This window comes from Streptomyces sp. NPDC087844, assembly GCF_044742785.1.
Lineage (GTDB): Bacteria > Actinomycetota > Actinomycetes > Streptomycetales > Streptomycetaceae > Streptomyces.
Window position 1 is genome coordinate 121865 of the sequence record NZ_JBIUVD010000021.1, and the last position, 56194, is coordinate 178058.

Below are 56194 nucleotides of genomic sequence, written 5' to 3' on the forward strand. Positions count from 1 at the left end.
CCGTCGCCGCGGCCGTGGCGTGCGCACGCAGGCGGTCGGTGGTCAGCGCGGCGGCGAAGGCTGTCATCAGGGTCGAGTGGTAGCAGCCGAGGAAGTCGTGCGCGACCGGATGGCCCTCTCGCCCGGAGCCCACTTCCGGGACGGCGCCGGACGCGTCCTGGGCCCGGCCGAGCTTCGCCCAGGCCTCCCGCAGCAGGGTGAGGTCCGGTGGGCCCGGCAGGCTGCCGGCCACGGCCAGCAGTTCGCAGCTCAGGTCCCACTGCTCGTCCTCAAGACAGGTGTCCAGCCAGGGCGGCAGCCAGTGCCGGAGGTAGTCGGCGACCCGTGGAGGAACGCCCTGTGGGGTCAGGCCCCAGTCGGTGAGGTGGAAGACCACATGGGTGAGCGTGTACCCGGCGGCCCGTTCGAACGTCCAGGGCTCCGGCAGACCGCCCAGCCAGGTGCGTCGTAGCGCCCGCTCCATGTCGGCGTGGAGCGGGATGCCGCTGCGGCGCTCGGAGTTGAGGACGCTCAGCCGCCGGTTGGGTTCCTGCTCGGTCACCTGCCAGCCGCGGGTACGGGCCACGGTCGCGGTGGCCTTCTCGTACTCGGTGTGGCGCAGTCCGGCCGACGCGAAGGCCGCGTAGATCTCGACCGGGTACGTGGCGAAGGGTTCGAGGCGCTGCAGTTCGAGGAAGAGGGCGCCCTGCCCGGTCTGCCGCCAGGCGAAGTCCAGCAGGTCACGAGCGGCCTCGTGCAGCGGGTCGGTGGTCGCGGTGTGCCTGCGGATGCTGACGCACACCTGGGCCAGTTCACCCAGGGGTTTCCAGGTGTAGTTCACGTTGGCGTGCTCGGCGAGCGCGTCGTCGCCGAGTGCGAACTCGCCGCGGTGCGCGGACACCCACGCCATGGCGGCCTCGCCGAGCCCTCGGACATCGCGCGCCGTCACACCGGAGCCCCGGTTCGCATCAGTCGCGCCGCCTCGACCTGGAGCGCGACACGCGGATCGGCGCAGCCCATCTGTGCCACGAACGCGAGGCCGGCCTCCAGCCCGAGGGTGTCCGGCACTCCGTCGAGGAGGGCCAGCCAGCGGCCCGCCCCTGCCGCCTGGAGCCAGTCGCGGCGGCGGACCGCCCGGACGAATCCCCGGGAGACGTCGACGGGGCGGCCACGGGCCACGCGCGTCACCGCGCAGTCCCCGCCGGGCACCGCGAGCGGGGCCAGTACGGCGAGTTGGTGGGTCAGCGACTGCCATGAGGCGTCGTCGAGCCAGGCCGCTCCGGGTTCTGTGTCCGGCCCCGAGGTGTCCTCGGCGGACGCGTCCAGTCGCAGAAGTGTTCGTCTCATGGCCCAGTGGCTCCACGCGGAGGTGGGCGAGGCGTCGGCGGGGGGCGGATAGGCGTGCACGGCCCCGCTGAACACGGCGAGGTCGTCCGGGTCGGCAGGGGTGCGGCGCAGAACGCTCGGCAGGACGGCGTCGGCCCCCACCACCCGTACGGCGGCGAGGGCCAGTCCGTCGGCCTCCGGTCCGTCGGCTCCGCGGACGCTGCCGGCCAGCCCGAACGGGCCTCCGCTCCGAAGAGCGGAGACCAGTTCTGACGTCAGGCCCTGCACTGCGTCCGCCAGGCGGGTCGAAGTGCCTGACTGTTCCATGTGTCTTCCCGTCAGCCCTTCTTCGGCCGCGGAGTCGGAGGCGACAGCAGGAGTGATGTCGCCCCGGACGTCAGCGCGAGCGCCGCGCACTCGCGGCTGTCGCGGTACGAGCCGTCGGCCTCGACCGGGTCAAGAGCCGCTTCGACGTCCACGCTCTGGACCTCGGTGAGCTCGGCGGTCAGAAACTCGGTGGAAGACATACCACCATCCCCTTCGCGAGAGACATGTTCTTCTCGGTTCACGAAGGTACGGGTGACCGTTATGCCCGAACTTATTCATAGAAGTTCTCTTTGAGTTATTCGGTCGTGCTTTCAACTTCTCCCGCGCGGGCACAGCTTGTGATCACCGGCCGGTCGGACAGGGCGGTAATCCGCAGGCGGCGGGGTACAGGGGTGTCGACCGGTCCCCGCTGAGAAGGAGCCGAGGATGACCGACGACGCCTACCTGTTCCTGCTCGACGACGCGGCCGTGCGGCTCGGCGTGCCCCCGGCCGCCGTCGGTGAGCTCGCCTGCATGGAGACTCCCGCGGTACGAGCATGGCTGGACGCCCAGGGAACGACAGCGACCGCGCCGGAACTGCGTCTGCTGCCCCCGGAGGAGACGGGCTCCGTTCCCGAGGGCGCGGAACGGCTGCCGGTGCCGCTGAGTGACGAGGAACTGAGCAGGGTGCGCGGACGGACCGGCCCGGAGGCGATCACGCGGGTCGAGGAGCAGTTGCTGTCCTACCGTGACATCACGGACGGCCGTGACGAGCTGATCGGACGGGCGCTGGCCGCGGGCCTGCCGCCGCACCGCATCGTGGAGCTGACCGGCGAGGACCCGGCGACGGTCACGGCCGCCGCCGGCGGCTGACGAGGGGCCGCCCGCCGGAGATCCCCGCACGGCTCCGGCGTGCGCGAACGTGTGGAGGGCCGCAGCCTGGACAGGTGAGCTGCGAGGTCCTCAGTGCCGTCGGAAGGTCATGAACAGCATGGGCAGCCCGAGAAACAGCCCGAGAAACAGCCCGAGGAACAGCCCGAAAAACAGCCCGAGCGGCAGTCCGACGAACGGCCCGGCCGGGGACGACGGGGCCGGCCGCCCGGGGAGTCCGGAGGCCGCCACTCGGGGGGAGCGCATCCCCTCGTCACCCGATCGCCACCACTCCGAGGTGACGTTGCGGGTGAACGGCAGGCCGCGCACGCTCGTCGTCGACCATCGCTCCGTCCTGCTGGACGTGCTGCGCGAGCAGCTCCACCTCACCGGCGCCAAGAAGGGCTGCGACCACGGCCAGTGCGGCGCCTGCACCGTCCTGGTGGACGGCCGCCGCGTCAACAGCTGCCTGCTGCCCGCGGTGGCCCAGGACGGCTGCGACATCACGACGGTCGAAGGACTCGCCGGCGGCGACGGCGAAGAACAACCGGTGGACGGCGTGCTGCACCCGCTGCAGCAAGCCTTCATCGACCGCGACGCCTTCCAGTGCGGCTACTGCACACCGGGACAGCTCTGCAGCGCCGTCGGCGCGATCGCCGAGGCCGAGTCCGGTCACCCCTCACACGTGACGGACCCCGGAACCCCGTCCGGGGAGCCTGTGCCGCTCGGCCCTGACGAGATCCGCGAGCGGCTCAGCGGCAACCTCTGCCGGTGCGGCGCCTATCCGAACATCGTGCGGGCCGTCGAGGACGTGATCCGGTGAAACCCTTCGCATACGCGCGCGCCGGCAGTGTCGAGGAGGCCGCCGAGCTGTACGCGGCCCACCCCGGCGCCCGCTATCTCGGCGGCGGCACCAACCTGGTGGACCTGATGAAACTCGGTGTGGAGCAACCCTCCACGCTGGTCGACGTCAGCAGGCTGCCCCTCGACACGGTGGACGAACTGCCCGACGGGTCGGTGCGGATCGGCGCCACCGTCCGCAACAGCGACCTCGCCGCCCACCCCAAGGTCCGCGACCGCTATCCGGCACTCTCCCAGGCACTCCTGGCCGGGGCCTCCGGGCAGCTCCGCAACGCGGCCACCACCGGCGGCAATCTGCTCCAGCGCACCCGCTGCCCGTACTTCCAGGACACCGGCAAACCCTGCAACAAGCGTGCTCCCGGCTCCGGTTGTGGCGCCCTGGACGGCGTACACCGTGATCACGCGGTGCTCGGGCACTCTCCGCAGTGCATCGCCACGCATCCGTCGGACATGGCCGTGGCGCTCGCCGCCCTGGACGCGGGTGTCGAACTGCACGGGACCGACGGGCCGCGGACCGTTCCCGTCGCGGAGTTCCACCGGCTGCCCGGGGACCACCCCGAACAGGACACGGTGATCCGCCCCGGCGAACTGATCACCGGTGTGGTCCTGCCGCCAACCACGGCCGGGCTGCCCTCGCTGTACCGCAAGGCCCGCGACCGGGCCTCGTACGCCTTCGCCCTCGCCTCCGTCGCCGCGGTGCTGCACGTGGAGGGCGGGGTCGTCCGGCAGGCCGGCCTCGCCTTCGGGGGAGTGGCCCACCGTCCCTGGCGGGCCCGGATCGCGGAAGAGGCGCTACTGGGCGCCGCCCCGACGACAGCGGCGTTCGAGCGGGCCGCGGACCTCGAACTCGCCGCCGCCCGGCCGCTGCGCGACAACGGCTACAAGGTCCGGCTGGCCCGCAGTCTCGCGGTGGACGCCCTGCGACGGCTCGCGCCGCCCACCAGCACCTGACCGGAAACCAGCAGAAGGAGCAGTCATGGCCGACACCGGCACCGCGCTGGGCGCGCCCGCCGAGCGCCGGGAGGGCCGGGACAAGGTCACCGGCAGCGCTCGTTACGCCGCGGAACAGACCGACCCCGGCCGGGTCCATGCCTGGCCGGTGATCGCCGGGATCGCCCGCGGCACGGTCCGTACCGTCGACGCCGGGGCCGCTCTGGCACTGCCCGGGGTCCTCGCCGTCCTCACCCACGAGAACGCGCCCCGGCTCGCCCCCGCCGACGATCCCACGCTCTTCGTCCTGCAGGACCCGCGCGTACCGCACCACGGCTGGTTCGTCGCCCTGGTCGTCGGCGAGACCCTGGAGGCGGCCCGCGCCGGCGCCGCCGCGGTCCGGGTCGAGTACGACGTCGAGGAACACGACATCACCCTGACCGACGACCACCCCGGGGCCTACACGCCCGAAGACGCCAACGGCGGATTCCCCGCGCGCCGCGAACAGGGCGACCCCGAGAGCGCGTTCGCGGCCTCCGAGATCCGCGTCGACGCCCACTACCGTGTCCCGCCGCTGCACAACCACCCCATGGAGCCGCACGCGGCCACCGCCCGCTGGGACGACGGCAGACTCGTCGTGCACGACTCCAGCCAGGGCGCCACGACCGTACGCGCCACCCTGGCATCGCTGTTCGCGCTCTCCGAGGACGACGTCACCGTCATCAGCGAACACGTCGGCGGCGGGTTCGGATCCAAGGGCACCCCGCGTCCCCATGTGGTGCTCGCCGTGATGGCGGCGCGAGAAACCGGACGTCCCGTGACCGTCGCACTGCCCCGGCGCTTCCTGCCCGCGATCGTCGGCCACCGAGCGCCGACCCTGCACCGGCTGCGCCTGGGCGCCACCGCGGACGGCACCCTCACCTCGTCCCTCCACGAGGTCACCACCCACACCTCCCGCGTCAAGGAGTTCGTGGAGCAGGCCGCCGTACCCAGCCGGATCATGTACGCGGCACCCCACCGGCTCAGCTCCCACCGGGTGGTCGCGCTGGACGTGCCCAGCCCGTCCTGGATGCGCGCACCCGGCGAGGCACCCGGCATGTACGTCCTGGAGTCCGCCATGGACGAACTCGCCGTCGCGGCGGGCCTGGACCCCGTGGAACTGCGCATCACCAACGAGCCGGACACCGAGCCCGACAGCGGCAAGCCGTTCAGCAGCCGCCACCTCGTCGAGTGCCTGCGGGAGGGCGCGAGGCGCTTCGACTGGGCGGCACGCGACCCCCGCCCCCGGTCCCGTTCCGAGGGCCCGCTCCTCGTCGGCACGGGAGTGGCCTCCGCCACCTATCCGGTGATGGCCAGTCCGGCACAGGCGGAGGCACACGCACGGCCCGACGGCGGCTTCGTCGTCCGCATCAACGCCACCGACATCGGCACCGGCGCCCGTACCGTCCTCGCCCAGGTCGCCGCCGACGCGCTCGGCGTCCCGCTGGACCGCGTACACGCCGAAGTGGGCAACAGCGACCTGCCGTCCGCGCCGCTGGCCGGCGGCTCGTCGGGCACGGCGTCCTGGGGCTGGGCCGTCCACGAGGCGTGTACGCGCCTGGCCTCGACCCTGGCCGAACACCCGGGCCCCCTGCCGGACGCGGGACTGCGGACACACGCCGACACGGCGGGCACCGCCGACGCCGACAGCCCCTACTCCCGGCACGCGTTCGGCGCCCACTTCGCCGAGGTCACGGTCGACACGGTGACCGGAGAGGTCCGGGTACGCCGCCTGCTGGGCGTGTACGCCGCCGGACGCATCCTCAACGCCCGCACCGCCCGCTCCCAGTTCATCGGCGCCATGACCATGGGGCTGGGCATGGCGCTGACCGAGGGCAGCACCCTGGACGCCGCGTCCGGCGACTTCGTGGAGTCCGATCTCGCCTCCTACCACGTCCCGGTCCACGCCGACGTGCCGGACATCGAGGCGCACTGGATCGACGAGGACGACCCCCATCTCAACCCGATGGGCAGCAAGGGCATCGGTGAGATCGGCATCGTCGGCACGGCCGCCGCCATCGGCAACGCCGTCCACCACGCCACGGGCGTCCGCCACCGCGAACTCCCCCTGACCCCGGACCGGGTGCTCGCGGAAGCGGCCGACGGCGCCGCCGGGCAGGGCGCGGCAGGCAGTACCGGGACGGCCGGGCCCTGGTGATCCCTACCCTCGCGGGGTGAGGCACGGACCGGCGGCGGTCCGCATACTCGGTGTCATGAACAAGCACGGGCACCTCGCCGAGTTCCTCCAGGCACGCCGGAGCCGACTGCGCCCCGAGGACGTGGGTTTGCGGACCTACGGCGAGCGGCGCCGCGTGCCGGGGCTGCGCCGGGAGGAACTCGCGATGCTCGCGGGCATCAGCGCCCCCTACTACACCCGCCTGGAACAGGGCCAGTCACGCAACGCCTCGCGCGAGGTGCTCGACGCCGTGGCGAGCGCCCTGCGGCTGGACGACTCCGAGCGGGCCCATCTGCACACCCTGGCCAGTGCACCGCGGCGGCGCGGGCCCGGCGCGAGGCCGCGTCCCGAACGCCTCACTCCCGCCACACGTGCTCTGCTGGCGGCCGTCGACGGCACGCCCGCCGTCGTGATCGGCCGCCGCAGCGACGTCCTGGCCTGGAACCGCCCGGGGCACGGGCTGTTCGCGGGGCACCTCGATCCGGACAGCCCGGACGATCCCGGCAGCGCGGCCGATCCGGGGCGACGGCCGAACATGGCCAGGCTGGTGTTCCTGGACGCGCACACCCGCGACCTGTACATCGACTGGCCCGCCAAGGCCAGGGCCGTCGTGGGCAATCTGCGGCTGACGGCCGGACGGCACCCGGACGACCCGCTGCTGGCCGCGCTGATCGGTGAACTGACGATGCAGAGCCGGGAGTTCGCCACGATGTGGGCCGACCACCGGGTGCTCGCCTGCGATGTCGCCGACTACGGGATGCGTCATCCGCTGGTCGGGACGGTGACCGTCACCCAGCAGACACTGCGGAGCCCGCGGGGAGACGGACCGTCCCTGGTGGTGGCCACCGCCGACCCCGGTTCCCCGTCCGCGGCGGCCCTGGCGCTGCTCGCCCATGCCACCGCGCCCGGGGCGGCGGACCGGCCGCACCGAGGCGCCGAAACCCACACCTTCTGATCCGCTGATCCGCTGATCCACACCGCCTGACCCGCGCCCTTCGCGGGCCGGCCACACCCTGACGCCCTCTCACCGAGGCGCCCCTCGACCACGGCGCCGCACCGCGGCTGCCGCATGCCCGAAACCGGAGAAGGAACCATGTCGCACCCCACGCCGAATCCCATGTCGAACCCCAGGCCGGGCCGCCGTATCAAGACGCTCATGGCCGCCGTCGCGGTGGCCGCGGCCACCCTCGCCTCGGCGCTGCCGGCCGACGCCACGCCCACCCGTCCCACCCGTGAGCCGCTGACCGACGTGCGGATCGCCACCCACTTCGACGTGTCCGCCGGACAACTGCCGGAGAACCTCGCCCTGTTGCCCGACGGCACCGCGGCGGTCACCTTCGCGGCGAGCCGTCAGGTGGCCGAGGTGAGCCCGCAGGGCGCGACCCGCGTGCTGGCGACACTGCCCGCACCCGCCGACGGCGGAGTCGACACCCCCGCCCTCGGCTTCCCGCTGGCCACCGGAATCGCCCGCACCTCGGACGGCACCCTGTACGTGCTCTACGCGACCGGAACCGCCGACCTGACGGGGCTGTGGCGGCTGCGCCCCGGGCGGTCCCCGCAGCGGATCGCCGCACTGCCCGCGGACGGCCTGCCCAACGGACTGGCCCTGGACGAACGCGGTAAGCGCCTCTACATCACCGACTCGGTGCTCGGCACGGTGTGGACCGTCCCCGTCACCGGCGGCACCCCCACCGCCTGGTCCACCGCACCCGAACTCGCCCCCACCGGCTTCCTCGGAGTCAACGGAGCCAAGGTGCACGACGGCGCGCTCTGGGTGACCAACCTCGACCGGGGCACCCTCCTGCGCATTCCGATCCGCCCGGGAAACCGCGCGGGCACCCCGCAGGTCAAGGCGTCCGACCTGGTCGGCATCGACGACTTCGCCTTCACCGGACACGGCGACGACATCCTGGCCACGCTCAACACCCCCAACACGGTGGTGCACATCAGGTCCGACGGCTCCCGGACCACCGTCCTGGACACCGCCGACGGACTCCAGAACCCCAGCTCCGTGGCGCTGCGCGGCAAGGAGGTGTACGTGCTCAGCGCCGCCTACGCCACGGCCACCGACCCCAACCTGCTGCGCGCACGCCTGCGCGGCGCCAAGTAGAGCCCGGCCGTGCGGGACGGCGGAGCCGCGACCCCGGGTCTCAGGTCGCCTCTCCGCTGTCCCGCAGGACGTCGAGGGCCGTGAGAGCCACATGCAGTCCGGTACGCCGCTCACCGGATTCGAGGTCGCAGTCGAGCAGGCGCTCGATGGTGCGCAGGCGCTGGTAGACGGTCTTCCGGGACAGCCCGCTGGGTCCGGCGCACGGCGTCCGCCCGGCTGCCGAGGATGAGGGTGTGGACGACCTGGGTGACCTCAAGGAAGTTGACGTCCTCGGCCAGCGTGACGAGGGGCAGACCACGTCCGCGGCACGCCCGGACGAGCGGCGCGGGCGGGCGGTGGTGGCGCCGTACGAGTTCGATGACCAGGGCCGAGGCCCCGACGTCGGCCAGTTCGTCGACATAGCGGCGTACGCCCGCCGGGTCCTCGGGCAGCGGCATGCCGGTGGTCAGGACGAGTTCGCCGCCCTTGAGGAAGGAGGCGGGGTCCGTGAGTTCGGTGATGTGGACCCAGCGGACCGGCCGGTCGAGGCATCCCGCCCCGGCCACCACCTCCGGCTGCCCCGCCACCAGGACGGGCAGGGCCAGGACGTCGGCCACGGTGAGCGCGCGGCCCGCGGGAACTGTGCCCGGCCACCGGCCACCGGCGTCCGGGGCGTTTCGGCGTACTCGCTCATGGTGCGTGCCTGCCCGCCCGGACACCGTGACAAGCGTGGCTGACCTGCGACCGGTTGACACAAGGTCGGACGGCTGCTGCTGGCGCAGTGCGCGGACGCTGTCGTGCGCACCTCGATGGAGCTGGGCGGCAACGCGCCCTTCGTCGTCTTCGGCGACGCGGACCTCGACAGGGCCGTGGACGGCGCGCTGACCGCGAAGATGCGCGACATGGGGGAGGCGTGCACCGCCGCCAACCGCTTCTTCGTGCACCGGTCGGTGGCGGAGGAGTTCGGACAGCGGCTCGCCCGGCGGATGGGGGCGCTCGTCGTGGGCCCTGGTACGCGTGCCGGAGTCGACGTGGGCCCGCTGATCGACGCGAAGGGACGCGCCAAGGTGGAGTACCTCGTCGCGGACGCGGTGGAACGCGGCGCCCGGGTGCTCGTCGGCGGCCGTACGCCCGCGGGCCCGGGATGCTTCCATCCGCCGACCGTGCTCGCCGACGCCGACGTCGACGTCGACGCCGGCAGCCGTCTGACGGACACGGAGATCTTCGGTCCGGTGGCCGCGACCCTGGCCTTGAAGACGTAGCCGACCAGCCGCACGGGGTGTCGTTGGCGCGGCGGATCGCCTCGTCCTCGACCGAGGGCCTGGACCGCGCCCTCCGGGTCAGCGAACGGCTTGAGGTCGGTATGGTCGGCGTCAACACCGGTCTCGTCTCCGACCCGGCGGCCCCCTTCGGACACCCCAAGGGGCGGGGGTGCCTGCGTGCCCAGCCCCGACGAACCCGCAGTTCTCCACGGCGGCATGATGACTCCATGACCGCTCTGCGCATCCGGATCGAGGCCGTCGACCTCCCCGGCCCCACCCACCCCGTCCCCACCAGCCGCAACGGCCCGGAGGAGCTCCGCGACCTCTACGTCGCCGTGCAACGCCGTGACCGGCCGGGCGAACTGCTCGACCCCCACCCCGGGGACGCGAAGTCGGCGACCTGGACGCTGGAGTGCACGGCCACGGCGACGCCGACCGGCACCGATGTGAAGGGTCCCTACGTGCAGGACCGTCTGGGCCGCCGCTTCGTCTACCTGTCCTGGGGCACGGTCGACGAGGAGGGCGTCTTCTCGATGTTCCGGCGCGCCAAGCTCATGCTCGACATGATCCCCGTGGACGTACTCGCGGAGGCCGCCGGCGAGGGCGTACTGGTGGCACGCCTGGGCCTGACCGACCCCCAGGGCGGCCCCCTGTGCGCACGGGTCGTACCCCCGCACGTCACCTGGACCGCCGAACGCGGCACCTACGCGCCCGTCGTCGCGAAGGACGCCTGATCGCGGGACGTGGTGCCCGCGGTGATCCGCCGGTGCGGCTTGTCCTTGGAACCCGGTGGGAGCAAGGGCCTACGCCCGCGCGCCGACCGTCCAGCAGGCCGCGGTGAAGCGGACCTCCGCACCCTGGACGTACGGGTCGAACGCGGCGCGGACCGTTTCGACGAGGCCCGCACGGGTCCGTTCGTCCGCCTCGCGCAGGACCAGGCCGAGCGGTCCGAGCCGGGTGAAGTACGGGACGAGTTCGCTCTCGGGCAGGGCGCAGACGACGTCGAGCGGTTGGATGTCGACCCCGGTCCAGCCGCTCTCCTCCAGGATGCCGCGGACCCTGTCGGGGTCCGCGAAGGCGAACTGTCCGGGCTCGTCATCACGGCGGGCGGGCAGGTTCGGCATGAACGGTGCCGCGGCACGTTCGGCCGTCGTCATGAACGGATTGTCCGCGGGGCCGCGCCAGGTGATGAACCTGAGCCCGGCGCCGTCGCGCACGGCACCGCGCAGATTGGTGAAGGCCTTGACGGAGTCGTCGAAGAACATGACTCCGAAGCGAGAGATCACCAAGTCGAAGGTACCGGGCTCGAACGCGTGATCCTGCGCGTTGTCGAGCACGAACGAGGCCCGCGTGCCCTCCTGCCCGCCCTCCTGCCCCGCGCGCTCCCTGGCGACCGTGATCATCGGCTCGGAGAGGTCGACGCCGACGCAGTGCCCCCGCGCGCCGAGCCGCCGCGCGACGGCCAGCGTGGTGCCGCCGGTACCGCAGCCGACGTCGAGCACCCGGTCCGCCTGTTCGGCGACAGCCGCTTCGACGAGAAGGTCCTCGAAGGGCCGGAACATCTCGTCGAGCACTGTCCGGCTCTCGACCCACGCGTGCCCGGCGGTCCCGTTCCAACGGGCCGTCTGCTCGTCGTCGTTCCCGTGTGTGATGTCGATGCCCCTGTCCATGGTGTCTCCTGTGCTTGCCTCGTCCGGATGGAGATGACACCGTGCTACTTCAAGTCGACTTGAGGTCAAGAGAATGCCGGAACTGGACATCGCCGAGGTGGCGCACCGCGCCGGGGTGCCCGCCTCGACGCTGCGGTTCTACGAGGAGAAGGGCCTGATCACCCCGACCGGCCGACGAGGTCTGCGGCGTCAGTACGATCCCGCCGTGCTGGAGCGCCTGTCGCTGATCGCGCTGGGCCGCACCGCCGGGTTCTCGCTCGAAGAGATCGCACGCATGTTCACGCCGGACGGGCAGCCGCGCATCGACCGGCGGATGCTGCTCGCCCGGGCGGACGAACTGGACCGGACGATCCAGGAGCTCGGTGTGCTGCGGGACTCGCTGCGGCACGCGGCGGCCTGCCCCGCGCCGAGCCACGTCGAATGCCCCACCTTCCGCCGCCTCCTGCGGGCCGCGGCGGCCGGCGTCGTCGGAGCGCCACGGAAGAGAACACCGAGAACGCCACGGAAGCAGCCCCCGCGGAAATCGTGATCCGCCGCGCGGAGAGAGTACGGGGAGAGCGCGGAGAGAGCGCGGAGAGAGTTTCGCCTCGCGCCGTTGCCCGTTCGAATGCGGGGCACACGCAGGCGTACGGGTGTCGTGCCCCAGGGCGTCCGTGGCACCGGAACCGGGAGGTGTGATGTCCACGCAGACCCACCGCCTGACCATCACCCAGATAACCGACTGCGAGCACTGCGCGGTCCTGCGGATCAGCGGCGAACTCGACCAGAGCTGTGAGGAGTACTTCCTGGGCACCCTCGCCGCCATCGTCGACGCGGGGCGACGGCACCTGGTGCTCGATGTGACAGCTCTCGTCTTCTGCGATTCACGTGGGCTGAACTGCCTGCTCGCGATCAGATGGCTGCTGAAACGCCTGGACGGCAGGCTCATCCTGGCCGGAGCGGGCCGCAGGCTCTCGGAGCTGCTCGTACTGACGGGCAGTACGGAGCTGTTGCCCGTCCGCCGCACGGTCGGGCTGGCCCTGCTGGAGCTCCCCGAGGCCCATCGCCCCACCTGGCCTCCCACGCTGGATCCCGACGAGAAGTGACGACGAGCGGGGCGGGGTCGTGAGCGGGACCGGCCGGACGCGAAAACGCCGGGCCCGCCACTACGGGGGGAAGTGACGGGACCGGCTGAGGTACAACTTGCCACACCGGCGCGTGAAAATGCGGCTCTTCGGGCGGCGGGCGAGCAAAAGAATGGTGATGTGTCCCCAGGACGGCCCCAAGGGTGGTCACCAACCGGTCAGCAGCAGATGGTTAAGGAGCAGGGCGAGTACGGCCTGGGCGCCGAGCCAGGCCCGGGGGCGGCTGAGCAGCGCGCATGCCGGGAGCAGCCACATCGCGAAGGGCAGCCAGATGCGTTCCGTCTCGGCCTTGCTCATCCCGGACAGGTCGGCGGCGAGCAGGGCGAGCAGACCGCACAGGACGAGCAGGGCGAGCCGGGCCCGGGCCCCCGCCTCCGCCTCCGCCTCCGCCTCCGGAGACTCTGCGCCAGGCACTCGACGTACGACCCCTGGCACTCGACGTGCCATCCCCGGCATTCGACGTACGATCCCCGGCCCCCGGGTCTCGCGGTGGGGCAGAAGCCCGTGGCGCCCTCGGACCAGTGCGGCGGCCGCCCGCCGGAGCCCGGCCGCCGTCGCGAAACCCGTGATGAGGACCGTGCACGCGAGGTTCGCCCATACCCAGTAGCTGTAGGGCCGTATACCGCCCGCGCCGTCGTAGTAGCGCTCGACCAGGACCTGGTACCCCTCCCACCAGTCGAACCCGGCGAGGGTGAACGCCGTGGGGACGACGGCGAGACCGGCGACGAGGAAGACGACGCGGGAGACGAGGCAGGGGAGCACCCGCACACGGCTCCGCCCGAGGAACACCACGCCCGCACCGATCACCGCGATGAGCGTGAGCCCGTACGAGAGGTAGCAGGTCAGGCCGAACAGGAGGCCGGAGGTGAAGGCGGTGACTCGGCTTCGGGGGCCCTTCGGCGCGGTCACGGCGAGCGCGAGCGCCGCGATCGACCAGGCGGCGACCGCGGCGAAGTACGCGTCCGCCGACGTGCCCATCCACACCGCCGCCGGCGCGAGCACCAGGAACGGTGCCGCGCGCCGCGCCGACTCCTCGTCGGCGAGCCTGCGCACGGTCATCAGTACGGCGACACAGGCGGTGGCGCCGACCGTGATGCACCAGGCCCCGGCCCAGCCGCCGCCGCTCAGCCCGATCCGGTCGAGCAGGACGAAGGTGAGGGAGGCGGCGGGCGGATGTCCCGCCACATGGGGCGGCCAGTGGTCCGGCGAGCCGAGCGGGATGTGGTGGGTGAAGTCCCGCAAAGCCGCCGGGATGTCGTGGAAGCGGTCGATGACCTGGAGGTACTCGTAACGGGTGGTGAGCCGGACGGCCACGCCCCGGTGCCATCCGTCGATCAGGGCCAGCGACCAGATCCAGGCCATGGCGCCCGCCCAGGCGGCGCCGAGCAGTGCACGCCAGGGCAGGCGCGCCGCGAGGGCGGGACCGTAGGCCACGACCCCGAGCGCGACCGTCACAGCGGCCGGAGTGCCCGGGCCGACATGCGGATCCCATGCCGCCCACAGTGGTGGCCAGTTCGCGAACAGGGTGTGGTCGGTCTCCTCGATGTGGTGGCCGATCAGCACGGCGGCGAGGACGAGGAGCACGGCGGCCGACGCCGCGACCAGGTCGCGCAGGGTCTGGCCGCGAGGAATCAGGCCGCGAGGAATCAGGCTGCGACGAGTCAGGCTGAGCGGAGTCAGGTCGCGGGGAGCGAGGTCGCGCGAAGTCGGGTCGCGCAGGGGGGAGCGGATCACACGGGAACGCTAGGGCGGCAGACGCCGTTCCGAGCCGCCGACCATGCGGACGTCAGCGTTTCGTCATGGTTGGCGGGCCCTGCCGGGGGCCCTTTCCTGCCTACGGTCGGGCCATGCGCGACCACTCCCCACGGCTTCCCACCTCACCCGGGTTCTGGCGCAGTCCGCTGCGCGGTCCCTGGTTCACCTCGGTACTCGGCCTCGTCCTGCTCGTCGGCATCACCGTGCTGTTCGTGACAGGCCTGTTGTCGTACGCCGCCTACAACCCCGGCCTTTCGCCGGTGAACGACAAGACCCCGGACAAGGGGATCCTCGGCTTCTATCTCTTCGCGTGGCCCACCGGCCCGCACTGGCTCTACCGCCTCACGCAAGGCGTTCACGTCACGCTCGGCGTCGCCCTGATCCCCGTTCTGCTCGCCAAACTGTGGTCGGTGGTGCCGAAGCTGTTCGCGCTGCCGCCGGCCCGTTCGCCCGCCCACGCGCTGGAGCGGATCTCGTTGCTGCTGCTGGTCGGGGGCGCGCTGTTCGAGTTCGTGACCGGCGTGCTCAACGTCCAGCTCGACTATCTCTTCCCAGGGTCCTTCTACCCGCTCCACTTCTATGGCGCGTGGGTGTTCTTCGCCGCGTTCGTCGCCCACGCCGTACTGAAGACGCCGGCCGCCGTACGGAACGTACGCCGCATGCGGGGTGGCCAGGAGGCGCCGAGCGAAGGGGAGTTGGCCTCTCCCCGACCCGAGCCCGGCTCCGATTCCGGCTCCGATTCCGGCTCCGATCCCGATCCCGATCCCGATCCCGAGCCCGCTCTCACTCCCGCTCTCACTCCCGATCATGATTCCGCGACCGTCTCCCGGCGCGGGGCGCTGTGGTTCGTCGGCGGTGGGTCCCTGCTGTTGTTCGGGACGACGGCGGGGCGGAGTTTCGACGGGCCGCTGCGGCGCACGGCCCTCCTCGCGCCGCACGGCGGAGCCGACCCGGGCAGCGGCCCGAACGGCTTCCAGATCAACAAGACGGCCGCCTACGCGGGTATCGACGAGGCGGAGACGGGCGAGGACGCGTGGCGGCTCGTCGTCAGCGGGCGGACGGGCACGGTCCGGTTGAGCCGGGCCGAGCTGCTGCACCTGCCCCAGCACAGTGCGGCGCTGCCCATCGCGTGTGTCGAAGGCTGGTCGACCTCGGACCAGTGGTGGCGTGGTGTGCGGCTGCGTGACCTCGCGGCGCTCGTCGGCCACGACGACGATCCGCCGGACGTCCTCGTCGAGTCCCTCCAGCGGCACGGCGCCTTCCGCCACGCGGCCCTGCGCGCCAACCAGGTGGCGGACCCGCGCTCCCTGCTCGCCCTGCGGGTCAACGGTGAGGACCTGAGCCCGGATCACGGTCACCCGGCACGGGTCGTCGTGCCCGCCGCGCCCGGTGTGCTGAACACGAAATGGGTGGCCCGCATGACGTTCGGAGACCTGTGATGAGGAAGCTCCCCAGGGGAACCGTGCAACTCCTGCTGCTCGCCTGTTCGTTCGCGCTCGCGGGCTATGCCGGTGTACGGCTGCTCGCCGGCGACCGGGTCGGGGTGACCCTGTGGTTCGTGGGGGCGGCCCTGCTGCACGATCTGGTGCTGCTGCCGGTGTACGCGGCGGCGGACCGCGGGGTCGTCCGCGTGTTCGGCGCGGCCGGCCACCGGGAGCGGACGATGTACGTCCGTGTCCCGGCGGCCCTGTCCGCGCTGCTCCTGCTGGTCTGGTTCCCGCTGATCAGCGGTCAGGTGGACCGGCGGTACCGGATGGCGACCGGGCTGCCGGCGGACGGCTTCCTCGGCCGCTGGCTGCTGATCACGGCCGTCCTCTTCGCCGGGTCGGCGCTCCTCCTGCTGCTGCGCCTGAGGCTGAGGCTGCGGCTGCGCAGGGTGACGAAGGACCGTCCGCCGGTCGTCCACTGATCGACGGCGGTCCAGCCCGCGCGCGTCGCGTACCGGACCAGGGCGCGTGTCCCGATGCGAGCCCAGGGGAAGGGTGTAGACGGTGCGGCGGGAGGGCCGGGCGTGCCGGCGTCCTGCGGGTCTGTGCCGTGCGTGTCCGTGCCGGGCGGGTCCGCGTCGTGCGGGTCTGTGCCGTGCGTGTCCGCGTCGTGCGTGTCCGTGATGTGCACACGGAGGCGCTCGTCGACGTCCATCGGCACGGTTTCGGCGATCAGCAGTCCGGCCGGGACCAGCAGGTCGCTCAGCCTGGCGAGGAGAGCGCGCGGATCACCGCCGATGCCGACGTTGCCGTCGACCAGGAGCGCGGTGTCCCACCGGCCCTCGGCGGGGAGCGGCTCGAAGACGGACCGGCGCAGGGCGGGGCCGCCGAGCCGCTCGGTCCGGCTGACGGCCGCCGCGCTGACGTCGATGCCGAGGACACGCCGTCCCTGCCCGGCGAGCTCCGCGACGAGCCGGCCCGGGCCGCAGCCGATGTCGAGCACGGAACCTTCGCACCGGCCCAGGATCTCCAGGTCCACCGCGTCGGCGCGGGCACACCAGCGTTCCACTTCCAACGGCAGCAGCCAGCCGTCGGCCCGGCGAAGGAAGAGGGGTCCGTGGCCGGTGCGCAGCGCGCGGGTGTACGGGTCGGCGCCGGCCCACGCGGGCTGGGCGGGCGGCGGGGCGAGGTCGCTTACGGCGGATTCGCTCGTGGTCCGGTTCACGGGTCGGTCCAGTCGGTCCAGTCGGTCCATGGGTCGGCTCATCGGATGGCTCGTCGGACGGTTCATAGTCTGGTCCACAGGTCGGTCCACAGATCGGTCCACCAGTCGGTACACAGGCTGGTCCACAGGTCGGTTCATCGGCCGGCGACCGCCGTGAGTCCGTCGAGCCGGGCGGCGAAGCGGCTCCGGGGCGCGAGCGCGGCGACCGCCTCGGCGTCGGCGGCCGTGTCGATGTCCCGCAACGGCGGCAGGTCGCGTACGCGCAGCCCGGCGGCGATGAGCCGCCCCCGCTGCACGGCCCCGGTGGTGGGCGTCGACATCGGCACTCCGCGCAGCAGCCGCGGGTCGGGTTCGGCCAGCCCCAGTGCCCAGAAACCGCCGTCCTCGGCCGGGCCGAAGACGGCGTCGCAGCGGGTGAGATCCACGGTGAGCAGGGCCGGTGTCACCTGGGGCGTGTCCATCCCGATGAGCAGGGCCGGTCCGTCACAGCCGGCGAAGGCCGCGGCCAGCCGCTCGTCGAGACCCCCATCGCACTGCGGTACGACGTCGAAGCCGGGCGGCAACCATGGGCCCGGCGCCCCTTCCAGGACGAGGACCCGGCGGGTTGCGGGTGTGGCGGCCACGGCGCTCAGGGTGTCGGCGAGTGCCGCCTCGGCGAGGGCGGCGGCCTCCGCCGGGGTGAACGGCGGAGTGAGCCGGGTCTTGACCCGCCCCGGCAGCGGCTCCTTGGCGATGACGAGCAGCGTGGTCATCAGGGGGTTCCTCCTTGGGCGGCTGAGGCCGAGGCCTGGGCTTCGACCGGGGCCGGGGCCGGGGCCAGGGTGGCGGCGGGGGTGGGGGAAGCGGGTTCGGCCAGTACTCGGCTCATGTCCCGGACGGCCTGCCAGGTGCCGAGCCAGGTGCCGGTCACCTTGGAGGAGCCCGTACGGGGCAGATAGGGCACGTCGTCCTCGGCGATCCGCCAGCCCGCGTCGGCCGCGCGGACGACCATCTGCAACGGATAGCCGCTGCGCCGGTCGGTGAGCCCGAGGGCCAGCAGCGGCGCGCGGCGGGCGGCGCGCAGCGGACCGAGGTCGTGCAGCCGGAGCCCGGTGCGGCGGCGCAGCAGCCGGGCGAGCGCGAGGTTGCCGGCCCTGGCGTGGGCGGGCCAGGCGGACCGGCCTTCCGGGCGGCGTCTGCCCAGCACCAAGTCGGCCTCGCCTGACTGCACTTGATGTACGAAGGGGATGAGGAGCGACGGATCGAGTGAGGCGTCGCAGTCGCAGAAGCAGACGATGTCGGCGGTGGCGGCGGCGAGCCCCGCGTGGCAGGCGGCCCCGAAGCCGCGGCGCGGCTCGTGGACGACGCTCGCGCCGAGAGCGCGGGCGATGTCGGCCGAGCCGTCGGTGGAACCGTTGTCCACGACGAGGGCCCGCCAGCCGGGCGGGATCCGGCCGAGGACCCAGGGCAGGGCCTCGGCCTCGTTCAGGCACGGGAGGATCACGTCGACGGGAGGTGCGGCGGGAGGGGTTGTCACGCCTTTCACCCTACGAACGCAAAATGCGCATTTCAGGCATCGGGTCCTTACGAAACAGGGACGTCGGGGTCCGGGAGCGGCATGGCGGACAGCGCGGTGCGAGGCTTGGCGCATGCACCAGCCGCACGAACCGACACCGGCTTCTCGCGCCGCTCCTCGGACCGCTCCTCAAACCGCTCCCCAGGCCGCCTCGCAGGCCGCCCCGCACGGCGCATCCCGTTCCGCCGGTGGCGCCCGGATCCTGGTGGTCGACGACGACCCCACCGTCGCCGAGGTCGTCTCCGGATACCTCGTCCGAGCCGGATACGGCGTCGACCGGGCCGGCGACGGCCCCGACGCGCTCGCCCGCGCTGCCGCGCACTGGCCCGACCTCGTGGTCCTGGATCTGATGCTGCCCGGCATGGACGGCCTGGAGGTGTGCCGACGGCTGCGCGACCGCGGACCGGTGCCCGTCATCATGCTCACCGCCCGCGGCGACGAGGACGACCGCATCATGGGCCTCGAAGTGGGCGCGGACGACTACGTCACCAAGCCGTTCAGCCCGCGCGAACTGGTGCTGCGGGTGGAGTCGGTGCTGCGCCGCACCCGGCCCGCCGTCGCCGCACGGCCACTGAGCGCGGCCGGGCTGACCGTCGATCCCGCCGCGCGCCGCGCCACCAAGCAGGGCACGGAACTCGCCCTCACCCTGCGGGAGTTCGACCTGCTGTCCTTCCTCCTGCGCCACCCGGGCCGCGCGTTCGCCCGGGAGGATCTGATGCGCGAGGTGTGGGGGTGGGACTTCGGGGACCTGTCGACCGTGACCGTCCACGTCCGGCGGTTGCGCGGCAAGGTCGAGGACGATCCGGCGCGGCCCCGGCTGATCCAGACCGTATGGGGCGTCGGCTACCGCTTCGACCCCACCGGCGACGCCCCCCGTCCCACCGGCGACGCCCTCGGTCCCGCTGGAGGCGCCCTCCTCCCCATCACCCGCGAAAACGCCCCGGTCCCCACCGCCGACGACGACGGCCGAGAGGAAGAGGCCGACCATGCGTGACATGCTGCTGATCGCCCTGTACGCCTTCGCGGGCGCCGCGGCTGCGGGGCTGGCCGGAGCGGGTGCGCTGCGTCTGATCCGGCGCCGTTCGCTCACGGTGTCCCTCGCCGTGGTGGCCGCCGTGGCGGTGACCGCGATGCTCGCCGGAACGCTGGCCGTGGCGCAGGCGATGTTCCTGTCCGCGCACGATCTGAGCGTGGTCACCACGGTCGTCGCGATGGCGGCCGTCGTCTCCATGGCCACCGCACTGCTGCTCGGCCGGTGGGTCGTCGCCCGCAGCCGCGAACTCGCTGTGGCGGCCCGGGTGTTCGGCGACGGCGGCGACTTCACCGTCCCCGACGCTCCGGCGACCGCCGAACTCGCCGCGGTCAGCCGTGAACTGGCGGCCACCAGCGCCAGACTCGCCGAGTCCCGGATGCGTGAGCGGGCACTGGAGTCCTCCCGCCGCGAGCTCGTCGCCTGGATCTCACACGACCTGCGCACCCCGCTCGCCGGGCTGCGCGCGATGTCGGAGGCGCTGGAGGACGGCGTGGCAGCCGACCCCCAGCGCTATCTGCGCCAGATCCGTACCGAGGTCGACCACCTCAACGACATGGTCGGCGATCTTTTCGAACTCTCCCGCATCCACGCCGGAACGCTCCCGCTGTCCCTGTCCCGTATGTCGCTGTACGACCTGGTCAGCGACGCCCTCGCCGGAGCGGACCCGCTCGCCCGCCGGCACGGGGTACGGCTGGTGGGCGACCTCGTCGAGCCGGTGCCGGTCGAGGTGGACGGCAAGGAGATGAGCCGGGTCCTCGGCAACCTCCTGGTCAACGCGATCCGGCGCACCCCGGCCGACGGCACGGTCGCGGTGGCCGCCGCCCGCTCGGCCGACGGTGTCGTCCTGTCCGTCAGCGACGGCTGCGGCGGAATCCCCGAGCAGGACCTCCCGCGCGTCTTCGACACGGGCTGGCGAGGCTCCGACGCACGCACACCCCCGGCCGGAGCCGGCCTCGGACTCGCCATCGTCCAGGGCATCGTCGAGGCCCACCAGGGCCGCGCCACCGTGCACAACATCTCCGGCGGCTGCCGCTTCGAGGTGACCCTGCCGGCGGCGTCCGGAACCTGAGAGCGAGCAGCGACTCACCCGACCCGCCCGAACAACCATTCGCACAACGGACTCACTCACCACGCAGGCGCGCCACTGCGAACTCCCGCATGCCCTCGGCGAATCCGACCCCGGGCCGCCAGCCGAGCCCGGTCCGCAGCCGGGACGAGTCCGCGGTGATGTGCCGTACGTCCCCCAGCCGGAATTCGCCGGTCACCACGGGCTCGGGCCCGCCGTACGCGTCGGCCAGCGCCCGCGCCATCTCGCCGACCGTGTGCGGCTCCCCGCTCCCGACGTTGTACGCCGTCAGCGCGCCGCCCGCCGTATCCGCCTCCAGCGCCGTCACGTTGGCCGCCGCCACGTCCCGTACGTGTACGAAGTCCCGCCGCTGACCGCCGTCCTCGAAGACACGAGGGGCCTCGCCACGGGCCAGCGCGGAACGGAAGAAGGACGCGACACCGGCGTACGGGGTGTCGCGCGGCATCCCGGGCCCGTAGACGTTGTGGTACCGCAGCGAGACCGCCGTACCGTCCGTCGACCGCGCCCACGCGGCGGCCAGGTGTTCCTGCGCGAGCTTGGTCGTCGCGTACACGTTGCGGGGGTCGGCCGGGGCGTCCTCGCCGACGAGACCGGGCATCAGGTCGGCGTCGCAGGACGGGCACCGCGGCTCGAACCGGCCCGCGGTCAGATGGGTGGCCGACCGCGGGCCGGGCCGCACCCCGCCGTGCCGCGCACAGGAGTACCGGCCCTCCCCGTACACGACCATCGACCCGGCGAGGACGAGCCGCCGCACCCCGGCCTCGGCCATCGCCGCCAGCAGCACGGCGGTGCCGAGGTCGTTGTGGGAGACGTACTCGGCCGCGTCCGCGACCCCCTTGCCCAGGCCGACCATCGCCGCCTGGTGACAGACCGCGTCGACCCCGGCGACGGCCGCCGACACCGCCTCGCGATCGCGCACGTCGCCGGCCGCCGCTCCTCGTGCGTCTCCCGCTTCCGCCGCGGCGCGTATGTCGAACACCACGGGCTCGTGTCCGCCCGCCCGCAGCGCCTCGACGACATGGGACCCGATGAACCCGGCACCGCCGGTGACCAGTACACGCATGCGCCGAACCCTAGATCCGCTCCCATGTCCCGGAGCAGGGGTACGCGCCTCACGTCACCGGTCCGTAAGAGGTCGGCGTCATCCGAGGTCCCCCGGCACTGTCTCGTCCCGGTCGGGTGTGGACGCGGCGTCGGCGTAGCGGCAGGACAGTCGTGCGAACGCGTCCTTGAGTTCGACCGGGCCGACGACCTCGATGTCGGCGTCGAAGCGGCCGATGGAGGCGGCCAGGCCGACCCAGGACCACGAGCCCAGAGTGAGACGGCAGCGCGCCGGCCCGAGGGCCTCGACGACTCCGTCATGCGTGTACTGGGCCACGTCGGCGGCGGAACTGGCGAGGATCACCTCGCCGCGGCAGGGCCAGTCACCGGAGCCGTCGGAGCCGCGGAACCTGGCGGCCACGAAGCGGGCCACGTCACCGCCGGGGAGCTCGCGCGGGACGAAGCGGGGACCGGCAGGGATGCGCGGGGTGATCCGGTCGGCGCGGAAGGTCCGCCAGTCCTCGCGGTCCAGGTCCCAGGAGACGAGGTACCAGCGTCCGCCCCAGGTGACGAGGTGATGGGGCTCGACCCTGCGTGGCGGCACCGGAGACGCCGGAGCCGTCGCGACCGCCGTGGTGTAGTCGAAGCGCAGTACCTCGCAGGCGTGGACGGTGGCACCGAGCGTCAGAAGAACGCCGCTGTCGACCCGCGGCGCAGGCCGCGACGCGGGCCGCTCGACGGCGGTGACCTGAAGGGTGTCGATCCGGCGGCGCAGTCGCGGGGGCATGACCTGCCGCACGGTGGCCAACGCGCGCACCGCCGCCTCCCCGATACCGGCACCGGAGGCGGTCGCGATCCGGAGCGCGACGGCGAGGGCCACGGCCTGCTCGTCGTCGAACAGCAGCGGCGGCAGCTCCGTACCGGCGTCGAGGCGGTACCCGCCGTCGGGTCCCTTGAAAGCCACGATGGGATAACCGAGTTCGCGCAGGCGGTCGACATCGCGGCGCACGGTGCGGGGGCTGATCTCCAGCCGCTCGGCCAGCAGCGCCCCGGGCCAGTCCCGGCGCGCCTGGAGCAGCGAGAGCAGGGACAGCAGTCGCGCTGATGTTTTCGGCATAACTCCATGGTGCACGGAGTAGCGGACACACCCTGACCGCTTCCCCTGGGACTGTCTTCTTGTGCCGGACAGCGACAGCGGAAGCGACGGCCCCCGCCCCCTCGACCGTCCCGGCCACAGCACGAACATCTACGACAAGAAGGACCCGATCACCATGACCGACGTGACCACCACGACCGCCTCACGCCCCGCCCTCGACCCCGAGCGGAGCGAGCTGCTCGCCGAACTCGCGACCGCCCGTTCCGCTCTGACGGCCACGACACGAGGTCTCAGTGACGAACAGGCAGGCCAGAGCCCGACGGTCAGCACACTGTCCCTGGGCGGGCTGATCAAGCACGTCGCGGCCGTCGAGGAGAGCTGGCTGCGCTTCGTGGTCGAGGGCCCGTCGGCGATGCGCTACGACCTGCCGGACGGCGTCACCTGGGCCGACCTCGCCTCCGGAACCGCACGCGAGTTCCCGCAGTGGGCGATCGACCACCAGAACAACTTCCGGACGCTGCCCGGCGAGACGCTGGCCGGGATCATCGAACGGTACGAGCAGGTCGCCGCCCGGACCGAAGAGGTCGTCGCAGGTCTGCCCGACCTGTCCGTGACGCACCCGCTGTCCGAGGCGCCCTGGAACGAGCCGGGGGCGGTGCGCAGCGCTCGCCGGGTGCTGATGCACGTCATCGCGGAGACCGCCCAGCACGCCGGCCACGCGGACATCCTGCGCGAGTCGCTCGACGGCCAGAAGTCGACCTGAGCGGTGGGCACTTCGACCGTTCTCGGCACCCGGGCGCTCAACCGCGCGACGCTGGCCCGGCAGTTGCTGCTCGACCGTGCCGATCTGCCGGTCCTCGACGCCGTCGCCCACCTCGGCGGTCTGCAGGCACAGGAGCCGCAGGAACCGTTCGTCGGGCTCTGGTCCAGGCTGTCCGCGTTCGACCCGGTGGCGCTCTCGGACCTGCTGGCCGGGCGGAAGGTGGTGCGCACCCACCTCATGCGCCGGACCGTCCACCTCGTCACCGCCGACGACGCTCTGGCCTGGCGGGGCCGCCACACGGCGATGCTGCGTCAACGTGTGCTCGGGACCTACCGCCGGGAGCTCGCCGGGGTGGATCTCGACGAGCTGGCGGCGGCGGGCCGGGCCGTCATGGCCGACGGCGAGCCCCGCACGATGACCGAACTCGCCCGGGCCCTCGCCGAGCGCTGGCCGGAACCGGGGCCGAGGGCGTTGGGGGAAATGCTGATCGCCGCTCTCGTCCCGATGGCGCAGCTTCCGCCGCGCGGGCTCTGGCGGACGAGAGCGGGGGTACGCAACGTGACGCTCTCCTCCTGGCTGGGGCGCGAGATCGACCCGCCGTACCGCGAAGGCTCCGACCCGCCGTACCGCGAGGGCTCCGATGCGTCGGACCGGAACGGCTCCGATCCGGTGGGCCAGGCGCTGGTCCGGCGCTATCTGGCCGCGTTCGGCCCCGCCGCCTCGGCCGACCTGCGCGCCTGGTGCGGCCTCGCGGGTCTGCCCGCCGCGGTCACGGCCGTACGCGGGGAGCTGGTCGCCTTCCGTGACGAGCGGGGCCGCGAGCTGCTGGACCTGCCCGACGCACCTCGCCCCGACCCGGACACGCGGGCCCCGGTGCGGTTTCTGCCGGCGTTCGACAACGTGATCCTCGGCTACCACGACCGCGGCCGGATCATCGACGACGCACACCGCGGTCTTTCGGTCGCCGGTGAGCGTGTCGTCCTGGTCGACGGCCGGGTCGCCGCGACCTGGACCGTCGGCAAGGACGGCAGCGTGACGGTCACCCCGTTGCGCGGCTTCTCCCGCACCGACCGCGCCGCCGTGGCCGACGAGGGGGAGGCGCTGGCCGTGTTCCTGTCCGACGGCGACAGCCACGGCATCCGGATCGCGGAGGCCGTCCGCTGAGCCGGCCGCCGAGCGAATGAACAGTCCGCCGAGCGAATGAACCGGCCCGAACCAACGGGCCGGCCCCTACCGATCGACCGACCCGAACCGATCGAAGGGGCCCAACCGATCAACCGACCCGAACCGAGTGATGGGCGGGCCCGGAGCCAACAGCTCCAAGCCCGCCCATCACTCGTTCGTCCCGCTGCGGCGGGACATCAGTCCGTGCCGAACTCCATCGCCGCGCGGTCCAGCAGCTCGTCGTCCTCGGAGACCTCGCCGCGGGAGGCGATGGCCTCGGCGCCGCCCTGCGGCATGTCCGGCATGCTGCCGATCAGGCCGGTCGAGGCCGCCTGGGCGGCACCGATGGAGGGGCTGCCGGTGCCGATCAGGCCGAGCCCGGCGTACTGCTCCAGCTTGGCGCGCGAGTCGGCGATGTCGAGGTTGCGCATGGTGAGCTGGCCGATCCGGTCCACCGGGCCGAACGCCGAGTCCTCGGTGCGCTCCATGGACAGCTTGTCCGGGTGGTAGCTGAACGCCGGGCCGCGGGTGTCGAGGATCGAGTAGTCCTCGCCGCGCCGCAGCCGCAGGGTCACCTCGCCGGTGACGGCCGCGCCGACCCAGCGCTGCAGCGACTCGCGCACCATCAGGGCCTGCGGGTCCAGCCAGCGCCCCTCGTACATCAGCCGGCCGAGGCGCCGTCCCTCGTTGTAGTACTGGGCGATGGTGTCCTCGTTGTGGATCGCGTTGACCAGGCGCTCGTACGCGGCGTGCAGCAGTGCCATGCCGGGCGCCTCGTAGATACCGCGGCTCTTGGCCTCGATGATCCGGTTCTCGATCTGGTCCGACATGCCCATGCCGTGCCGGCCGCCGATGGCGTTGGCCTCCATCACCAGATCGACGGCGGAGGCGAACTCCTTGCCGTTGACGGTGACCGGGCGGCCCTGGTCGAAGCCGATCGTGACGTCCTCGGTGGCGATCTCGACCTCGGGGTCCCAGAACCGGACGCCCATGATCGGCTCCACGGTCTCGACGCCCGTGTCCAGGTGCTCCAGGGTCTTGGCCTCGTGGGTGGCACCCCAGATGTTGGCGTCGGTGGAGTACGCCTTCTCCGTGCTGTCGCGGTAGGGCAGGTCGTGCGCGACCAGCCACTCCGACATCTCCTTGCGGCCACCGAGCTCGGTCACGAAGTCCGCGTCCAGCCAGGGCTTGTAGATCCGCAGATGCGGGTTGGCGAGCAGCCCGTACCGGTAGAACCGCTCGATGTCGTTGCCCTTGAAGGTCGAGCCGTCGCCCCAGATCTGGACGTCGTCCTCAATCATCGCCCGCACCAGCAGGGTGCCGGTGACGGCACGGCCCAGAGGCGTGGTGTTGAAGTAGGCACGCCCGCCCGAGCGGATGTGGAACGCCCCGCAGGTGAGCGCGGCGAGCCCCTCCTCGACCAGCGCGGCACGGCAGTCGACCAGGCGCGCGAGTTCGGCACCGTAGGCCTTGGCGCGGCCGGGCACCGAGGCGATGTCGGGCTCGTCGTACTGGCCGATGTCGGCGGTGTAGGTGCACGGAACGGCGCCCTTGTCGCGCATCCACGCGACCGCGACCGAGGTGTCGAGTCCGCCGGAGAAGGCGATACCGACGCGCTCGCCGGCGGGAAGGGAGGTGAGGACCTTAGACATAGGAAGAGTATGCATCACTTCGCATGAACATGCAACGAGGGTCCCGAGGGGCACGGTACGATCCGTTGCCGCCCGGCGCGGCCATGCGGGCGGGCTTGTGGAGGGGGAGGTGCGGGAGCGGGATGGAGTACTTCTTCTACTGCCGTGACCGACCCGGATCGATGCCGTTGCGGTGGGAGCTGAGCGAGGCGCACTGGGCGTTCATGGACCGGTACGCCGAGGCCATGATCGCGCGCGGTCCCACGCTCGGCGCCGACGGCGAGACGGCGACCGGCAGCATGCACATCGTCGACCTCCCCGACGCGGCCGCCGCGCACGGGTTCGCGTTCGACGAACCCAACTACAGGGCCGGTGTCTACGCCGATGTCCTGATACGCCGCTGGAAGAACACCCTCGGCCGCACGATGTGGCAGTACGAGAGGGGGGCGGCCGGATACCGGCGCTTCCTTGTCATCGCGCACGGGGTGCCCGGCGCGACCGCGGCGCGCGATGCCCTGGAGGCGGCCCACCACCGTCATCTCGACCGCGAACACCGCGAACGCCTCATCGCGTACGGCCCGTTGCTCTCCCAGGACGGCACCGACTGGATGGGCACGGCCCTGCTGGTCGAACTGCCGGACCGGGACGCCGCCGAGGCCATGATGGCGAACGAACCGTACGCCCGGGGCGGGCTGTACCGGAGCGTCGAGATCCACGACTGGCGGTTCGGCGGGCGCCCGGCCGCCGAGTGAGGCGCCGGGGCCGCCCGCCTCCGGGCCCGGTTCGGGCGCGGAGGCGGGCGGACCTGCCCCGTGGACGGGTGCGTACGGACCGCTGGAGCGGGCCGAGGGCGAACGCGGCTCACGTGCTGGGGGTGAGCCACGGCAGGGGATCGGTGTAGTACCCGTCGAGAACCACCTCGAAGTGCAGGTGGGGGCCGGTGGACAGGCCCGTCGAGCCGACCAGCCCGACCGGCGTCCCGGCGTCCACCGCCTGGCCGACGGAAACCTGGAGGGCCAGCAGATGGCTGTACGTCGTCTCCAGCCGCTTGCCGTCGATGGTGCCGTGGTCGATCACCACGCGGTTGCCGTACGCCTTGGTCATCGCCGCGAACACGACCTGGCCCTTCGACGCGGCGGAGACCTGGGCCCCCTGGGGCGAGGCGAAGTCGACCCCGGTGTGCAGTTTCGTCACCCCGGTCAGCGGGTGTTCGCGCGATCCGTAGGGCGAGGTGACGGTGAGGTCGCCGACCGGCCCGGCCAGGACGGCGCCCGGCACCTGGTTCACGGCGCCGCCGGTACTCTCCCGGTCGACCGACTCGTAGCGCGCGGACAGCGACTTCACCTCGTCGATGTAGGCCTCCGCGTCGCTGGGTACGCGTCCGGCCTTCACCACGGCATCCGTACCCGACGCGTACGCGGCGAGGGTGAGGTTGACCAGGTCTCCGGTGACGATTCCCTCGGTCCTGAGGTCGGTCACCTTCTCCGCGAGGGAGCAGTCCTGCCGGCCGAGCGCCATCATGGCGTCCGCCGGATCGCGGGGGGAGGAGCGGCCGTTGCCGTCGTCGTCCTTGCCCCACTTCTTCCACCGGGCGTCCGTGAACGCGGCGATGCCCTTCTCGCCCGACAGCGCTCCCGCGTCGTTGCTCCAGCCGGACAGCCGGTCGATCTGGGCGGCGAGCACCGACGGCTTGATGACCGTGCAGTCCGAGACCGCCTTGCGGAGCCAGGGGATGTACGAGGCGTCCACGCGGGTCGTGGCGGTCGGGTCGGGGTCGGAACCCTGCGGCCAGGCGTCGGCGAGACCGCCGTTGTAGGCCAGGAAGCCGGCCACCCCCATCAGGGCGACCAGCCCCGGCAGCACGAGCAGGGTGAACGGTCCCGGGCCGCGGCGGGCGCGCTTCGGGCTCCGTTCGCGTGCTTCCTCGACCGGCTCTTCGGCTCCTGCCGCGGCTGCTTCCCCGACCGTTTCTTCGACTGCTGCTTCTTCGACTTCGCTCCCGTCGGCCGACGCCGTTCGGGAGTCGGTCGTCCCCGTTTCGTCCAACCGGCCGTCAATCACCGGCGAACTCCCCCTGCACCGCACTGGGTTCCGCGGCAATCGTCATGGTCATGGTGCTCACGCGCACGACGCTAACGTGCCGCTCCGCGGGTATCACGAGGCACAGAGGCACAGGAGTCTGCCCGAACGGGCAGACCTCACGGGGTCAGAGTTCCGACGCCTTGGTCAGCTCGTCGAGTTCGGCCGCGAAGAACAGCGCGGGGTCGAAGTCCATCCCGGTGAAGTGACCCGCGAGTGCCAGGGACAACGCGCCGTGCAGCCGGGTCCAGGAGGTCAGCGCGCGGTGCAGGGCCGCGGGTTCGGCGGGGTGGTCGCCGGCCCACCGCCGGTGCTCTTCGAGGTGCGACCCGAACGGTGTCGCGGGGGTCTCCGAGGGCAGCGCGGCGCAGGCGTCGAGCAGGGTCGCCATGATCCCGCGCACGACCCCGGTGATGTCGTCGGGCGCGTGGTAGCCGGGTACGGGCGGGCGTGCCGTGGACGAGGACGTAACAGCAGATGCGCCGGGGCCGCTACTACGACCAGCCGCCGTTCCCCTTCGTGCCCGGCTATGACCTGGTCGGGACGGTGCTGACCACGGGCGAGGGCGTCGAGCCGGGCCTGGCCGGCAGCCGGGTGGCGGCCCTGCTGAAGGTCGGCGGCTGGTCCACTCACGTGCTTGTCGACGCGGCGGACGTGGTGGAGGTACCCGACGCGGGGAGGTCACGGCCCGGATCGCCGCCCGACTCCCGCTCGTCCGGGCCGCCGAGGCCCTGCGCCTGGCCGAATCCGGCACGGTCGCGGGCAAGGTCGTACTGCACCCGTAGGACGACAGGTCCCGGAGCAGGGTCGTTGCCCCGTCCCCGTCAGGCACCAGGATGCCCTCTTGGCTCTGCTGGCCCGCGAAGGGAAGTGGGACGCTCAAGTGCTCTGGGAGGCTTGCGCCGTGACCATCGGCTACCTGACCACGCTGCATGGTCTGCCCGTCCACGACTTCCCGGAGGTGGACGAGGGGAGCGGGCCGTTGCCCCCGCCGGGCGAGGTCGCCTGGAGACTCGCCCGCAATCAACCGCTCGGTGACGCGGAGTCCTTCGAGACCTGCTGGCACCGTTTCCTGGACACCGTGGACTCCGCACGGGTTCGGGCCCTGGTCCTGGGCGCGGGCGCCTACGGCACCGGCTCGGACGGGGACGGGGAGGGTCCGGCCGAGACGGCCGGCCGTCTCGTGGCCGCCGCCGACCGTCTCACCGGGCTCGAAGCCCTCTACCTCGCCGACCTCGGGCACGGAGAGGGCGAGCTGTCCTGGATCGTCCAGGACGATGTGACCCCGATCCTGTCCGCCTACCCCTACCCCTACCTGCGGGAGCTCGGCGTACGCGGCTCGGGCGGAGGTTCCGAAGGCGCGCCGGGACTGCGACTGGGCCCCCTGCGCCACGAACACCTGCGCGTCCTCCGCCTGGAGAACAGGGGTCTGCCAGGCGAGGTGGCCCGCGGCCTGGCCGCGAGCGACCTGCCCGGTCTGCGGCACCTGGACCTGTGGCCCGGCGAGGAGGAGTACGGCCGCACCACCACCCTCGCCGGCCTGGCCCCCCTGCTCGACGGCGACCGACTGCCCGCCCCGCGGCACCTCGGGCTGCAGAACTGCGAGATGCACGACGAGGTCGCCGCCGCCGTCGCCGGTGCTCCCGTCGTGGCCCGGCTCACCTCGCTGCACCTCAGCCTCGGCACCCTGAGCGATGCCGGTGCCGAGGCACTCCTCGGCGGCCGGCCCCTCACCCGCCTTCAGGAGCTGGACCTCTACCACCACTTCCTCTCCGACCCGATGATGCGGCGGATGCGTGAGGCCCTGGAGCCGTTCGGAGTGAAGGTCAACCTCGACGGCCAGGAGGAGGCCGAGGAGGACGAACCCCGGTACATCGCGGTGGGGGAGTAGGACCGTGGCCAAGCCGCCCTGCCGGCACCCTCAGGAGGGGACGGCGCCCGCGGTCTGCGGCTCCCCGGTGTCCGGTTCCTGCGGCGGCTCGCTGAGCTGCTCGCGCAGGTAGTTCCAGAACACGGCGACCATCGCGGCGACCGGGACGGCGAGCAGACTGCCCACCACACCCGCCAGACTGCCGCCGAGCGTCACCGCCAGCAGGATCACCGCCGCGTGCAGTCCGAGCCCGCGGCTCTGGATCATGGGCTGGAAGACGTTGCCCTCCAGCTGCTGCACGGCGACGATGATCGCCAGCACGATCAGCGCGTCCGTCAGACCGTTCGACACCAGGGCGATGAGCACCGCGACGAGGCCGGCGAACAGGGCGCCCACGATCGGCACGAAGGCGGAGACGAAGGTCAGCACCGCCAGCGGGAGCACCAGCGGCACGTCCACGATCCACAGGCCGATGCCGATGAAGACGGCGTCGAGCAGTCCAACGGCCGCCTGCGACCGTACGAACGACCCCAGGGTGTCCCAGGTGCGGGCGGCCACGGTCGGCACGTCGACGGCGAGCCGGCCGGGCAGCTGACGGGCGAGCCACGGCAGGAACCGCGGGCCGTCCTTGAGGAAGAAGAACATCAGGAAGATCGCCAGGACGGCGGTGACCAGACCGTTGACCACGGTGCTCACGCCCGTGACGACCGTGGTGGTGATGCTGCCGGCGCTCTTCTGGAGACGCTCGACCGCACTGTCCACGGCACCCGAGATCTGGGCGTCCTCGATGTTCAGCGGCGGCCCGGCGGCCCAGTCACGGACCTTGTGCATGCCGTCCACGACACCATCGGTCAACTCCCCGGACTGGGCGGCCACCGGAACCGCGATCAGCGCGACCACGGCCGAGGCGAGCACCAGGAACAGCACGGTCACCAAGGAGGCCGCCAGAGCGGGACGCCACCCGTGCCGACGCAGGAAGCGGGCCATGGGCCAGGTCAGTGTGGTCAGCAGGAGGCCCACTATGAGGGGCCAGACCACGGACCACATCCGGCCCAGGAGCCAGAGAGCCACCGCGGTCATCACCAGAACCAGCAGCAACTCGACGGAAATACGCGCCGACGCGCGCAGCGCGGCGCGGGATCTGGCGGAACTCAACGAGGCAGACATGCGAGCACCTTATGGGCAGGCCACCGCGCTTCCGCGGAGCCCCGCCAACGCGGCGGCGCCCAAGGCGCGTTGGACGCCGCTGCGTGACGGCGGTGCTACGCGCTGAAGCGGTGGGTGCCGGAACCGACCCGGTACACCGCGCAGCCGTCCTCGCTGCGCAGGAAGGCCGCGGCGGTGTGGGTGACCTCGTCCGGGGCGTCCGCGGGGATCCACACCTCGGCGGTGGTGTTGGGCGGTACGGAGCACGTGAGGACGAACTTGCCGGACCGCTGCCGCCACCGGGTGGAGACGGGGCCGCGGACGGAGGCGAACGTGGCGCGGGCGGAGGTGACGCCCCCGCCCGGCCGCGGCCGGACGACGATCTCGCGGTAGCCGGGCCGGCCCGCCGCGATACCGGCGATGTTGGTGTACATCCACTCGCCCACCGACCCGTAGGCGTAGTGGTTGAAGGAGTTCATGCCCGGGTCCTCGAAGCTGCCGTCGGGCCGGATGGAGTCCCAGTGCTCCCACATCGTGGTGGAGCCCTTGTCGATCTGATAGCCCCAGCTGGGGTAGGAACGCTGTGCGAGCAGCCGGTGGGCGACGTCGGTGTGCCCGGTCTCGGTGAGGACGGGCAGCAGCCGGGGCGTACCGAGGAAGCCCGTCGACAGATGCCAGTCCCTGGCCTCGATGAGCGCGACCAGCCGGTCGGCCGCCGCCTTGCGCAGCTCGCTGGGAAGCAGATCCATGGACAGGGCGAGCACATACGCCGTCTGGGTGTCGCCCTTCACCCTGCCCTCGGCGGTGACATAGGCCTTCTGGAACGCCGCGCGTACGCGCCCGAAGAGATCGGCGTAGGGGGCGGGGTCCTTACCGATCTCCTTCGCGATACGGGCCGCGAGGTCGGCGCTGTGGGCGAAGTAGGCGGTGGCGATGACGTCCTTCGGCGTCTCGTCCTCGACGTTCAGCCAGTCGCCGTAGCCGGCGGCCGGCCTCAGCAGCCCGCTGCTGTTCCTCTCCAGGTACTTGAGCCAGGCCTGTACGGAGGACCAGGCGTCCTCCAGGACCTGCAGGTCGCCGTACGCCTGGTACAGCGACCAGGGGACGGTGACGCCCGCGTCGCCCCAGCCCGCCACGCCGTTGCCGACCGTGCCCACCATGGGTGCCACATCGGTGAAGGCGCCCTCCGCGGTCTGCCCGTCCCGCAGGTCCACGAGCCACTTGGTGAGGAACCGGGCGGACTCCATCGTGTAGGCGGCCGTCGGCGCGAAGACGTTGATGTCTCCCGTCCAGCCCAGGCGTTCGTCACGCGCGGGCGTGTCCGTCGGGATGGAGAGGAAGTTGCCGCGCTGCCCCCAGGTGATGTTGCTGTGCAGTGTGTTGAGCATCGGGACATCGGTCTCGAAGTCGAACGTGAAGGGGGCGGACGTGTGCATCACACGACCGGTGAGGTCTCCCGCCGCGGGGGTGCCGGGATACCCGGTCACCTCGACATAGCGGAAACCGTGGAAGGTGAACCGCGGCTCGTACGTCTCCCGCCCACCGCCCTTGAGCGTGTACGTGTCGGTCGCCGCGGCGGTACGCAGGTTCGCCGTGTACAGGGTGCCGTCCGGGTTGAGTACCTCGGCATGCCTGAGACGGACGGTCGTGCCGGCCGCGCCCGAGACCCGCAGCCGTACCGAACCGACCATGTTCTGGCCCAGGTCGAAGACGAACACACCAGGCTCGGGCTGAGTCACCTTCTTGACCGGGAGCTCCTTGGCCACCCGGACCGCGCCGTCCACCTGGGCCTCGATCCGGGGTGGAGCGGCGTCGGCGGCGGTGCGCACCGCGTCGAGCCACGCCCCGTCGTCGAAGCCGGGTGAGGTCCAGCCGGCGGTCTCCTTGCGCGCGTCGTACGTCTCGCCGCTCAGGAGGTCGGCGGAGACGATCGGCCCGGACGCGGCCCGCCAGTCGCTGTCCGAGGTGACGCTCTCGCGCGTCCCGTCGGTGTACTCGACCTCCAACTGGGCCAGCAGCGCAGGGCGTTCGCCGTACTGATGCGGCCCGAACATGCCGACGTTGCCCGCGTACCAGCCCGGTGCCACATACGCGCCGATGGCGTTGGCGCCGGACCGCACCAGCGAGGTGACGTCGTAGGTCTGGTAGTGGACGCGTTCGCGGTAGTCGGTCCAGCCCGGAGCGAGCTGGTCGCGGCCCACGCGGCGGCCGTTGAGGTGGGCCTCGTAGACGCCGAGGGCCGTGGCGTACAGCCGGGCGCGTGCCACTTTCTTGCGCGGGAGCCGGAACTCGTGCCGCAGCTGGTTGGCCGCGTACGACGCGGGGACGACCTTGCCCCACGGCCCGGCGCCCCACGCCGCCGCCTCCTTCGCAGCGGGCCAGGCACTGTCGTCGAAGCCGGTCCCGCGCCAGCCGGCGGCAGGCTCCTTGTCGGTCGATCTCCAGGAGTCGTCGGTGACGACGCGCTGTTCGCCGGAGGCCGTGTGAAGCGTGAGGGTGGCGACCAGGCCGGCGGGCCCCTCGGACGCGTTGGCGGCCGAGACCGCGAGGACGTTCCTGCCCGTACGCAGCTGGGCGAGGACCTCGACCACGGCCGGGCGGCGCCAGCCGTCGCGGTCCGTCTCAAGATCGGTGCGGGCCACTTCGGTGCCGTTGACGGAGACGGTGTAGACGTTGTCCGCGCTGATGGCCAGCGTCGCGGCCGTGACCGCGTCGGGCAGGTCGAGGGTACGGCGGAACCAACGGGTGACCGCCGGGGCGCTGTTGGCCGGATCACCTTCGGGGAACCAGATCCAGGAGCTGCCTTCGAGCGTCGGCGCGTCGGTGAGGACCGGGGGAGCGGAGATCCACTTCGCGGTCCACTGCGCGGCGTCCAGAAGTCCGGTCTCCCACCACGACGGCTCGCTCCACTCCGAGGCACCGCCGTCCGCGTCCCATACGCGCACGGACCAGAAGTACCGGGTGCGCGGCTTGAGTTGCGGGCCCGCGTACGGGACCAGGACGGACTCGTCGGACACGACCTTCCCGCTGTCCCAGACATCCGGCTCCGGCAGCCGCGAGGCGCTGGAGGCCACGCGTATCCGGTAGCCGCTCTGGCGCGCGCCCGGCTCGTCCGAGGCCATCGGCCAGCTCAGCCGGGGGTGTTGTGCGTCGATGCCCAGGGGGCGTCGCACGTACTCGACGGTCGGCGCGGTGACGCGCAGGGCGCTGCGGCGGGCGCCTGCCCCGGCAGGTGCGGACGCGGGCGCGGCCATGGCTGATCCGGTGCCGGCGGCGGTCGCCGTGACAGCCATCGCCGCCGCCGTACCCGCCAGAATGTTCCTCCTGCTGATCACTGCGGCTCCTCAGGTAGGAATGATGAATCGATTCACTGCGGGTGAACGTAGGGGCGTGCGGGGCGAGGGTCAATGAGCGTGCAACACATTCTTGACGGGGCGTCGGATGCGGTCGCCGCTGCGGAGAGGCCCGGTGTAGCCGGGGTGTCGGCGATTGAACGGTTTCAATCGACCGGTGCTGTTTCGATGCTGTCGCGGTGGTTGCGCGCGGTGGTGCGGAGGTGATTCTGTGAGCGGTCGGTGAGCCGGGAGGAGCCCCGGGTGCGGTGCTGCCCACCGGCGTGTCGAAAGCCGCGTCGAAGCAGTGGCGAGGCCGGATCGGAAAGCGGCGGAGGCGGGGCCGGAACCGGTGGAGGGTCGGCCGGGTGGGTTTCGTGGTTCCGCGCCGGGCCGTTCCGGTCAGGTCAGGTCACGTCACACGGACGCCAGCCAGGCCGCGGTGTCGCGGGGGTGGGAGAACCGGAGCGCGTCGAGGGGCGCGAAACGGGGATCGCGTGTCCGGCGTTCGATCTCCCGGCGTCGGCCCGCGTGTTGGGACCAGGCCCACCGGGCCGGGTGCTCCTTGCTCAGCCAGCCCGCCCAGGTCTCCCGGTTGCCGCCGAAGAGACTCTCGCGGGTGACGGTCCGCCTGACGGAGCGGCGAAGGACCCGGGGCATGACGACACGCTTCCTGTAGTCGAGCCACAGGACGGTGTCGGCCCGGTCCCAGAGCAGATCCCGGACTTCGGGACTACCGAGCGAGTCGACGATCCAGCGGGGTTCGGAGGTGAGGCGCGAGACCTCCTCGGTCAAGGTGTCGTTGACGGCCCAGCCGGGGCCCGTGAAATACAGCGCGTCCATCTCGTGACAGGGCATGCCCAGGCGCTCGCCCACCGCCCGGGCGAGCGTGGACTTGCCCGCACCCGTGACACCCACCACCAAGATCCGCTCCACGGGCGCAGCCTATAGCGGTGCCGGTTCGGCCGATTCCGGGGCCTTCGGGCAGAGTTCCGCGGCGGACGTGGTGGCGTAGAACTCGGTCCGAAGGGGCTGGGCTCCCCGGAGTCCGACGGCCGCACGCAGGGGGACACCGCTTGCGCCGGTCGGCTCGCCCCCTCCGGCACCGGTCGGCCCGAACCCGGCGCGAATCCGGCCCGGAGCCGGCCGCCCGAACCCGGCCCGGACCCGGCCCGAACCCGGCCCGGACCTGGCCCGGACCTGGCCCGAACCCGGCCCGGACCTGGCCCGAACCCGGCCCGGACCTGGCCCGGACCTGGCCCGAACCCGGCCCGGACCTGGCCCGGACCTGGCCCGAACCCGGCCGCCCGGACCTGGCCCGGACCCGGCCTGAACCCGGCCCGGAGCCGCAGGAATGGGGCTGGGGAGGTCGCTCCGGCGGGTGGTCCGTAGGGGCTTTCGACGACCTGCGGCCTCGGCCGCGAGCAGTCTCCCGGAGACACGGATCACCCATCCAAACCACTCCGCGCCCCGCGCCCTTTCGTTCTCCGGGCGCCGATAGGATCTAATGGGCAGTAGCGCGCGAGGTAGCAGGTACCGATGTTCATCGGTCGACAGCTCCGCCTCCGATCCGCGCGACTCCCGACTCCGGATGGTTTTGGATGCCTGCCTCTTCGCATCGCGACCCTGCACGTCCCGCTCAGGACGCGGCGGCCTCGTCCGCCGTGCCCCAGCACCACGATCTGTTTCTCCAGCCGCAGTACACCATCGAACTGCCGCCACTGGACGAGGACGAGGACACCTTCTCGCCGCCTCCGCCCCCGCCGGCACAGCGGCGACGGGGGGCACCCCGGGCCCGCTGACCGTTCCCGCCGCCCGTCCCGCCTTGCCGTGAAGAGCGCGCGTGTGCCCGGACCGGGCGGCGTCGACCTGAGGGGGAGTGACACCCTGGATCCCGTGGCACGCGCACTGATCGTTGTGCACCGGCCCGCCGTGAGCGGCGGGCGACGCGTGAGCGTGCACCGGGACGGCCGGGCCGAGATCCTGGGGTTGGCCCACTCCGACAACGATCTGATCGTGTTCCTGGAGGCCGCCGGACTGTCCTCCCCGGCCGAGCTGCTGGACGATCCCGGCTGGGTGGAATGGCGCGGCGGGCGACCGCACGAGTGGGGTTCCGCGCCCTAGGGGCGCGGCTGCCCACGGGCACCGGCCCGTCTCTGGACGGGCCCACGAAGCCGGTGCCGGCGGGGGCGCGAGTGGGACTCGCGTCGCCCGGGTGACCGGACCCCAGCCCTCCGCCGGGGCTTCGGCGGCGAGCCGGGGCGCTGTCGAGGGGCGCCGCGGACGTACCGGGGCGGGCTGGTTGCGGACGGACAGGCCCTACCGGACCGGTGGCCACCGCGACCTCGGCCGGTGGGTCGCTCACGACGTCCGTATCCGTCACGACGGCGCCGAGCGCCTGCGACAGTCCGAGGTCGGCGTCGTCGAGCTGAACTGTCACACTCCCTCGACCTGCCCCTTTCCCCCCGGGCCGTGCACGGATCCGACCGTCTGCACCGCCGAACCCGGCAGCACCTTCGAGGAACGCCTCAAGATCCCCGCCGGCCTGGCGGTCACCCGGGTTCCGGCGGACACCCGCGCCGATGCCGAGCCCATCGACCGGCTGCGCTGAGCGGCCCGCGCAGGCCGCTCAGCGCAGGCCGCTCAAGCAGCGCAGGCCGCTGAAGCCGCGTGCTCAGGGAAGGCGTCCCGTGCTGCCCCTCAGACCGGGTACGCGTGCGTCTGCGTGGCCTTCACCGTCGCCCAGACCGCCGCGCCCGGGTGCAGATCGAGTTCGGCGGCGGCGACCGTGGTCAGGTCCGCGGCGAGGGGCAGTTCTCCGGTGAGGTCGGCGCGGATCTGGTCGCCGTGCGTCTCAAGACCCGCGACCTCGCAGGCCCACAGGTTACGGGCGCTGACCCCGGTGGGCCGGTCGCGGTAGAGGGTGACCGAGCTGGGCGGGAACGCCACGAAGACCGGGCCGCGCAGGGCCTCCGTGGTGGTGATGGCCGGGCCGGCGTCGAGCTGGACCGCATGCCCGTCGGCCTCGCCCCGGTAGAGGTTCAGACCGACCAACTGGGCGATGTAGTCCGTACGGGGACGCCGGGCGATGTCGGCGGGGGCGCCCTCCTGGACGACCCGGCCGTCCTCGACCACGACCAGCCGGTCGGCCAGCACCATCGCGTCCAGCGGATCGTGCGTGACCAGCACGGCGACCGCCTCGAAGTCGGCCAGGTGGCGGCGCAACTGGGCCCGTACCTCCAGACGCGTCCGGGCGTCCAGGGCGGCCAGTGGCTCGTCCAGCAGGAGCAGTCGGGGGCGGGTGGCGAGCGCGCGGGCCAGGGCGACCCGCTGGGCCTGTCCACCGGAGAGCCGGCGCGGCTTGGCGCCGACGTGCTCAGCGAGCCCCAGGCGGCCCAGCCACTCCGCGGCCCGCGCACGCGCCTCGGCCTTGCTCGCGCCCTGGCAGCGCGGTCCGAAGGCCACGTTGTCCAGGGCGGTCAGGTGAGGGAAGAGCAGGTAGTCCTGGAAGACGACGCCGACCGGGCGGGACTCCGGCGGCGTACGCTCCAACGCCGTGCCGTCCAGCCGCAGCCGGCCGCCGGTGAGCGGTGTCAGACCGGCCAGGGCGCGCAGGGCGGTGGTCTTGCCGGCGCCGTTCGGGCCGAGCAGGGCGACGACCTCGCCGGGCGCGACGCGCAGCGCCACGTCGAGACGGAAGGCGCCGCGCTCGACGACGAGATGGGCGTCGAGGCCCTCGTCAAAGGTGGGTGCGCGTACGCCAGAGGTGGCATCGGCGGCCTCGGAGACGTCACGGGGTCCGGTCATCCTGCTGTCATCCAACGGTCGCGCAGGCCCGCCAGCACGGCGACGGACACGGCCAGCAGGACCAGACTGAGGGCGATGGCGGCCTCCGGGTCGCTCTGCAGGGCCAGGTACACGGCCAGCGGCATGGTCTGGGTACGGCCGGGGAAGTTGCCCGCGAAGGTGATCGTCGCGCCGAACTCGCCGAGCGCCCGCGCCCACGCCAGGACCGCGCCCGCCGCGATACCGGGCGCGATCAGCGGGAGCGTGACCCGGCGGAACGCCGTGAAGCGGGAGGCGCCGAGCGTGGCGGCGGCCTCCTCGTAGCGCGGGTCGGCGGCGCGCAGGGTGCCCTCGACGCTGATCACGAGGAACGGCATGGCGACGAACGCCTCGGCGATGACGACCCCCGTGGTGGTGAAGGGGAGCGTGATCCCGAACGAGGAGTCCAGCCACTTGCCGACGATGCCGTTGCGGCCGAGCGCCATCAGCAGGGCCACACCGCCGACGACTGGTGGCAGCACGAGCGGCAGCGTCACGAGGGCCCGTACGAGGCCGCGGCCGGGGAACTCGACGCGGGCCAGCAGCCAGGCCAGTGGCACGCCGATGACCAGGCTCACCGCGGTGGCCGCGGTGGCGCAGACCAGGGACAGCCGGAGCGCCTGCCACACCTCGGCGCTGGTCAGCAGGTCGGGCAGACTCCGCCACGGAGCACGTACGAGCAGGGCGATCAGCGGGAGGATCAGGAACGCCAGGCCGATCAGCGCGGGCACCAGCAGCGGCAGGGGCACGCCTCGGCCACCGGCGCCTTCGCCCGTCCGGACGCGCCGACGCCGCGGCCCACCCCGGAGGGTGTCGGTCGCGGCGTCCGACTTGTCGACAGGGAAGGTCACGGCTTGAGGAACCCGGCCGCGGTCAGGACCTTCTGGCCCTCGGCGGACCGCACCAGCGCGATGAACGCCTTGGCGCCCTCGGTGTTCTGCGCGTCCTTGAGCGGGACGATCGGGTAGTCGTTGACGGCGTCGTCGGACTCGGGGAACTCCACGCCCTCCACCTTGTCATCCGCCGCGCGCACATCGGTCTTGTAGACGACCGCCGCGTCCGCCTCCTTCAGCTCGACCTTCGTCAGCGCCGCCTTCACATCCTGCTCGTAGGAGACGGGGGTGAGCTTCAGCTTGCTCGCGTCCAGGGCCTTCTGGGTGGCGGCGCCACAGGGCACCTCCTTGTCGCACAGCACGACCTTCAGACCCGACTCGGTGAGGTCCTTCAGGGAGGCGATCCTGTCGGGGTTGCCCGGCAGGGTGGCGATCTCCAGCTCGTTGCGCACGAAGGTGGCGGGCGTCCCCGACGCGTTCCCGGCGTCGGTGACGATCTTCATCGTCTTGGGGCTGGCGGAGGCGAACACGTCCGCCGGGGCGCCGCCCGTGATGCTCGCGGCCAGCGAGTCGCTGCCACCGAAACTGAAGGTGACCCTGGTGCCCGGGTGCTCCTTCTCGAACTCCTCGCCCAGCGCCGTGAAGCTCTCCTTGAGGGAGGCCGCGGCGAACACGGTCACCGTGCCGGACAGTTTGTCCGCCGAGGAGTCCGACTTCGCCGCCGAGGAGTCCGACTTCGCCGCCGAGGAGTCGGACGAGTCGTCGTCGGACGACGAGCAGGCGCTCAGCGTCAGCAGGGCGGCGGCGCCCGCACCGGCCACTCGGAGGGTCCGACGGGTCCTACGGGTCCGGCGCGCGGTACGGGTCATCACGGGTCCACTCCCTCTGGTCCTCACGGACACCGTCATCCGTGGTCCTTGCGGCCGTCATGATACTGCCGCAGATGCGAGGGGAAAGTCTCCTGGTGCTTCGCACAAGCTGGACCAGCGATCAGGATGGCTGGCATGTGCGTTTCCACGGGGCATGGGTACGGGTACGGCCGTCCGGGAGGTCCGGCCCCTTGCGTGAGCCGGGTCGAACGGTCTCTCAGGCCCGGTCGATGTGCACGTTCGTCGATTTGACCCGGGCGGTGGCCTCCACCCCCACCTCAAGGCCCAGCTCCTCCACGGCCTCCCGCGTCAGCAGCGACACCAGCCGGTGCGGGCCGGCCTGGATCTCGACCTGGGCGGCGACATCACCGAGCTTCACGGCCGTGACGATGCCGGGAAAGGCATTACGGACGGAGGTGTACGAGGTGTCCTCCTCGCCGTCGCTCCTGGCGAGCTCGACGGAGAAGGCGGCCAGTTCCTTGCCGTCGATCAGGCGCCGCCCGCCCTCGTCCCGGTGCGTGACCATCCGGCCCGCGTCGGCCCAGCGCCGCGCGGTGTCCGGGCTCACCCCGAGCAGACGCGCCGCCTGGCCGATCGTGTATGACTGCATACGCGCCAAGATAGGCGATCACGGTGGCGCGGTACGCGACGCGCCCTGTCGTCAGTACGCGATGCGCCCGGTCGTCAGTACCCGACGCGGAACGTGGCGTCCTGCTGTTCCGTGGCCGTGGCGACCGGATCGACGCGCAGCACGTAGTTCGAGTGGCGGATGTAGCGGGTGGGGTTGTTGTACGAGCGGAACGACGCCCAGGAGGAGTCGGCGAGGCCCGCCGTGCGGTAGAAGGTCGCGTCACCCGCGTACGCCGACGTGCCGTCGTTGACGTCGAGTTGCAGCGCGTAGTTGTAGTGCCGCAGATAGCGGGTGGGGTGGTTCACCGACTGGAAGGAGACGCCGGAGCTGTCGGCGAGGCCCGGGACGAGCTTCCACTGGGCGTCGGTGTACAGGTCGAAGGGATAGGTGTCGACGCGGGCCACGTAGTTGGCGTGGCGGACGTAACGGTCCGGGTAGTTGTACGACTTGAGCCGGTTCCAGGCCGGGGCGCCCCACTTGGTGAGCAGGTTGTTGTACTCGGTCGTGGTGATCGTCGCTATGCCGCAGTGCTTGGAGTTGACCGGCTGGGTGTAGGTCCTCTGGTCGAGCGCGGTCCAGGTGCCGGAGGCCAGGTTGCTGGACTGCCAGGCGTAGAAGACACCGTTCGGCGTGTAGGTGTCTCCCCAGAGATACCAGTTGGCGCTGGTCAGCGACTTGAACACGGTCGGGGCCTCGGTGCCGCCGTGTGCGACCCCCGCGCTGAACTCCGTGAAGCTGCCAGGGTCGAGGGAGGTGGACCTCGCCGCCACCAGTGTCTGGTTCTTCTTGAAGAAGAGGTAGTTGTAGCCGTTCACGCCGACGGCCATGTTCCCGTCGATGACGTCGTAGCCGGGGTCGAAGAACACCTGCGGAGCCGACGCGGTCACGAAGTCGCTGGTGTGGTTGACCATGATCACGTTGTGGCCGCTGGAGTTGACCGAGGAGTAGATGACCGCGTACTGGCCCCGGCCGGCGTCCCAGAACGCCTCGGGTGCCCAGCTGTGCGTGGTCATGTCGTGCAGCTTGAGACGGCGGTAGCCGGTGAAGGTGCGCAGGTCGGCGGAGTCCCAGACGTGGATGTACTGGCTGTTGTAGCTCCAGTCGGTGCCCTTGAGGTCGGTGGCGATGACGACGAAGGTGCCGTCCTGCTTGCGCATGAGGAACGGGTCGCGCAGGCCGAGGGCGCCCGCCGTGGGGGTGACCAGGGGGTTGTTCTGGTTGAGCGGTGTCCAGTTCAGCGAGTCGGTGCTGACGGCGAGATGTAGCCCGTAGTCGGTGCCGAGGCCGAGGCTGGTCGACTCGGTGAAGTAGCACATCACGTAGGCCGAGTCCGCCGCGTGGGCGGTGCCGGCACCGAGGGTCAGTGCGCCGGACACCGCCAGGGGGGTGGTGGCGGCCATGCCGAGGAAGAGGCGTCGGGACGGCCGGGGTCTTGAGCTCATCGTGGTCTCCAAATGGATGCGGGCGTGACGAAGGGCCCCGGCGACTGCCGTGGGTCGGTATTTCGAACACAGTTCGGGAGATCGATCAGAAGTTAGAGTCCAGCCCCGGACACGTCAATGATTCTGACGATGCCGGTGTGCCCCGTGCGGGCGCGGAGCGCGACCGGCCACGGCCGGCCCGCAGCCGCCACCCGACCCGACAAGGCGGCCCACGGTGTGCACCGCACCGAATCGTGGTCCGATGGAAGCGTGCGGCGACCCCACCCGCATCCGGATACCGCCGCCACCGGGAGTCGTCCCCAACGGCTCGGAGCCGGCGAGAGCCCGCACGAAGGGAGACCCGTGAAACACGATCCGCTGCGTGGCCGAACGGTGGTGGTGACCGGGGCAGCCCGGGGTGTGGGCGCCGCCCTGGCACGGGACCTGTCCCGTCGAGGCGCCCGCCTGGCGCTCCTGGGGCACGAGAAACCGGCACTGGAGGCCCTGGCGGCCGAACTGCCCACCCCTGCGGCTGCCTGGGAGGTCGACATCACCGACGACGCCGGCATGACCGGTGTAGCCCGCGACGTACGCGGGACGTTCGGAAAACCCTCCGTGGTGATCGCCAACGCGGGCATCGCCGAGGGCGGCCCCTTCGCCGAGTCGGACGCGGCGTCCTGGCGCCGGGTGATCGACGTCAACCTCACCGGCAGCGCGATCACCGCGCGCGCCTTCCTGCCCGACCTGGTGGACACGGCGGGCTACTACCTCCAGATCGCCTCACTGGCCTCGATCGGCGCCTCACCGATGATGAGCGCCTACTGCGCCTCCAAGGCGGGCGTGGAGGCCTTCGCCCACTCCCTGCGGGCCGAGGTGGCCCATCAGCGGGTCGCGGTGGGCATCGCCTACCTGAACTGGACCGACACCGACATGATCCGCGACGCCGACCGGCACGCCGTGCTGCGCGAACTGCGGGGCCACATGCCGCCCCCGGCCCGCCGCGTCCATCCCGTGGAGCACGTCGCGGCCCGGCTGGCGCGGGCCGTCGAGCGGCGGCGCACCTCGGTGTACGTGCCCGGCTGGCTGCTCGCCGCCCAGCTGGGCCGTGCCGCGCTGCCGCCGGTCGTGCTGCGCGTGTCGCGCCGGGCCCTGCCGCGGCTGGCGGCCCGGGAGCCCTTCCGCCCCACCGGCCTGCTCGGCGTGGGCGGACGGGCCGACGGACCCGACAGCGGCAGGCCGCCGGTCGGTTGAACTCCGGATGCCGGGGGACTCGGCACGGATCACTCCGCTACCGACGGGTGCGATACGAAGGAGGCAGAGGTGGCCGTACGCCACAGGCTCATCAAAAAAAGTCCGAGCGAGGTATGGGCCGTCCTGGCCGACGGCACCCGGTACGCGGACTGGGTCGTGGGGACGGCATCCTCGTACCCCGTGCGCGGCCGGTGGCCGCAGGTGCATTCAGCGATCGGGTACGAAGTGCGGGTCGGGCTCTGGACCCTGCGCAACGAGTCGGTCGTACGGGCGTGCGTCGAGGAGCACGAACTGGAACTGGAAGCGATCGCGGGTCCGCTCGGCACCGCCCGCATCGCCATCGAACTGCGGCCCTGGGGCGAGTACACGCTGGTGATCATCGACGAGCATCCGCTGCAGGGGGCCGGCGGCACCCTGCACAACGTGGCCGTGGAGGGACTCATCCAGCTGCGGCACCGGGCCATGCTCAAGCGGCTGGCCGACGTGTGCGAGGGCGACGGGCAGACACAGTCCCGGCCCGCCCGCACTGAGCCGAGGCCGGCATGACCGGCGTCGTCCGTGCGACACGGCGACGGGACGGGAGGCGGCCGTGCCGGACGCGGTAGTCATCGGAGCCGGTCCCAACGGGCTCGTCGCCGCCAACCTGCTGGCAGACGAGGGCTGGAGCGTCGAGGTCCTGGAGGAACAGGACGAGCCCGGGGGCGCTGTACGGCACGACACCGGGGTCGACCCGGACTTCACGAGCGACCTCTTCAGCTCGTTCTACCCCCTGGCCGCGGCCTCGCCGGTCCTCGCCGGACTCCACCTGGAGCGGTACGGGCTGCACTGGAGCCACGCGCCTCGCGTACTGGCCCACCCGCTGTCCGACGGCCGGTGCGCCGTGCTCGGACGCGACCTCGACGACACCGCCGCGTCCCTGGACGTCTTCGCCGACGGCGACGGCGACGCCTGGCGTGAGCTGCACCGGATATGGGACCGGCTCCGCCCCGATTTGCTGGAAGCGCTGTTCACGCCGTTCCCGCCGGTACGCGCGGGCGCCCGCCTCGCCCTGCGCCTGCGGACCGCCGGCGGGCTGCGCCTGGCCCGCTCGATGGTGCTGCCGGTACGGCGACTCGGTGAGGAGGAGTTCCGCGGCGAGGGCGGCAGGCTGCTGCTCGCGGGCAACGCGCTGCACGCCGACCTCGCCCCGGAGGCCGCGGGAAGCGGTGGCTTCGGCTGGCTGATGTCGATGCTGGGCCAGTCGTACGGGTTTCCCGTTCCCGTCGGCGGTTCGGGCGCCCTGATCGGGGCGCTGACCCGGCGGCTGAAGGAGCGCGGCGGAGTGCTCCGGTGCGGGCAGCGCGTGAGCCGCGTCGTCGTCCGGCAGGGCAGGGCCGTGGCGGTGCGCACGGACGGCGGCGAGACGGTGTCCGCCGCTCGGGCCGTCCTCGCGGACGTGTCGGCGCCGGCCCTGTACGGCGAGTTGGTGGACAGTGCCGACCTGCCCCCGCAGGTAGTGGCCGATCTGCGCCGGTTCCAGTGGGACTTCGCCACCTTCAAGGTCGACTGGGCCCTCGACGGTTCCGTCCCGTGGCAGGCCCCCGAGGCCGTCGGCGCGGGAACCGTGCACCTGGCTGACGGCGTCGACGAGCTGACCCGGTTCGCGGCACAGGTCGCCATGGGGCAGGTACCGGACCGGCCGTTCGCGCTGTTCGGGCAGATGACGACTTCCGATCCCACCCGGTCGCCCGCGGGCACCGAGTCGGCCTGGGCGTACACCCATGTCCCGCACCGCATCAAGGGTGACGCGGGTGACGACGGACTGACCGGGAGCTGGGACGCGAAGGAGCAGGAGCTCATGGCCGACCGGGTCGAGCGGCAGGTCGAGCGCTTCGCGCCGGGGTTCCGTTCCCTGATCCGGGCCCGGCGCGTGCTGGCACCGCCCACCCTCCAGGCACTCGACGCCAATCTGTACGGGGGTGCCATCAACGGCGGCACCACGGCCCTGCACCAGCAGCTCGTGTTCCGGCCCGTCCCGGGTACCGGGCGCCCGGAGACGCCGGTCAAGGGCCTCTACCTGGCGTCGGCCTCCGCGCATCCGGGAGGCGGTGTGCACGGGGCCCCCGGCTCCAACGCCGCCCGGGCCGCGCTGCGCAGGCACCTTCCGAACGGTCTGACCCGCGCCCAGCGCCTGCTGGCCCGCCGCGACCGCAAGGGGGACCGCAGGCCCGAACTCGGCACCCGCGACGGCTAGTTGTATTGGCTAGAGCGGTTCCGGGTCCCGCCGGAGCCAGGTGGTCAGGGCCCACCACCAGTGCAGGGTGCTCAGTGGTTCGGTGAGGGGCCCGGACGTGAGGTCGGTCAGCGGGTGCCCGGTGATCTGCTGGAGGCGGCCGAGCCGGTAGCGGACGGTGTTGGGGTGGGTGAACAGGGCCGTCGCACTCTGGTCGAGACGTCGGCCGTTGTCGAGGAACGTCAGCGCGGTGACCGCGAGTTGGCGGTGAAAGGCGTCCGACTCGTCGAGGGCGCCCAGGAGTCGGGCGCTGAGGTGCGTGCCCAGGAGAGGCTGGTCGGCGAGGGCGATCTCGGCGGCGAAGTCGGTCAGCTCGTACAGGCCCTGACGCCCCTGCCGGACACCGATGTCCACGGCCCTGACACAGAGCCGGTACAGCGGGCGGATCTCCTCCAGCGGAGCGGCCGGTGAGACCACGACCAGGGCCGACGCTCCCGCTTCCCCGATCCCGGGCATCCGTCGGCACAGACCGGCCGGCCGTCCCTCGATCAGGCCGGAGACCGCGCCGAGTCCGGAGAGCCGGTCCGTGAGGAGGCGTACGGCCGCGGGGCTGCCGGCGTCCGCGACGACACAGTGGTGCGGTCCGCCGCCGGGCCGCATACCGGCCCCGGCCATCTCCAGGGGCGACGGCACGACTCCGCCGACCAGCAGCCTGCGGAGTACGTGCGTGCGGACCTCGGCGCTCTCGTGCGGGGTGGCCCGCTCGGCGGCCCGGTAGCCGTTGATCACATGGCGTTCGATCGCGTCGCCGTACTCGTTGAGACGCAGGACGACGCCGAGCAGGGTGCTGTCCGGCACTCCCGCCGCCCGGCAGCGCTCGACGGTGATCTCCAGTGCGCGGCCCAGCCCGGCCTGGACCCCTCGCAGCACCGCGGTCATCGCGACGCCCTGGCCCGCCCGGTCGGCCCCCAGTAACAGGGCGGCCGTGAAGTCCTGTTGCTCGACCCCGTCGAAGGTGGCGAACCACTCGCCGGCGGCGCGGATCATGGCGGTGACGTGGGAGCGGCTCTCCGCCTCGGTGAGCCGGGCGACTTCGGGGGAGTGGGTCCGGGCCGCGCGGACGAGTTCGCCGCACACGTCGTCGTCGACGGCCATCGTCCGCAGGATCTCGGTGACCGGTTCGCGCTCGTGGACGACAGCCATGAGTCGCGTCTCCCTCCGTGTTCTTCCGCGATCCGCCCGCGACCTGCCCACGGTCCGTCCGCTGCCGGTCCGCGCTGTCGCCGGGCCACAACGAAGCCGTCCGCATGTTGGTGTCCGGCCACTACCACATCGCTGTGACGACCTGGTTCCCTGAGGGCTACCGACGGTAACAGTGCGGCGGTCCCAGGAACATCCCCCGTATCCCGTATCCCGTATCCCGTCCCGCATCTTTTCCGTCTCCTCCGGAAGGCAGTCCATGGAGAACTCCCCAGCCCTGGCCGCGATCACCCGGCGCCGTGCCCTGGCGGCGGCGGGTGGCGCGCTCGCCACCACCGCCCTCGCCCAGGCGACGGCCCCTGCCTTCGCCGCCTCGGCCGCCGCCTCGGACGCGGACGCGATCGTCGTCGGAGGCGGCCTCGCCGGCCTGGTGGCCACGGCGGAACTGGCCGCGGCGGGCCGCAAGGTCCTGCTGCTCGACCAGGAACCGGCGACGAATCTCGGCGGTCAGGCGTTCTGGTCCTTCGGCGGCCTGTTCCTCGTCGACTCCGACGAACAGCGGCTGATGGGCATCAAGGACTCCCAGGAACTGGCCTGGCAGGACTGGCTGGGCACCGCCGGCTTCGACCGCGGCGTCAGCGACACGTCGGGCCAGGACCACTGGGCCCACAAGTGGGCCGAGGCGTACGTGGACTTCGCGTCCGGGGAGAAGCGCTCCTGGCTCGCGGGCCTGGGCGTGCAGTGGTTCCCGATCGTCGGCTGGGCGGAGCGCGGCGGCGGTCTCGCGGACGGACACGGCAACTCGGTGCCGCGCTTCCACGTCACCTGGGGCACGGGTCCCGCGGTCGTCGAACCGTTCGAGAAGAAGGTGCGGGCGGCGGTCGCGGACGGGAAGGTCACCCTCAGGTTCCGGCACCGCGTCGACGCTCTCGTGACGACCAACGGGGCCGTGACCGGTGTCCGGGGCGCTGTCCTGGAGCCGAGCGACGCCGCACGCGGGAAGCCCAGTTCACGCACGGTGGTCGGTGAGTTCGAGCTGCGCGCCCCGGTCGTCGTCGTCACCTCGGGCGGAATCGGCGCCAACCACGATCTCGTACGGCAGAACTGGCCGGCCCGGCTCGGCACCCCGCCCAAGACCATGATCACCGGAGTCCCGGCCCATGTGGACGGCCGGATGCTCGCGATCACCGAGAAGGCGGGCGGCCGGATCGTCAACCCCGACCGGATGTGGCACTACACCGAGGGCCTCAGGAACTACGACCCCATCTGGCCGGGGCACGGCATCCGTATCCTGCCGGGCCCGTCGTCCATGTGGTTCGACGCCACCGGCAGACGGTTCGGCGCGCCCGACATGCCCGGCTACGACACCCTCCACACGCTGAAGTCGATCACCGCCTCCGGATACGACTACTCCTGGTTCGTCACCACTCAGAAGATCCTCGCCAAGGAGTTCGCGCTCTCCGGCTCCGAGCAGAACCCGGACCTGACCGAGAAGAACGTCTGGAAGCTGCTCTCGCGCATCTGGCAGACGCCCGAGCCGATCGAGAAGTTCAAGAAGAACGGCGTGGACTTCGTCGTCGCCACGACCCTGTCCGAACTCGTCCGCGGCATGAACAAACTGACCGGCGACGGACTGATCGACCTGGCCGACCTGCAACGCCGGATCGAGGCGCGCGACCGGGAGATGGACAACCCGTACACCAAGGACCTCCAGGTCATGGGCATCCGCAACGCCCTCGCCTATCCCGGGGACAGTCTCAGCCGCACGGCGGCGGCGCACAAGATCATGGACCCGAGTGCCGGGCCGCTGATCGCCGTTCGCCTCAACATCCTCACCCGCAAGACCCTCGGCGGCCTCCAGACCGACCTCTCCGGCCGGGTCCTCAACGCGACCGGCGTGCCGGTGCCCGGCCTGTACGCGGCCGGGGAGGTCGCCGGGTTCGGCGGGGGCGGTGTCCACGGGTACCGGTCCCTTGAGGGGACGTTCCTGGGCGGGTGCCTGTTCTCGGGGCGGGCGGCGGGACGGGCCGCCGCGGCGGCGACCGGGTCCTGAACCCGGCCGCGGCCCGCCTTCGGCCCGAACTCGGCCCGGCCTGACGATTGTTGCCCGGTGACCGCTCAGTTCCTGGCCGCGCCGCGGTCTGACTCTGTGAAAGGCCAAGCATCCAGGAATTGCCGACAGGAGACCCTGCCATGAGCGACATCGCGTCCCGGAACCAGTCCTTCGCCCAGTCCCTCGGTACGCGTCCGGTGTGGCAGGTCGGCGCCCTCGCGGTGTTCGCCGGAGCCGTGGTGACCGAGGCCTTCGCTCTCGTCGCCCGCGGCGCCGGCGTACCGATGGAGGCGGCGAGTCCCGGGGCGACGGAGGCCGCCGAGATCCCGGTGGGCGGCTTCGCCGGGGGCGTGCTGTTCTGGTCGGTCGCCGGGGTCGTCCTGGCGATGGCGCTCGCCCGCTGGGCCGAGCGGCCCGCCCGCACCTTCGTGGTGATCACCGTCGCACTGACCGCGCTGTCCCTGGCGGGCCCGGCCGTCGCCCCGCACACCGCCACGTCCACGCAGATCGTCCTGGCCGTGTCCCATGTGGTGGCCGCGGCCGTCGTCATTCCGCTGCTGGCGGGGCGGCTGGCGCGGCGGCGCGCGTGATCCCGCCGGAGGGTCGGAGAGGCTGTTCGCCGGCCGCGGGTCCGCCGTGGCCGGTCGCGCGGTTTCCCGCGCCCCTCAGGGGCGCCGGCGCCGGGCCGGTGGCAGAGGGACGGGCTCGGCCCCCGGGACGACGGTGTTGGTGAGTGTGCCGATGCCCTCGACGGTGAGAGTGACCGTGTCGCCCGGCCGCAGCGGCGGCGGGTCCTGTTCGCCGCGCGGGCCCCACAGTTCGGCCAGGCAGCCGCCGTTGCCGCAGGTACCGGAGCCGAGGGCGTCACCCGGTACGACGCGGGTGCCGCGGGAGGCGTACGCGGTCATCTCCTCGAAGGTCCAGCTCATGTGGGAGAGCAGCTCCCTGCCGACCACCCGGCCGTTGATCTCGGCGGTCAGGGCCAGCCGCAGGAAACCGTCGGCGTCCCGGTGCGGCTCCAGTTCGTCGGCGGTGACGAGGTACGGGCCCAGGGTGGCCGCGGTGTCCTTGCCCTTGCACGGACCGAGCCCGACCCTCATCTCGGCGGACCGCAGGTCTCGGGCGGACCAGTCGTTGAGGACGGTGTAGCCGACGATGTGGTCCCGGGCCCGCTCGGGTGCGAGGTCCCGGCCCTCCCGCCCGATGACGGCGGCGACTTCCAGTTCGAAGTCCAGGGCGGCCGACCCGGGCGGTACGGGTACGTCCTGGCCGGGGCCGTAGATCGCGTGCGGGTCGGTGAAGCAGAAGGTCGGCGCCGCCGCGCTGGTCCAGGCACGCCTCGCCCGGCTCCTCGCACCCCTCGCCGCCGTCCGCGTGGTGACGCCTCCGTACGAGGCGGTGCCGCTGCGCGAAGCCCTGTGGTGGCATCCCGTGCACCCCCACGACGCGGCCCACATCCGGCTGCGCGAGACGGCCGCGCGAGTGGGCAGACAACTGACGGAGACGATGGGGGCATGAGCGGCGCCCCCTCAGGGGCGCGGGGAACGGCGCGAGCAACCACGACGCACCCGCACCCGACGACCCGCCTACGGTTCCAGCCCTCGCTGACGGCCAAGTCACCCGTCAGGCCGGGACGCCGTCGTCGTCCACCTCCTCCACGGGCGGCATAAAAGCCCGCAACCACCGCTCCGTCTGCGCGACATGCGCCTCGGCCGCCCCGGCGGCGGCACCGGGGTCACGGTCGGCGATCGCGGTCGCCAGCACCCGGTGGTCCGCGTCGCTCTTGCGCCGCAGCTCCGGGCCCTCGGGGAGCGTGAAGATCTGGTACTTGCGGGAGCGGGCGCGGAAGACCGCGAGCAGCGAGGCCAGCGTGGGATTCTCGGCGGCCCGCGCGATCTCGGCGTGGAAACGGTGGTCGAGGTCCGAGGCCTCGGTGGGGTCCTCGGTCGCCTCCATGGCCTCGATGAGGGAGAAGAGTGACTTCACCGTCTCGGGGGTCCGCCGCGCGGCGGCCTTGGCCGCGACATGCGCCTCCAGTACCCGCCGGATCTCGTACACCTCCAACAGGCCGGTCAGCGGCAGGAGTTCAAGGGTCAGCGAAAGGCTGCCGATGATGTCTTCCGGCCTGAGCTGGGACACATAGGTGCCCGAGCCGTGCCGCGGTTCGACCACGCCCAGGGCCGAGAGCATGTGTACGGCCTCGCGCAACGGGCCCCTTGAGACGCCGAGTTCCTCACCCAGATCGGCCTCGGGCGGAATGCGCTCACCCGGCCCGAGCCGCCCCGTCGCGATCATGTGGCGCAGGCCGTGGAACGCTCTGTCGACTGCGGACATCCGATTCCTCCCGTGGCGGGCCGGCGGCAGCACCGTAACCCTCGGGCACTCTAGCGACTCCGAGTCATCAGATGTCTCTGATGTATCGGTCGAAAGTCATCTGATGACTATCGCTGCACACCCCTTGCGTGGCGCAAAAATGCCGTGCAGGATGCCGAGTCATCATACGTGTCCCGCCCGATGTCAGATGTCTGCGGACTGCAGACGGGAAATCGGCGGGCACTCGGGTTCGGTAGATGTGGAGTGATGTGAGCGAGACCGAGGTCACCACCGCCCCGCGCCCCTTGCTGCTGGCGGACGGCCGCCCCGCGGCCCGGGCGTGGTCGCTCGACCCCGTCATGAAGCACCTCAACCATGGCTCCTTCGGGGCGGTCCCCCTGGTGGCCCAGGAACGGCAGAACGAGTTCCGCGCCGAGATGGACAGCTCGCCGGTGGTGTGGTTTCCGGCCCTGCCGCAGCGGATCGCCGCCGCCAGGATCGACCTCGCGGCCTTTCTGCGGGTCGCCCCCGACGACGTTGCCCTGGTGCCGAACGCGAGCGCCGGCATCAGCGTCGTGTTCGCCTCGCTCCAGCGGCGCCGGGGCGGTGGGATCGTCGTCACCGACCACGGCTACGGCGCGGTGACCATGGGCGCCGAGCGACTCGCCAGGCGCTGGGGCGGCGAGGTGCGTACCGCCCGCGTGCCGCTGGAGGCGAGCGAGGAGCAGGCGTACGAGGCCGTCATGGCCGCGGTCGACGACGACACGGACCTGATCGTCCTCGACCAGATCACCTCCGCGACCGCACGACGGCTGCCGGTGGAACTGGTCGGCGCTCAGGCCCGGCGGCGCGGTATCCCGCTCCTGGTCGACGCCGCACACGCCCCCGGCCTGATCGAGGCTCCGCTGGACGGCCTGACCTGCGACTTCTGGGTCGGCAACCTGCACAAGTGGGGGTGCACGCCACGCGGTACGGCCACGCTGGTCGCCCGCGGCGAACTGCGCGAGGAGCTCTACCCCCTGATCGACTCGTGGGGCGCCGCCGATCCGTATCCCGACCGCTTCGACCAGCAGGGCACGATCGATGCCACCGGCTATCTCGCGGCCGGGTCGGCCCTGGACTTCGTCGAGAGCACCTGGGGCTGGGACACGGCCCGACGGTACATGGACGACCTGGCCGGCTACGGCGAGCGCGTCATCGGCGCCGCCTTCGCAGAGCTGACCGGCGTCACCGGCACCGTCGACGTGGGCATGCCGGTCCCGGGCATGCGGCTGGTGCGGCTGCCGGACGGTCTGGCCGGCAGCCGGATCGAGGCCGACGCGCTGCGCGACCGGGCCGCCCGCGAACTCGGTGTGGAGGCGGCCTTCACCAGCTTCGACGGCATCGGCTACATGCGGCTGTCCGCGCACGTCTACAACACCGCCGCCGACTACGAGTACTTCGCCGAGGACTGCGTACCCCTCCTCGGCCGATGGGCCCGCGCGGCCCGCGAACAGCCGGGCGCGTCGTAGACGCACCCAGCACCCACCACCCAGCACCGAGCACCGAGCACCTGGCGCCGGGAACTCCGTACCCCGCGTCGCACCACGAACCCCCGGGCGCTCCGTAACGCCCGTCCCCCGCACAGCAGCACAGAAAGAGGTCGGCACGATGAGAAGAAGGACGGCAGTTCTCGCCCTCGGCACCGCCGCCACGATGGTCCTGACCGGCTGTAGCAGCATGAGCGGCTCCCAGGCCGACGGCACGGTCACCCTCAACATGGTGGAGAGCCTGACCAACCCCGCCCGTACGGACCTGATCAAGGGCCTGATAGCGGACTTCCAGAAGCAGAACCCCAAGATCAAGGTCAACCTGATCTCGCCGCCCACCGAGCAGGCAGACCAGAAGATCCAGCAGATGCTCCAGTCCGGCAGCGGGGTCGACACCCTCGAAGTACGGGACACGACCGTCGGACCCTGGTCGAACAACGGCTGGATCTACGACATGAAGAAGGACCTCACGTCCTGGAAGGGCTGGGAGGCGATGACGGAGAACGCCGTCAAGGCATCCCAGGACGCCGAGGGCAAGACGTACTTCGTCCCGTACGGCTTCTACGGTCTGAGCGTCTTCTACCGCACCGACCTGATCAAGGAGGCCGGCTTCAGCAAGCCTCCGGCCACCTGGGACGAACTCCTCGAACAGGCCTCCGCCATCCACGACCCGGCCAAGCGCAAGTACGGGTACGCCTTCCGCGGCGGAGCCAACGCCCAGGGCAACGCCACCGCAGTCATCGAGGCGTACGTCGCCGACGAGATCGACTCCGCCGACGGCTTCAAGCTGAAGAACGGCAAGACGATCTTCTCCGCCCCCGAGGCGCTCGACGCCATGCAGACCTACCTCAAGCTCTTCAAGGACGCGTCGCCCAAGTCGTCCGTCTCCTGGGGCTACCCCGAGATGGTCGAGGGCTTCTCGAACGGCTCCACGGCCTTCCTGCTGCAGGACCCCGAAGTGATCGCCACCGTGTCGGAGTCCAAGTCCATCAAGAAGGACCAGTGGAGCACCGCCCCGCTGGTGGCGGGCCCCAGCGGCAAGACCGTACAGCCGCTGGCCACCGCCGGATGGGGCGTCGCGAAGGGCAGCAAGCACAAGAAGGAAGCGGTCGAGCTGGTCGAGTTCCTCTCCGAGGGTGAGGCGTCGACGAGCTTCACCAAGAAGAACAGCCTGGTGCCGATCCTCAAGTCGGCCGCCGAGGACCCGTTCTACAAGACCGGCCCCTGGTCCAGCTACGTCACCATGACGGAGAACCCGGACACCTACCTCAACGTCAGCCAGCCGCGCGGAGTCGCTTGGTGGGCCGAGTGGCAGCAGAAGGCCGACGCCGACATCCAGAAGATGGTCCTCGGCAAGACGACGCCCAAGGAACTGCTGGCCGGCTGGGACACGTACTGGACCGAGAAGCGGCAGCAGGAGAACTAGCCATGCCCACCGCGTCCGAGACGACGTCAGCGACGGGACCGGCAGAAACACCGAAGACAGCTTCGGCGGGGGCCTCCGGCAACGGGGGCGCCCGGCCCGTCCGCAAGGTCCAACCAGGCCGCCGCAAGCCGGAGTTCACCGCTCGGCGCGGTTTCCTCATCACTCTCTTCATGGCACCGGCCGCGATCTTCGTGGCGGTCTTCACGTACTACCCGATGATCGCCGGCAGCCAGATGGCCTTCCGCCACTGGAACCTGACGGACCTGACCGACACCTCCTGGGTGGGCCTGCGGAACTTCCGCGACGTCTTCGCCGACCCCGCCTGGGGCACCGTACTGAGCAACACCGCGATCTGGGTGGTCGGCTCGATCGTGCCCCAGCTGGTGATCGGCTTCGCCCTCGCCCTGTGGCTGCGCCGCAGGTTCCGCTTCCGCGGGCTCTACCAGGCGCTCATCTTCTTCCCCTGGGCGATCTCCGGATTCCTCATCGGCATCCTGTTCCGCTGGATGTTCAACAGCGAGTTCGGCGTCGTCAACGACCTGCTCCAGAAGGCCGGCCTGATCGACGAGCCGGTCGCCTGGCTGGCCGACCCCAAGACCGCGATGTTCGCCGTCGTGATCGCCAACATCTGGTACGGGGTCACCTTCTTCACGATCATGATCCTCGCCGCGCTGCAGTCCATCCCCGAGGAGCTGTACGAGGCCTCTGCGCTGGACGGCGCCGGCAAGGTGCGCACGCTCTTCCAGATCACCATTCCGTACATCCGCGTCACGCTCGCGCTGACCGTGCTGCTGCGCATCATCTGGATCTTCAACTTCCCCGACCTGATCTTCGGGATGACCGGCGGCGGACCGAACAACGAGACGCACATCGTGACCACGTGGATGATCAAGATCACGCAGCAGGGTGACTACGGCAGAGCCTCCGCGCTCGGTCTCATCGTCGTCGCCACGCTGCTGGTGTTCGCGGTCTTCTTCCTCCTGGCCACGCGCGAGAAGCGAGAGGTGAAGCCGTGATCGGCAAGGAGTCCACGGCGGGCCGGGTCACCAAGTTCAGCTTCCTGGGGCTGTGGCTGGTCTTCACCGTCTTCCCCCTCTACTGGATCACCATCACGTCCCTCAAGGCGCCCGGGGACATCTTCGCCTTCCCGATCGCCTACTGGCCCGAGCACTTCTCGCTGGAGAACTACAGCGGACTGTTCGGCAAGGCCGACTTCGGCGTCTACCTCACCAACAGCCTCATCGTGGCCACCGTCGCCGCCGCGATCGCCACCGTCATCTCCATGCTGTCGGCGTACGTACTGGCCCGCTTCGAGTTCCGTACGAAGTCGGCGCTGCTGATGGCCGCCCTGGTGACCCAGATGATTCCGACGTTCATCGCGCTGGGGCCGCTGTACCTGCTGATGACCGACCTCAAGATGGTCGACAACCGGCTCGGGCTCATCCTCGTCTACATCGCGGTCTGCATCCCGTTCTGCACCGTGATGCTCCGCGGCTTCTTCGAGAACATCCCGGACGCGCTGGAGGAGGCCGCGATGATCGACGGCCTGTCCCGGTTCGGGGCGCTGTTCCGGGTGCTGCTGCCGGTGATGCGGCCGGGGATCATAGCGGCGTTCATCTTCAACTTCGTCAACTGCTGGAACGAGCTGTTCCTGTCGGTGACGCTGATGAACAGCGACAGCAACAAGACCGTGCCGACGGCCCTGAACGGGTTCATCTCCAGCTTCAACATCGACTGGGGCTCGATGTCCGCGGCGGCGGTCCTCACCATCCTCCCCACGATGATCCTGTTCGCC

General features: G+C 71.8%; 52 protein-coding genes and 5 pseudogenes (2 of these 57 cut by a window edge). 29 read left to right on the forward strand and 28 right to left on the reverse strand.

Translation table 11 applies throughout. The annotated features are described in order from the left end of the window. The 3 genes in view from ACIOKD_RS32440 to ACIOKD_RS32450 are tightly spaced (at most 35 nt apart) and all read right to left on the reverse strand, a layout consistent with a single transcriptional unit that may run on beyond the window. On the reverse strand, window positions 1–889 hold the 5' portion of the coding sequence (locus tag ACIOKD_RS32440; RefSeq protein ID WP_402091233.1) for a DUF6895 family protein. Its footprint begins 101 nt before the window's first position; the window shows 889 of its 990 coding nt (coding positions 1–889); the start codon lies at window positions 887–889; its stop codon lies off the left edge, out of view. Window positions 890–924: 35 nt separating this feature from the next. Next, a complete protein-coding gene (locus ACIOKD_RS32445) occupies window positions 925–1632 on the reverse strand; it encodes a hypothetical protein (RefSeq protein WP_402091114.1) in 708 nt (235 codons plus the stop codon). Between the two features lie 11 nt (window positions 1633–1643). Next, entirely contained in the window at window positions 1644–1832 is a 189-nt protein-coding gene (locus tag ACIOKD_RS32450) for a hypothetical protein (RefSeq protein ID WP_402091116.1), read from the reverse strand. Window positions 1833–2058: 226 nt separating this feature from the next. On the opposite strand from ACIOKD_RS32450, the gene ACIOKD_RS32455 reads away from it, so the two are divergent. Next, window positions 2059–2484, forward strand: a complete 426-nt coding sequence (locus ACIOKD_RS32455) for a DUF6003 family protein (protein WP_402091118.1) — start codon at window positions 2059–2061, stop codon at window positions 2482–2484. 90 nt (window positions 2485–2574) lie between these two features. On the opposite strand, the gene ACIOKD_RS32460 is transcribed toward ACIOKD_RS32455, so the two are convergent. Next, a complete protein-coding gene (locus ACIOKD_RS32460; protein ID WP_402091244.1) occupies window positions 2575–2811 on the reverse strand; it encodes a hypothetical protein in 237 nt (78 codons plus the stop codon). Here ACIOKD_RS32460 and ACIOKD_RS32465 point away from each other — a divergent pair. The 5 genes from ACIOKD_RS32465 to ACIOKD_RS32485 all read left to right on the forward strand — a co-directional run bounded on the left by ACIOKD_RS32465 (window position 2747) and on the right by ACIOKD_RS32485 (window position 8597). Beyond that, complete coding sequence (locus tag ACIOKD_RS32465) at window positions 2747–3304, forward strand: (2Fe-2S)-binding protein (protein ID WP_402091235.1); 558 nt, start codon at window positions 2747–2749, stop codon at window positions 3302–3304. The two genes, ACIOKD_RS32460 and ACIOKD_RS32465, sit on opposite strands and share 65 nt — an antisense overlap. Continuing rightward, window positions 3301–4293, forward strand: coding sequence for an FAD binding domain-containing protein (locus tag ACIOKD_RS32470; protein WP_402091120.1), 993 nt, complete (start codon window positions 3301–3303; stop codon window positions 4291–4293). The genes ACIOKD_RS32465 and ACIOKD_RS32470 overlap by 4 nt, the downstream gene beginning before the upstream one ends. A gap of 25 nt (window positions 4294–4318) precedes the next feature. Further along, the gene (locus tag ACIOKD_RS32475) at window positions 4319–6469 is read left to right on the forward strand and encodes a xanthine dehydrogenase family protein molybdopterin-binding subunit (protein ID WP_402091122.1); all 2151 of its coding nucleotides are present in this window, start codon (window positions 4319–4321) and stop codon (window positions 6467–6469) included. 55 nt (window positions 6470–6524) lie between these two features. Beyond that, window positions 6525–7442, forward strand: coding sequence for a helix-turn-helix domain-containing protein (locus ACIOKD_RS32480; RefSeq protein ID WP_402091124.1), 918 nt, complete (start codon window positions 6525–6527; stop codon window positions 7440–7442). A gap of 162 nt (window positions 7443–7604) precedes the next feature. After that, window positions 7605–8597, forward strand: a complete 993-nt coding sequence (locus tag ACIOKD_RS32485; protein WP_402091126.1) for a hypothetical protein — start codon at window positions 7605–7607, stop codon at window positions 8595–8597. Between the two features lie 40 nt (window positions 8598–8637). Here the strand turns inward: ACIOKD_RS32485 and ACIOKD_RS32490 are convergent, their stop codons facing one another. Beyond that, on the reverse strand, window positions 8638–8895 hold the full coding sequence (locus tag ACIOKD_RS32490; protein WP_402091128.1) for a helix-turn-helix domain-containing protein: 258 nt from the start codon (window positions 8893–8895) through the stop codon (window positions 8638–8640). Continuing rightward, window positions 8783–9193: pseudogene (locus ACIOKD_RS32495) on the reverse strand (PucR family transcriptional regulator ligand-binding domain-containing protein); the annotation flags it as partial. The pseudogene ACIOKD_RS32495 and the gene ACIOKD_RS32490, both read right to left, overlap by 113 nt. Window positions 9194–9334: 141 nt before the next feature. Here ACIOKD_RS32495 and ACIOKD_RS32500 point away from each other — a divergent pair. Beyond that, window positions 9335–10008, forward strand: a pseudogene (locus tag ACIOKD_RS32500) (aldehyde dehydrogenase family protein); the annotation flags it as partial. Between the two features lie 57 nt (window positions 10009–10065). Then, window positions 10066–10572: a DUF5990 family protein gene (locus tag ACIOKD_RS32505; protein ID WP_402091238.1), complete on the forward strand. Its 507-nt coding sequence runs from the start codon at window positions 10066–10068 to the stop codon at window positions 10570–10572. A gap of 69 nt (window positions 10573–10641) precedes the next feature. On the opposite strand, the gene ACIOKD_RS32510 is transcribed toward ACIOKD_RS32505, so the two are convergent. Then, window positions 10642–11508 carry a class I SAM-dependent methyltransferase gene (locus ACIOKD_RS32510; RefSeq protein ID WP_402091130.1) on the reverse strand — a complete coding sequence of 289 codons (867 nt, stop codon included), beginning with the start codon at window positions 11506–11508 and terminating at the stop codon, window positions 10642–10644. Between the two features lie 73 nt (window positions 11509–11581). Between ACIOKD_RS32510 and ACIOKD_RS32515 the strand changes: the two genes are divergently transcribed. After that, on the forward strand, window positions 11582–12037 hold the full coding sequence (locus ACIOKD_RS32515) for a helix-turn-helix domain-containing protein (RefSeq protein WP_402091133.1): 456 nt from the start codon (window positions 11582–11584) through the stop codon (window positions 12035–12037). A 148-nt stretch (window positions 12038–12185) separates the two neighbouring features. Beyond that, a complete protein-coding gene (locus ACIOKD_RS32520; RefSeq protein ID WP_402091135.1) occupies window positions 12186–12593 on the forward strand; it encodes an STAS domain-containing protein in 408 nt (135 codons plus the stop codon). Between the two features lie 186 nt (window positions 12594–12779). On the opposite strand, the gene ACIOKD_RS32525 is transcribed toward ACIOKD_RS32520, so the two are convergent. Continuing rightward, complete coding sequence (locus ACIOKD_RS32525; protein WP_402091240.1) at window positions 12780–14264, reverse strand: hypothetical protein; 1485 nt, start codon at window positions 14262–14264, stop codon at window positions 12780–12782. 215 nt (window positions 14265–14479) lie between these two features. Between ACIOKD_RS32525 and ACIOKD_RS32530 the strand changes: the two genes are divergently transcribed. Then, window positions 14480–15826, forward strand: a complete 1347-nt coding sequence (locus ACIOKD_RS32530) for a molybdopterin-dependent oxidoreductase (RefSeq protein ID WP_402091138.1) — start codon at window positions 14480–14482, stop codon at window positions 15824–15826. A 292-nt stretch (window positions 15827–16118) separates the two neighbouring features. Here ACIOKD_RS32530 and ACIOKD_RS32535 read toward each other — a convergent pair whose 3' ends face one another. The 3 genes from ACIOKD_RS32535 to ACIOKD_RS32545 form a co-directional block, all read right to left on the reverse strand. Then, window positions 16119–17069 (reverse strand): class I SAM-dependent methyltransferase, encoded by a 951-nt coding sequence (locus ACIOKD_RS32535; protein ID WP_402091140.1) that lies wholly within the window; start codon window positions 17067–17069, stop codon window positions 16119–16121. Window positions 17070–17173: 104 nt separating this feature from the next. Next, entirely contained in the window at window positions 17174–17791 is a 618-nt protein-coding gene (locus ACIOKD_RS32540) for a DUF2064 domain-containing protein (protein WP_402091142.1), read from the reverse strand. Beyond that, window positions 17791–18564 carry a glycosyltransferase family 2 protein gene (locus ACIOKD_RS32545; protein WP_402091144.1) on the reverse strand — a complete coding sequence of 258 codons (774 nt, stop codon included), beginning with the start codon at window positions 18562–18564 and terminating at the stop codon, window positions 17791–17793. The genes ACIOKD_RS32540 and ACIOKD_RS32545 overlap by 1 nt, the downstream gene beginning before the upstream one ends. Window positions 18565–18667: 103 nt before the next feature. Here ACIOKD_RS32545 and ACIOKD_RS32550 point away from each other — a divergent pair, with 103 nt between their 5' ends. Both ACIOKD_RS32550 and ACIOKD_RS32555 read left to right on the forward strand, forming a co-directional pair. Next, window positions 18668–19588 carry a response regulator transcription factor gene (locus ACIOKD_RS32550; RefSeq protein ID WP_402091147.1) on the forward strand — a complete coding sequence of 307 codons (921 nt, stop codon included), beginning with the start codon at window positions 18668–18670 and terminating at the stop codon, window positions 19586–19588. Next, window positions 19581–20696: a sensor histidine kinase gene (locus ACIOKD_RS32555; protein ID WP_402091149.1), complete on the forward strand. Its 1116-nt coding sequence runs from the start codon at window positions 19581–19583 to the stop codon at window positions 20694–20696. The genes ACIOKD_RS32550 and ACIOKD_RS32555 overlap by 8 nt, the downstream gene beginning before the upstream one ends. Window positions 20697–20748: 52 nt before the next feature. Here the strand turns inward: ACIOKD_RS32555 and ACIOKD_RS32560 are convergent, their stop codons facing one another. Both ACIOKD_RS32560 and ACIOKD_RS32565 read right to left on the reverse strand, forming a co-directional pair. Beyond that, window positions 20749–21777 (reverse strand): NAD-dependent epimerase/dehydratase family protein, encoded by a 1029-nt coding sequence (locus ACIOKD_RS32560; protein ID WP_402091151.1) that lies wholly within the window; start codon window positions 21775–21777, stop codon window positions 20749–20751. A 78-nt stretch (window positions 21778–21855) separates the two neighbouring features. Then, complete coding sequence (locus ACIOKD_RS32565; protein ID WP_402091153.1) at window positions 21856–22872, reverse strand: helix-turn-helix transcriptional regulator; 1017 nt, start codon at window positions 22870–22872, stop codon at window positions 21856–21858. Window positions 22873–23026: 154 nt separating this feature from the next. On the opposite strand from ACIOKD_RS32565, the gene ACIOKD_RS32570 reads away from it, so the two are divergent. Next, on the forward strand, window positions 23027–23614 hold the full coding sequence (locus tag ACIOKD_RS32570; protein ID WP_402091242.1) for a DinB family protein: 588 nt from the start codon (window positions 23027–23029) through the stop codon (window positions 23612–23614). 3 nt (window positions 23615–23617) lie between these two features. Further along, window positions 23618–24778, forward strand: a complete 1161-nt coding sequence (locus ACIOKD_RS32575) for a winged helix DNA-binding domain-containing protein (protein ID WP_402091156.1) — start codon at window positions 23618–23620, stop codon at window positions 24776–24778. A 197-nt stretch (window positions 24779–24975) separates the two neighbouring features. Here ACIOKD_RS32575 and argG read toward each other — a convergent pair whose 3' ends face one another. Further along, entirely contained in the window at window positions 24976–26430 is a 1455-nt protein-coding gene (gene argG / locus ACIOKD_RS32580; protein WP_402091158.1) for an argininosuccinate synthase, read from the reverse strand. Between the two features lie 122 nt (window positions 26431–26552). Between argG and ACIOKD_RS32585 the strand changes: the two genes are divergently transcribed. Then, window positions 26553–27161, forward strand: a complete 609-nt coding sequence (locus tag ACIOKD_RS32585; RefSeq protein WP_402091160.1) for a YciI family protein — start codon at window positions 26553–26555, stop codon at window positions 27159–27161. A 109-nt stretch (window positions 27162–27270) separates the two neighbouring features. Here the strand turns inward: ACIOKD_RS32585 and ACIOKD_RS32590 are convergent, their stop codons facing one another. Further along, window positions 27271–28470 carry a M23 family metallopeptidase gene (locus ACIOKD_RS32590; protein WP_402091162.1) on the reverse strand — a complete coding sequence of 400 codons (1200 nt, stop codon included), beginning with the start codon at window positions 28468–28470 and terminating at the stop codon, window positions 27271–27273. Window positions 28471–28615: 145 nt separating this feature from the next. Further along, window positions 28616–28933 (reverse strand): annotated as a pseudogene (locus tag ACIOKD_RS32595) (TetR-like C-terminal domain-containing protein); the annotation flags it as partial. A gap of 26 nt (window positions 28934–28959) precedes the next feature. Between ACIOKD_RS32595 and ACIOKD_RS32600 the strand changes: the two are divergent. After that, window positions 28960–29160 (forward strand): annotated as a pseudogene (locus ACIOKD_RS32600) (alcohol dehydrogenase catalytic domain-containing protein); the annotation flags it as partial. On the opposite strand, the gene ACIOKD_RS32605 reads toward ACIOKD_RS32600, so the two are convergent. Beyond that, window positions 29118–29267, reverse strand: a complete 150-nt coding sequence (locus tag ACIOKD_RS32605) for a hypothetical protein (protein ID WP_402091246.1) — start codon at window positions 29265–29267, stop codon at window positions 29118–29120. The pseudogene ACIOKD_RS32600 and the gene ACIOKD_RS32605 sit on opposite strands and share 43 nt — an antisense overlap. Before the next feature lie 125 nt (window positions 29268–29392). Here ACIOKD_RS32605 and ACIOKD_RS32610 point away from each other — a divergent pair, with 125 nt between their 5' ends. Further along, on the forward strand, window positions 29393–30379 hold the full coding sequence (locus ACIOKD_RS32610; RefSeq protein ID WP_402091164.1) for an STM4015 family protein: 987 nt from the start codon (window positions 29393–29395) through the stop codon (window positions 30377–30379). 30 nt (window positions 30380–30409) lie between these two features. Here the strand turns inward: ACIOKD_RS32610 and ACIOKD_RS32615 are convergent, their stop codons facing one another. The 3 genes from ACIOKD_RS32615 to ACIOKD_RS32625 form a co-directional block, all read right to left on the reverse strand. Then, window positions 30410–31525, reverse strand: coding sequence for an AI-2E family transporter (locus tag ACIOKD_RS32615; RefSeq protein WP_402091166.1), 1116 nt, complete (start codon window positions 31523–31525; stop codon window positions 30410–30412). Window positions 31526–31620: 95 nt separating this feature from the next. Beyond that, window positions 31621–34839, reverse strand: a complete 3219-nt coding sequence (locus ACIOKD_RS32620) for an alpha-L-rhamnosidase (RefSeq protein ID WP_402091169.1) — start codon at window positions 34837–34839, stop codon at window positions 31621–31623. A gap of 414 nt (window positions 34840–35253) precedes the next feature. After that, window positions 35254–35772: an adenylate kinase gene (locus ACIOKD_RS32625; RefSeq protein WP_402091171.1), complete on the reverse strand. Its 519-nt coding sequence runs from the start codon at window positions 35770–35772 to the stop codon at window positions 35254–35256. Between the two features lie 960 nt (window positions 35773–36732). On the opposite strand from ACIOKD_RS32625, the gene ACIOKD_RS32630 reads away from it, so the two are divergent. Continuing rightward, complete coding sequence (locus ACIOKD_RS32630; RefSeq protein ID WP_402091173.1) at window positions 36733–36960, forward strand: hypothetical protein; 228 nt, start codon at window positions 36733–36735, stop codon at window positions 36958–36960. Window positions 36961–37051: 91 nt separating this feature from the next. Next, window positions 37052–37447 carry a hypothetical protein gene (locus tag ACIOKD_RS32635; RefSeq protein WP_402091175.1) on the forward strand — a complete coding sequence of 132 codons (396 nt, stop codon included), beginning with the start codon at window positions 37052–37054 and terminating at the stop codon, window positions 37445–37447. A gap of 89 nt (window positions 37448–37536) precedes the next feature. On the opposite strand, the gene ACIOKD_RS32640 is transcribed toward ACIOKD_RS32635, so the two are convergent. From ACIOKD_RS32640 to ACIOKD_RS32660, 5 genes are all read right to left on the reverse strand, one after another. Then, window positions 37537–38643, reverse strand: a complete 1107-nt coding sequence (locus tag ACIOKD_RS32640) for an ABC transporter ATP-binding protein (protein ID WP_402091178.1) — start codon at window positions 38641–38643, stop codon at window positions 37537–37539. Continuing rightward, window positions 38640–39512 (reverse strand): molybdate ABC transporter permease subunit, encoded by an 873-nt coding sequence (gene modB, locus ACIOKD_RS32645; RefSeq protein ID WP_402091181.1) that lies wholly within the window; start codon window positions 39510–39512, stop codon window positions 38640–38642. Before modB ends, ACIOKD_RS32640 begins: the two co-directional genes overlap by 4 nt. Further along, complete coding sequence (modA, locus tag ACIOKD_RS32650) at window positions 39509–40363, reverse strand: molybdate ABC transporter substrate-binding protein (protein ID WP_402091184.1); 855 nt, start codon at window positions 40361–40363, stop codon at window positions 39509–39511. Before modA ends, modB begins: the two co-directional genes overlap by 4 nt. Before the next feature lie 217 nt (window positions 40364–40580). Then, window positions 40581–40973 (reverse strand): molybdopterin-binding protein, encoded by a 393-nt coding sequence (locus ACIOKD_RS32655; RefSeq protein ID WP_402091186.1) that lies wholly within the window; start codon window positions 40971–40973, stop codon window positions 40581–40583. Window positions 40974–41047: 74 nt separating this feature from the next. Then, on the reverse strand, window positions 41048–42436 hold the full coding sequence (locus ACIOKD_RS32660; RefSeq protein ID WP_402091189.1) for a glycoside hydrolase family 43 protein: 1389 nt from the start codon (window positions 42434–42436) through the stop codon (window positions 41048–41050). A 342-nt stretch (window positions 42437–42778) separates the two neighbouring features. Here ACIOKD_RS32660 and ACIOKD_RS32665 point away from each other — a divergent pair, with 342 nt between their 5' ends. From ACIOKD_RS32665 to ACIOKD_RS32675, 3 genes are all read left to right on the forward strand, one after another. Continuing rightward, window positions 42779–43666, forward strand: coding sequence for an SDR family oxidoreductase (locus ACIOKD_RS32665; RefSeq protein ID WP_402091191.1), 888 nt, complete (start codon window positions 42779–42781; stop codon window positions 43664–43666). A gap of 69 nt (window positions 43667–43735) precedes the next feature. After that, on the forward strand, window positions 43736–44212 hold the full coding sequence (locus tag ACIOKD_RS32670; RefSeq protein WP_402091194.1) for an SRPBCC family protein: 477 nt from the start codon (window positions 43736–43738) through the stop codon (window positions 44210–44212). 43 nt (window positions 44213–44255) lie between these two features. Continuing rightward, entirely contained in the window at window positions 44256–45899 is a 1644-nt protein-coding gene (locus tag ACIOKD_RS32675; protein WP_402091197.1) for a phytoene desaturase family protein, read from the forward strand. 9 nt (window positions 45900–45908) lie between these two features. Here ACIOKD_RS32675 and ACIOKD_RS32680 read toward each other — a convergent pair whose 3' ends face one another. Next, window positions 45909–47081, reverse strand: a complete 1173-nt coding sequence (locus ACIOKD_RS32680; RefSeq protein WP_402091198.1) for a PucR family transcriptional regulator — start codon at window positions 47079–47081, stop codon at window positions 45909–45911. A gap of 256 nt (window positions 47082–47337) precedes the next feature. On the opposite strand from ACIOKD_RS32680, the gene ACIOKD_RS32685 reads away from it, so the two are divergent. Together ACIOKD_RS32685 and ACIOKD_RS32690 are read left to right on the forward strand one after the other, a co-directional pair. After that, on the forward strand, window positions 47338–49131 hold the full coding sequence (locus ACIOKD_RS32685; protein ID WP_402091201.1) for an FAD-binding dehydrogenase: 1794 nt from the start codon (window positions 47338–47340) through the stop codon (window positions 49129–49131). A 140-nt stretch (window positions 49132–49271) separates the two neighbouring features. Beyond that, window positions 49272–49721, forward strand: a complete 450-nt coding sequence (locus tag ACIOKD_RS32690) for a DUF6069 family protein (RefSeq protein WP_402091204.1) — start codon at window positions 49272–49274, stop codon at window positions 49719–49721. A 75-nt stretch (window positions 49722–49796) separates the two neighbouring features. Here ACIOKD_RS32690 and ACIOKD_RS32695 read toward each other — a convergent pair. Then, window positions 49797–50692: pseudogene (locus ACIOKD_RS32695) on the reverse strand (fumarylacetoacetate hydrolase family protein). A 62-nt stretch (window positions 50693–50754) separates the two neighbouring features. Beyond that, entirely contained in the window at window positions 50755–51465 is a 711-nt protein-coding gene (locus ACIOKD_RS32700; RefSeq protein ID WP_402091207.1) for a FadR/GntR family transcriptional regulator, read from the reverse strand. Window positions 51466–51713: 248 nt separating this feature from the next. On the opposite strand from ACIOKD_RS32700, the gene ACIOKD_RS32705 reads away from it, so the two are divergent. The 4 genes from ACIOKD_RS32705 to ACIOKD_RS32720 form a co-directional block, all read left to right on the forward strand. Further along, a complete protein-coding gene (locus tag ACIOKD_RS32705; protein ID WP_402091210.1) occupies window positions 51714–52955 on the forward strand; it encodes an aminotransferase class V-fold PLP-dependent enzyme in 1242 nt (413 codons plus the stop codon). A 139-nt stretch (window positions 52956–53094) separates the two neighbouring features. Further along, window positions 53095–54399 carry an ABC transporter substrate-binding protein gene (locus ACIOKD_RS32710; RefSeq protein ID WP_402091212.1) on the forward strand — a complete coding sequence of 435 codons (1305 nt, stop codon included), beginning with the start codon at window positions 53095–53097 and terminating at the stop codon, window positions 54397–54399. Between the two features lie 2 nt (window positions 54400–54401). Next, a complete protein-coding gene (locus tag ACIOKD_RS32715; protein WP_402091215.1) occupies window positions 54402–55415 on the forward strand; it encodes a carbohydrate ABC transporter permease in 1014 nt (337 codons plus the stop codon). After that, a protein-coding gene (locus ACIOKD_RS32720) for a carbohydrate ABC transporter permease (protein ID WP_402091217.1) crosses the window boundary here: on the forward strand, window positions 55412–56194 show its 5' portion. Its footprint extends 54 nt past the window's final position; only the first 783 of its 837 coding nucleotides appear in the window; the start codon lies at window positions 55412–55414; the stop codon falls past the right edge of the window. Before ACIOKD_RS32715 ends, ACIOKD_RS32720 begins: the two co-directional genes overlap by 4 nt.

Bases quoted from the DNA above. Each gene is read 5' to 3' on its own strand.
- ACIOKD_RS32445 (WP_402091114.1), bottom strand. From the start codon at position 1,632: ATGGAACAGTCAGGCACTTCGACCCGCCTGGCGGACGCAGTGCAGGGC.
- ACIOKD_RS32450 (WP_402091116.1), bottom strand. From the start codon at position 1,832: ATGTCTTCCACCGAGTTTCTGACCGCCGAGCTCACCGAGGTCCAGAGC.
- ACIOKD_RS32455 (WP_402091118.1), top strand. From the start codon at position 2,059: ATGACCGACGACGCCTACCTGTTCCTGCTCGACGACGCGGCCGTGCGG.
- ACIOKD_RS32475 (WP_402091122.1), top strand. From the start codon at position 4,319: ATGGCCGACACCGGCACCGCGCTGGGCGCGCCCGCCGAGCGCCGGGAG.
- ACIOKD_RS32480 (WP_402091124.1), top strand. From the start codon at position 6,525: ATGAACAAGCACGGGCACCTCGCCGAGTTCCTCCAGGCACGCCGGAGC.
- ACIOKD_RS32485 (WP_402091126.1), top strand. From the start codon at position 7,605: ATGTCGAACCCCAGGCCGGGCCGCCGTATCAAGACGCTCATGGCCGCC.
- ACIOKD_RS32505 (WP_402091238.1), top strand. From the start codon at position 10,066: ATGACCGCTCTGCGCATCCGGATCGAGGCCGTCGACCTCCCCGGCCCC.
- ACIOKD_RS32510 (WP_402091130.1), bottom strand. From the start codon at position 11,508: ATGGACAGGGGCATCGACATCACACACGGGAACGACGACGAGCAGACG.
- ACIOKD_RS32515 (WP_402091133.1), top strand. From the start codon at position 11,582: ATGCCGGAACTGGACATCGCCGAGGTGGCGCACCGCGCCGGGGTGCCC.
- ACIOKD_RS32520 (WP_402091135.1), top strand. From the start codon at position 12,186: ATGTCCACGCAGACCCACCGCCTGACCATCACCCAGATAACCGACTGC.
- ACIOKD_RS32530 (WP_402091138.1), top strand. From the start codon at position 14,480: ATGCGCGACCACTCCCCACGGCTTCCCACCTCACCCGGGTTCTGGCGC.
- ACIOKD_RS32535 (WP_402091140.1), bottom strand. From the start codon at position 17,069: ATGGACCGACTGGACCGACTGGACCGACCCGTGAACCGGACCACGAGC.
- ACIOKD_RS32540 (WP_402091142.1), bottom strand. From the start codon at position 17,791: ATGACCACGCTGCTCGTCATCGCCAAGGAGCCGCTGCCGGGGCGGGTC.
- ACIOKD_RS32550 (WP_402091147.1), top strand. From the start codon at position 18,668: ATGCACCAGCCGCACGAACCGACACCGGCTTCTCGCGCCGCTCCTCGG.
- ACIOKD_RS32555 (WP_402091149.1), top strand. From the start codon at position 19,581: ATGCGTGACATGCTGCTGATCGCCCTGTACGCCTTCGCGGGCGCCGCG.
- ACIOKD_RS32560 (WP_402091151.1), bottom strand. From the start codon at position 21,777: ATGCGTGTACTGGTCACCGGCGGTGCCGGGTTCATCGGGTCCCATGTC.
- ACIOKD_RS32565 (WP_402091153.1), bottom strand. From the start codon at position 22,872: ATGCCGAAAACATCAGCGCGACTGCTGTCCCTGCTCTCGCTGCTCCAG.
- ACIOKD_RS32570 (WP_402091242.1), top strand. From the start codon at position 23,027: ATGACCGACGTGACCACCACGACCGCCTCACGCCCCGCCCTCGACCCC.
- argG (WP_402091158.1), bottom strand. From the start codon at position 26,430: ATGTCTAAGGTCCTCACCTCCCTTCCCGCCGGCGAGCGCGTCGGTATC.
- ACIOKD_RS32585 (WP_402091160.1), top strand. From the start codon at position 26,553: ATGGAGTACTTCTTCTACTGCCGTGACCGACCCGGATCGATGCCGTTG.
- ACIOKD_RS32615 (WP_402091166.1), bottom strand. From the start codon at position 31,525: ATGTCTGCCTCGTTGAGTTCCGCCAGATCCCGCGCCGCGCTGCGCGCG.
- ACIOKD_RS32640 (WP_402091178.1), bottom strand. From the start codon at position 38,643: ATGACCGGACCCCGTGACGTCTCCGAGGCCGCCGATGCCACCTCTGGC.
- modA (WP_402091184.1), bottom strand. From the start codon at position 40,363: ATGACCCGTACCGCGCGCCGGACCCGTAGGACCCGTCGGACCCTCCGA.
- ACIOKD_RS32655 (WP_402091186.1), bottom strand. From the start codon at position 40,973: ATGCAGTCATACACGATCGGCCAGGCGGCGCGTCTGCTCGGGGTGAGC.
- ACIOKD_RS32660 (WP_402091189.1), bottom strand. From the start codon at position 42,436: ATGAGCTCAAGACCCCGGCCGTCCCGACGCCTCTTCCTCGGCATGGCC.
- ACIOKD_RS32680 (WP_402091198.1), bottom strand. From the start codon at position 47,081: ATGGCTGTCGTCCACGAGCGCGAACCGGTCACCGAGATCCTGCGGACG.
- ACIOKD_RS32685 (WP_402091201.1), top strand. From the start codon at position 47,338: ATGGAGAACTCCCCAGCCCTGGCCGCGATCACCCGGCGCCGTGCCCTG.
- ACIOKD_RS32690 (WP_402091204.1), top strand. From the start codon at position 49,272: ATGAGCGACATCGCGTCCCGGAACCAGTCCTTCGCCCAGTCCCTCGGT.
- ACIOKD_RS32700 (WP_402091207.1), bottom strand. From the start codon at position 51,465: ATGTCCGCAGTCGACAGAGCGTTCCACGGCCTGCGCCACATGATCGCG.
- ACIOKD_RS32710 (WP_402091212.1), top strand. From the start codon at position 53,095: ATGAGAAGAAGGACGGCAGTTCTCGCCCTCGGCACCGCCGCCACGATG.
- ACIOKD_RS32715 (WP_402091215.1), top strand. From the start codon at position 54,402: ATGCCCACCGCGTCCGAGACGACGTCAGCGACGGGACCGGCAGAAACA.